General features: G+C 53.4%; 33 protein-coding genes and 1 pseudogene. 30 read left to right on the forward strand and 4 right to left on the reverse strand.

Translation table 11 applies throughout. The features are described from left to right. The first annotated feature begins 156 nt into the window (after positions 1-156). The 23 genes from serC to QMX98_RS10375 all read left to right on the forward strand — a co-directional run bounded on the left by serC (position 157) and on the right by QMX98_RS10375 (position 38,266). Complete coding sequence (gene serC, locus QMX98_RS10265) at positions 157-1,242, forward strand: 3-phosphoserine/phosphohydroxythreonine transaminase (RefSeq protein WP_010461687.1); 1,086 nt, start codon at positions 157-159, stop codon at positions 1,240-1,242. Beyond that, positions 1,242-2,336: a prephenate dehydratase gene (gene pheA, locus QMX98_RS10270; protein WP_010461684.1), complete on the forward strand. Its 1,095-nt coding sequence runs from the start codon at positions 1,242-1,244 to the stop codon at positions 2,334-2,336. Before serC ends, pheA begins: the two co-directional genes overlap by 1 nt. Positions 2,337-2,346: 10 nt before the next feature. Further along, positions 2,347-3,459, forward strand: coding sequence for a histidinol-phosphate transaminase (hisC, locus tag QMX98_RS10275; RefSeq protein WP_010461683.1), 1,113 nt, complete (start codon positions 2,347-2,349; stop codon positions 3,457-3,459). A 28-nt stretch (positions 3,460-3,487) separates the two neighbouring features. Beyond that, positions 3,488-5,695: a bifunctional prephenate dehydrogenase/3-phosphoshikimate 1-carboxyvinyltransferase gene (locus QMX98_RS10280; protein ID WP_282410732.1), complete on the forward strand. Its 2,208-nt coding sequence runs from the start codon at positions 3,488-3,490 to the stop codon at positions 5,693-5,695. Further along, positions 5,692-6,381: a (d)CMP kinase gene (gene cmk / locus QMX98_RS10285; RefSeq protein WP_010461679.1), complete on the forward strand. Its 690-nt coding sequence runs from the start codon at positions 5,692-5,694 to the stop codon at positions 6,379-6,381. The genes QMX98_RS10280 and cmk overlap by 4 nt, the downstream gene beginning before the upstream one ends. 120 nt (positions 6,382-6,501) lie before the next feature. Next, complete coding sequence (gene rpsA, locus QMX98_RS10290) at positions 6,502-8,193, forward strand: 30S ribosomal protein S1 (protein ID WP_008148721.1); 1,692 nt, start codon at positions 6,502-6,504, stop codon at positions 8,191-8,193. A gap of 213 nt (positions 8,194-8,406) precedes the next feature. After that, positions 8,407-8,685 carry a hypothetical protein gene (locus QMX98_RS10295; protein ID WP_077747954.1) on the forward strand — a complete coding sequence of 93 codons (279 nt, stop codon included), beginning with the start codon at positions 8,407-8,409 and terminating at the stop codon, positions 8,683-8,685. Between the two features lie 141 nt (positions 8,686-8,826). Next, entirely contained in the window at positions 8,827-9,123 is a 297-nt protein-coding gene (gene ihfB / locus QMX98_RS10300) for an integration host factor subunit beta (protein ID WP_002554561.1), read from the forward strand. 27 nt (positions 9,124-9,150) lie between these two features. Continuing rightward, positions 9,151-9,390, forward strand: coding sequence for a LapA family protein (locus QMX98_RS10305; protein ID WP_282410713.1), 240 nt, complete (start codon positions 9,151-9,153; stop codon positions 9,388-9,390). Between the two features lie 227 nt (positions 9,391-9,617). Beyond that, the gene (rfbB, locus tag QMX98_RS10310; RefSeq protein WP_282410714.1) at positions 9,618-10,694 is read left to right on the forward strand and encodes a dTDP-glucose 4,6-dehydratase; all 1,077 of its coding nucleotides are present in this window, start codon (positions 9,618-9,620) and stop codon (positions 10,692-10,694) included. Further along, positions 10,691-11,584 (forward strand): dTDP-4-dehydrorhamnose reductase, encoded by an 894-nt coding sequence (gene rfbD, locus QMX98_RS10315; protein ID WP_282410715.1) that lies wholly within the window; start codon positions 10,691-10,693, stop codon positions 11,582-11,584. The genes rfbB and rfbD overlap by 4 nt, the downstream gene beginning before the upstream one ends. After that, positions 11,581-12,471: a glucose-1-phosphate thymidylyltransferase RfbA gene (gene rfbA / locus QMX98_RS10320; RefSeq protein ID WP_282410716.1), complete on the forward strand. Its 891-nt coding sequence runs from the start codon at positions 11,581-11,583 to the stop codon at positions 12,469-12,471. Before rfbD ends, rfbA begins: the two co-directional genes overlap by 4 nt. A gap of 55 nt (positions 12,472-12,526) precedes the next feature. Continuing rightward, entirely contained in the window at positions 12,527-13,450 is a 924-nt protein-coding gene (locus QMX98_RS10325) for a glycosyltransferase (RefSeq protein WP_282410717.1), read from the forward strand. Beyond that, on the forward strand, positions 13,447-14,409 hold the full coding sequence (locus tag QMX98_RS10330; protein WP_282410733.1) for an SDR family oxidoreductase: 963 nt from the start codon (positions 13,447-13,449) through the stop codon (positions 14,407-14,409). The genes QMX98_RS10325 and QMX98_RS10330 overlap by 4 nt, the downstream gene beginning before the upstream one ends. Further along, the gene (locus tag QMX98_RS10335) at positions 14,406-15,425 is read left to right on the forward strand and encodes a glycosyltransferase family 4 protein (protein ID WP_123357739.1); all 1,020 of its coding nucleotides are present in this window, start codon (positions 14,406-14,408) and stop codon (positions 15,423-15,425) included. The genes QMX98_RS10330 and QMX98_RS10335 overlap by 4 nt, the downstream gene beginning before the upstream one ends. Before the next feature lie 371 nt (positions 15,426-15,796). After that, complete coding sequence (locus QMX98_RS10340; RefSeq protein WP_282410718.1) at positions 15,797-16,585, forward strand: ABC transporter permease; 789 nt, start codon at positions 15,797-15,799, stop codon at positions 16,583-16,585. After that, entirely contained in the window at positions 16,585-17,844 is a 1,260-nt protein-coding gene (locus tag QMX98_RS10345; RefSeq protein WP_282410719.1) for an ABC transporter ATP-binding protein, read from the forward strand. Before QMX98_RS10340 ends, QMX98_RS10345 begins: the two co-directional genes overlap by 1 nt. 4 nt (positions 17,845-17,848) lie before the next feature. Beyond that, positions 17,849-21,580 carry a glycosyltransferase gene (locus QMX98_RS10350; protein ID WP_282410720.1) on the forward strand — a complete coding sequence of 1,244 codons (3,732 nt, stop codon included), beginning with the start codon at positions 17,849-17,851 and terminating at the stop codon, positions 21,578-21,580. Between the two features lie 1,183 nt (positions 21,581-22,763). Continuing rightward, positions 22,764-28,091, forward strand: a complete 5,328-nt coding sequence (locus tag QMX98_RS10355; protein WP_282410721.1) for a glycoside hydrolase family 99-like domain-containing protein — start codon at positions 22,764-22,766, stop codon at positions 28,089-28,091. 1,255 nt (positions 28,092-29,346) lie between these two features. Continuing rightward, positions 29,347-30,165, forward strand: a complete 819-nt coding sequence (locus tag QMX98_RS10360; RefSeq protein WP_218397591.1) for an ABC transporter permease — start codon at positions 29,347-29,349, stop codon at positions 30,163-30,165. Then, positions 30,155-31,525 carry an ABC transporter ATP-binding protein gene (locus tag QMX98_RS10365; protein ID WP_282410722.1) on the forward strand — a complete coding sequence of 457 codons (1,371 nt, stop codon included), beginning with the start codon at positions 30,155-30,157 and terminating at the stop codon, positions 31,523-31,525. Before QMX98_RS10360 ends, QMX98_RS10365 begins: the two co-directional genes overlap by 11 nt. A gap of 159 nt (positions 31,526-31,684) precedes the next feature. Beyond that, entirely contained in the window at positions 31,685-36,997 is a 5,313-nt protein-coding gene (locus QMX98_RS10370) for a glycoside hydrolase family 99-like domain-containing protein (protein ID WP_282410723.1), read from the forward strand. A gap of 288 nt (positions 36,998-37,285) precedes the next feature. After that, a complete protein-coding gene (locus QMX98_RS10375) occupies positions 37,286-38,266 on the forward strand; it encodes an NAD-dependent epimerase/dehydratase family protein (protein WP_282410724.1) in 981 nt (326 codons plus the stop codon). A gap of 177 nt (positions 38,267-38,443) precedes the next feature. On the opposite strand, the gene QMX98_RS10380 is transcribed toward QMX98_RS10375, so the two are convergent. The 3 genes from QMX98_RS10380 to cysC are packed head-to-tail and all read right to left on the reverse strand — an operon-like array spanning position 38,444 to position 41,277. Continuing rightward, positions 38,444-39,295, reverse strand: a complete 852-nt coding sequence (locus tag QMX98_RS10380; RefSeq protein WP_282410725.1) for an SGNH/GDSL hydrolase family protein — start codon at positions 39,293-39,295, stop codon at positions 38,444-38,446. A 9-nt stretch (positions 39,296-39,304) separates the two neighbouring features. After that, on the reverse strand, positions 39,305-40,687 hold the full coding sequence (locus QMX98_RS10385) for an FAD/NAD(P)-binding protein (RefSeq protein ID WP_282410726.1): 1,383 nt from the start codon (positions 40,685-40,687) through the stop codon (positions 39,305-39,307). After that, a complete protein-coding gene (gene cysC / locus QMX98_RS10390; RefSeq protein WP_282410727.1) occupies positions 40,684-41,277 on the reverse strand; it encodes an adenylyl-sulfate kinase in 594 nt (197 codons plus the stop codon). Before cysC ends, QMX98_RS10385 begins: the two co-directional genes overlap by 4 nt. A gap of 338 nt (positions 41,278-41,615) precedes the next feature. Between cysC and QMX98_RS10395 the strand changes: the two genes are divergently transcribed. The 5 genes and pseudogenes from QMX98_RS10395 to fabF all read left to right on the forward strand — a co-directional run bounded on the left by QMX98_RS10395 (position 41,616) and on the right by fabF (position 48,274). After that, entirely contained in the window at positions 41,616-43,610 is a 1,995-nt protein-coding gene (locus QMX98_RS10395) for a nucleoside-diphosphate sugar epimerase/dehydratase (RefSeq protein ID WP_282410728.1), read from the forward strand. A 112-nt stretch (positions 43,611-43,722) separates the two neighbouring features. Further along, entirely contained in the window at positions 43,723-44,058 is a 336-nt protein-coding gene (locus tag QMX98_RS10400) for a helix-hairpin-helix domain-containing protein (RefSeq protein WP_282410729.1), read from the forward strand. Between the two features lie 474 nt (positions 44,059-44,532). Further along, positions 44,533-45,955: pseudogene (ltrA, locus tag QMX98_RS10405) on the forward strand (group II intron reverse transcriptase/maturase). Positions 45,956-46,172: 217 nt separating this feature from the next. Beyond that, a complete protein-coding gene (locus tag QMX98_RS10410) occupies positions 46,173-46,967 on the forward strand; it encodes an SDR family oxidoreductase (protein ID WP_083374717.1) in 795 nt (264 codons plus the stop codon). A gap of 32 nt (positions 46,968-46,999) precedes the next feature. Continuing rightward, on the forward strand, positions 47,000-48,274 hold the full coding sequence (gene fabF / locus QMX98_RS10415) for a beta-ketoacyl-ACP synthase II (protein WP_282410730.1): 1,275 nt from the start codon (positions 47,000-47,002) through the stop codon (positions 48,272-48,274). Here the strand turns inward: fabF and QMX98_RS10420 are convergent. Continuing rightward, on the reverse strand, positions 48,271-48,828 hold the full coding sequence (locus tag QMX98_RS10420) for a TetR/AcrR family transcriptional regulator (RefSeq protein ID WP_010461651.1): 558 nt from the start codon (positions 48,826-48,828) through the stop codon (positions 48,271-48,273). The two genes, fabF and QMX98_RS10420, sit on opposite strands and share 4 nt — an antisense overlap. A gap of 176 nt (positions 48,829-49,004) precedes the next feature. Between QMX98_RS10420 and QMX98_RS10425 the strand changes: the two genes are divergently transcribed. Both QMX98_RS10425 and QMX98_RS10430 read left to right on the forward strand, forming a co-directional pair. Further along, on the forward strand, positions 49,005-49,658 hold the full coding sequence (locus QMX98_RS10425) for a GntR family transcriptional regulator (protein ID WP_172792445.1): 654 nt from the start codon (positions 49,005-49,007) through the stop codon (positions 49,656-49,658). Between the two features lie 15 nt (positions 49,659-49,673). Beyond that, positions 49,674-50,525 carry a DUF1989 domain-containing protein gene (locus tag QMX98_RS10430; protein ID WP_282410731.1) on the forward strand — a complete coding sequence of 284 codons (852 nt, stop codon included), beginning with the start codon at positions 49,674-49,676 and terminating at the stop codon, positions 50,523-50,525. Positions 50,526-50,570 lie beyond the last annotated feature (45 nt).

The raw sequence follows: 50,570 nt of genomic DNA on the forward strand, positions 1-50,570 counted from the left end.
GCTCGCGATGCAGGCGCCGCGGTATGTCTGACACATCGCGGTGATGCAATCGCGAGCAGGCTCACTCCTACAAAAGCTGTGCTTCAGCAGGGACTCTGTGTCGATTGATGTTGTGATTTATTGCGTGATTACCACCAAATCAGAGCGAGATTGGATGTGAGCAAGAGAGCCTATAACTTCTGTGCCGGTCCTGCGGCACTTCCCGAAGCTGTCCTGCAGCGCGCCCAGGGTGAACTCCTTGATTGGCACGGCAAGGGCCTGTCGGTCATGGAGATGAGCCATCGCAGTGATGAGTTCGTGTCCATCGCCACCAAGGCCGAGCAGGATCTGCGTGATCTGCTGAATATCCCCTCGAACTATAAAGTGCTGTTTCTGCAAGGTGGCGCCAGCCAGCAATTTGCTCAGATTCCTCTGAACCTGTTGCCGGAAAGCGGCACCGCCGACTATATCGACACCGGTATCTGGTCGCAGAAAGCCATCGAAGAAGCCTCGCGCTACGGTCGCGTCAACGTTGCCGCTACTGCCAAGCCTTATGACTATTTCGCCATTCCCGGTCAGAACGAGTGGAGCCTGTCGAAAGACGCGGCCTACGTTCACTACGCACCGAACGAAACCATTGGCGGCCTGGAATTCAGTTGGGTCCCGGAAACTGGCGACGTTCCGCTGGTGGCCGACATGTCTTCGGACATTCTCTCGCGCCCAATCGATGTTTCGCGCTTCGGCATGATCTACGCCGGCGCGCAGAAAAACATCGGCCCGAGCGGCATTGTCGTGAACATCATTCGCGAAGACCTGTTGGGTCATGCCCGTTCCCTGTGCCCGACCATGCTCAACTACAAGGTCGCGGCCGATAACGGCTCGATGTACAACACCCCGCCTACCCTGGCCTGGTATCTGTCCGGTCTGGTGTTCGAGTGGCTGAAAGAGCAGGGTGGTGTTGAAGCTATCGGCAAGCTCAACGAAGTGAAGCAGCGCACGCTGTACGACTTCATTGACGCCAGCGGCTTGTACAGCAACCCGATCAACAAGTCGGATCGCTCGTGGATGAATGTTCCGTTCCGCCTGGCTGACGACCGTCTCGACAAGCCATTCCTGGCCGGTGCCGACGAACGTGGTCTGTTGAACCTCAAGGGTCACCGTTCTGTGGGCGGCATGCGTGCCTCCATCTATAACGCCGTCGACATCGTTGCGGTCAACGCACTGATTTCGTACATGGCAGAGTTCGAGAAGGAACACGGCTAATGTCTGAGCAAGAACTCAAGGCACTGCGCGTTCGCATTGATGCCCTGGACGCCAAAGTCCTGGAGCTGATCAGTGAGCGTGCACGCTGCGCCCAGGAAGTTGCGCGAGTAAAGATGGCCTCGCTGGCCGAAGGCGAAGTGCCGGTGTTCTATCGTCCTGAGCGTGAGGCTCAGGTGCTCAAGCGGGTGATGGAGCGCAATCAGGGGCCGCTGGGCAACGAAGAGATGGCGCGTTTGTTCCGCGAAATCATGTCGTCGTGCCTGGCCCTCGAACAGCCGCTGAAAGTGGCGTACCTAGGCCCTGAGGGCACCTTCACTCAAGCCGCCGCCATGAAGCATTTCGGCCACGCGGTGATCAGCAAGCCGATGGCGGCGATCGACGAAGTGTTCCGCGAAGTGGCGGCCGGTGCGGTGAATTTTGGCGTGGTCCCGGTGGAAAACTCCACCGAAGGCGCGGTCAACCACACCCTCGACAGCTTCCTCGAACACGACATGGTCATCTGTGGCGAAGTCGAGCTGCGGATTCACCATCACCTGTTGGTGGGTGAAAACACCAAGACCGACAGCATCAGCCGCATCTACTCCCACGCCCAGTCCCTGGCCCAGTGCCGCAAGTGGCTGGACGCGCACTACCCGAATGTCGAGCGCGTGGCGGTGTCGAGTAATGCCGAAGCAGCCAAGCGGGTCAAGGGTGAGTGGAACTCGGCGGCGATTGCCGGCGACATGGCCGCCAGCTTGTATGGGCTGACCCGCCTGGCCGAGAAAATCGAGGATCGCCCGGACAACTCCACGCGCTTCCTGATGATCGGCAGCCAGGAAGTACCGCCGACCGGCGACGACAAGACGTCGATCATCGTCTCCATGAGCAACAAGCCCGGCGCGCTTCATGAGTTGCTGGTGCCGTTCCACGATAACGGTATCGACCTGACGCGAATCGAGACCCGTCCGTCGCGCAGCGGTAAATGGACCTACGTGTTCTTCATCGACTTCGTCGGCCACCACCGTGATCCGTTGATCAAAGGTGTACTGGAAAAGATCAGTCAGGAAGCAGTAGCACTCAAAGTGCTGGGTTCTTACCCGAAAGCAGTTCTCTAAGGGGTAGCAAATGAGTGGCAACTTCCTCGCTCTGGCGCAGCCGGGCGTGCAACAACTTTCGCCTTACGTTCCGGGCAAACCCGTGGACGAACTGGCGCGTGAGCTGAACATCGATCCAGCCAGAATCATCAAGCTGGCCAGCAATGAAAACCCGTTGGGCGCCAGTCCAAAGGCGCTGGCAGCCATTCGCGACGAACTGGCCGAGCTGACCCGCTATCCGGACGGCAACGGTTTTGCGCTCAAGACCCTGCTGGCCGAGCAGTGCCGCGTCGAGCTGAATCAGGTGACGCTGGGCAACGGTTCCAACGACATTCTGGAGCTGGTGGCGCGTGCGTACCTGGCGCCCGGCCTGAACGCGGTGTTCAGTGAGCATGCGTTTGCTGTTTACCCGATCGCCACGCAAGCCGTCGGCGCGACGGCCAAAGTGGTCCCGGCCAAAGACTGGGGCCATGACCTGCCGGCCATGCTGGCTGCGATCGATGCCGATACTCGTGTGGTATTCATCGCCAACCCGAACAACCCGACCGGGACCTGGTTCGGTGCCGAGGCGCTGGACGAGTTCCTGCAGGACGTGCCGGAGCATGTGCTGGTGGTGCTGGACGAGGCGTACATCGAATACGCCGAGGGCAGCGACTTGCCGGATGGCCTGGACTTCCTGGCGGCGTACCCGAATCTGCTGGTTTCGCGCACGTTCTCCAAGGCTTATGGCCTGGCGGCACTGCGGGTCGGTTATGGCTTGTCCACTGCGGTGGTTGCCGATGTGCTGAATCGCGTGCGTCAGCCGTTCAACGTTAACAGCCTGGCCCTGGCCGCTGCGTGCGCTGCATTGCAAGATGCCGATTACCTGGCTGAAAGCCGTCGCCTGAACGAAGCCGGCATGCAGCAGCTGGAAACGGGGTTTCGTGAGCTGGGGCTGAGCTGGATTCCTTCCAAGGGCAACTTCATCTGCGTCGATATGGGGCAGGTGGCTGCGCCGATCTTCCAGGGGTTGCTGCGCGAAGGCGTGATCGTGCGTCCGGTGGCCAACTACGGCATGCCGAACCACCTGCGCATCACCATCGGTTTGCCCGCGGAAAACAGCCGCTTCCTTGAGGCGCTGACCAAGGTTCTGGCTCGTGGTTGATGTCACTGCACTGCAACCTGCTGGCCCTATGATCGGTCGCCTGGTGGTGGTCGGCCTGGGGTTGATCGGCGGTTCGTTTGCCAAGGGGTTGCGCGAAAGTGGCCTGTGTCGCGAAGTGGTCGGGGTCGATCTCGACCCGCAGTCGCGCAAGCTCGCGGTTGAGTTGGGCGTAGTGGATCGCTGCGAAGAAGACCTGGCGATTGCTTGTCAGGGCGCGGATGTGATCCAGCTCGCCGTGCCGATCCTTGCCATGGAAAAAATGCTTGGCCGCTTGGCCGGCATGGACCTGGGGCAGGCGATTCTGACCGACGTTGGCAGCGCCAAGGGTAATGTGGTGCGTGCCGCGACCGAAGCGTTTGGCGGTATGCCGTCGCGTTTTGTGCCGGGTCATCCGATTGCCGGTTCCGAGCAGAGCGGGGTGGAAGCCTCCAATGCCGAGCTGTTCCGTCGCCATAAAGTGATTTTGACACCGCTGGATCAGACCGATCCGGCCGCGTTGGCAGTGGTCGACCGTTTGTGGCGTGAATTGGGCGCCGATGTCGAGCACATGCAGGTCGAGCGTCACGACGAAGTGTTGGCGGCAACCAGCCATTTGCCACACTTGCTGGCGTTCGGTCTGGTCGATTCACTGGCCAAGCGCAATGAAAACCTTGAGATCTTCCGTTACGCTGCGGGCGGTTTTCGCGATTTCACAAGAATCGCGGGGAGCGACCCGGTCATGTGGCACGACATCTTCCTCGCCAACCGCGAAGCTGTCCTGCGCACACTTGATACATTTCGCAGCGACCTCGACGCCTTGCGCGACGCGGTCGATGCAGGGGATGGGCACCAATTGTTGGGCGTATTCACTCGCGCCCGGGTTGCCCGCGAACATTTCAGTAAAATCCTGGCCCGCCGGGCTTATGTGGACGCTATGAACTCCAACGACCTGATTTTCCTGGCTCAACCTGGTGGCCGCCTGACTGGGCGGATTCGTGTACCGGGCGATAAATCGATTTCCCACCGTTCGATCATGCTCGGCTCCCTGGCCGAAGGCGTCACCGAAGTCGAAGGCTTCCTCGAGGGCGAAGACGCCCTGGCGACCTTGCAAGCCTTCCGCGACATGGGCGTCGTGATCGAAGGTCCGCACCACGGTCGCGTGACCATTCACGGCGTCGGCCTGCATGGCTTGAAGCCTGCGCCGGGCCCGATCTATCTGGGCAACTCCGGCACCTCGATGCGTCTGCTGTCGGGCCTGCTGGCTGCGCAGGACTTCGATAGCACCCTGACCGGTGACGCCTCGCTGTCCAAGCGCCCGATGAATCGCGTGGCCTATCCGCTGCGTGAAATGGGTGCCGTGATCGAGACCGCCGCTGAAGGTCGTCCACCGATGACCATTCGTGGCGGCAACAAGCTCAAGGGTCTGACTTACACCATGCCGATGGCCAGCGCCCAGGTGAAATCCTGCCTGCTGCTGGCCGGCCTGTACGCCGAAGGCAAGACCACCGTCACCGAGCCGGCTCCGACCCGCGACCACACCGAGCGCATGCTGCGCGGCTTTGGCTATCCGGTCACTGTTAACGGTGCGACCGCTTCGGTTGAGTCCGGCCACAAGCTGACCGCGACCCACATTGAAGTGCCGGGCGACATCTCGTCTTCCGCGTTCTTCCTGGTGGCGGCATCGATCGCCGAAGGTTCGGAGCTGGTGCTCGAGCACGTCGGCATCAACCCGACCCGTACCGGCGTGATCGACATCCTGCGTCTGATGGGCGCTGATATCACTCTGGAAAACCAGCGTGAAGTCGGCGGTGAGCCGGTGGCGGATCTGCGCGTACGGGCAGCTAAACTCAAGGGTATCGAGATTCCCGAAGCACTGGTTCCACTGGCCATCGACGAATTTCCGGTGCTGTTCGTGGCCGCGGCCTGTGCCGAAGGGCGCACCGTGTTGCGTGGCGCCGAAGAGCTGCGAGTCAAGGAGTCGGACCGTATCCAGGTCATGGCGGATGGCTTGCTGGCGCTGGGCGTCAAATGCGAACCGACCCCGGACGGCATCATCATCGACGGCGGCCTGATAGGCGGCGGCGAAGTGCACGGTCACGGCGATCACCGGATTGCCATGGCGTTCAGCGTTGCTTCGCTGCGCGCCACCGCACCGATTCGCATCCATGACTGTGCCAACGTCGCAACCTCGTTCCCGAACTTCCTTGCGCTTTGTGCGCAGGTCGGCATTCGTGTTGCACAAGAGGCTCAGTCGTGAAAATCATCGCACCGGTCATCACCATCGATGGGCCAAGCGGCTCTGGCAAAGGCACGGTCGCCGGGATACTGGCCAAGCGTCTGGGCTGGAATTTGCTGGATTCCGGTGCGCTTTACCGTCTGTTGGCGTTCGCTGCGCATAACCACGGCGTTGACCTGACGAATGAAGAACTGCTGAAAAAGCTTGCCGCTCATCTGGATGTGCAGTTCATTGCGGCGACCGAAGGTCAACTGCAGCGCATCATTCTGGAGGGTGACGAAGTCAGCGATGTCATCCGTACGGAAAGCGTCGGCTCGGGTGCGTCCCAGGTGGCTGCATTGCCCGCGGTACGCGAGGCGCTGCTTCAGCGTCAGCGGGCGTTTCAGGAATCGCCGGGGTTGGTCGCCGATGGGCGCGACATGGGCACGGTGGTTTTTCCGGACGCGCCGCTGAAGATATTCCTCACTGCCAGTGCCGAGGAGCGTGCGCGCCGTCGATACTTGCAGTTGAAGGGCAAAGTCGATGGTGTTAGTCTGTCGAGTCTGCTAGATGAGATCCGTGCACGCGATGAGCGTGACACCCAGCGAGCGGTAGCCCCGCTCAAGCCGGCGGCTGACGCCATACAGCTGGATTCCACGGAGTTATCCATCGATCAGGTGCTGGAACGCATCATGAGCGAGATCGCCATTCGCGATATCGCCGGGTGACCAAGAAGCTCTGCAGGGGACCAGTCATAGTCTTGCAGTGCTTCTTTAAATGAACATAACCCACGTCGTCTGGGATGTGGAGATGGGCGTATCCTTCGCCCTTATTCAACAGGAATTAAAATGAGCGAAAGCTTTGCGGAACTCTTTGAAGAAAGCCTAAAAACCCTGAACCTTCAGGCAGGCTCCATCATCACCGGTGTTATCGTTGATATCGATTACCAAGCTCGCTGGGTAACCGTTCACGCTGGCCTGAAGTCTGAAGCACTCATCCCGCTTGAGCAGTTCTACAACGATGCTGGTGAACTGACTATCAACGTCGGTGACGAAGTTCACGTTGCTCTGGACTCGGTTGAAGACGGCTTTGGTGAAACCAAGCTGTCCCGTGAAAAAGCCAAGCGCGCTGAATGCTGGATTGTTCTGGAAGCAGCCTTCGCAGCCGAAGAAGTGGTCAAGGGCGTTATCAACGGTAAGGTTAAAGGCGGCTTCACTGTCGACGTTAACGGCATCCGTGCGTTCCTGCCAGGTTCTCTGGTTGACGTCCGTCCTGTGCGCGACACCACGCACCTGGAAGGCAAAGAGCTGGAATTCAAGGTCATCAAGCTTGACCAGAAACGCAACAACGTTGTCGTTTCCCGTCGTAGCGTCCTCGAAGCCGAGAACTCCGCTGAGCGTGAAGCTCTGCTGGAATCCCTGCAGGAAGGCCAACAAGTCAAAGGTATCGTCAAGAACCTCACCGATTACGGCGCATTCGTCGATCTGGGTGGCGTCGATGGCCTGCTGCACATTACCGACATGGCTTGGAAACGTATCAAGCATCCTTCCGAAATCGTCAACGTTGGCGACGAGATTGATGTCAAGGTTCTGAAGTACGATCGCGAACGCAATCGTGTTTCCCTGGGCCTCAAGCAACTGGGCGAAGATCCATGGGTTGCTATCAAAGCCCGTTACCCAGAAAGCACTCGCGTTACCGCTCGTGTAACCAACCTGACCGACTACGGCTGCTTCGCTGAGCTGGAAGAAGGCGTTGAAGGCCTGGTACACGTTTCCGAAATGGACTGGACCAACAAGAACATCCACCCTTCGAAAGTCGTACAAGTCGGCGACGAAGTGGAAGTTATGGTTCTGGACATCGACGAAGAGCGTCGTCGTATCTCCCTCGGCATCAAGCAGTGCAAATCTAACCCATGGGAAGATTTCTCTGGCCAGTTCAACAAGGGCGATAAAATCTCCGGCACCATCAAGTCGATCACCGATTTCGGTATCTTCATTGGTCTGGACGGCGGCATCGACGGTCTGGTTCACCTGTCCGACATCTCCTGGAACGAAGTGGGCGAAGAAGCCGTTCGCCGCTTCAAGAAGGGCGACGAGCTGGACACCGTTATCCTGTCGGTTGACCCAGAGCGCGAGCGCATCTCCCTGGGTATCAAGCAACTGGAAAGCGATCCGTTCTCCGAGTACGTTCAAGAGAACGACAAAGGCGCCATCGTTAAAGGCATCGTGAAAGAAGTTGACGCTAAAGGCGCCATCATCACTCTGGCCGACGATATCGAAGCGACTCTGAAAGCCTCCGAAATCAGCCGTGACCGCGTTGAAGACGCGCGCAACGTTCTGAAAGAAGGCCAGGAAGTAGAAGCCAAGATCATCAGCGTTGACCGCAAGAGCCGTGTAATCCAGCTCTCCATCAAGTCGAAAGACGATGCTGAAGAGAAAGAAGCCATCCAAAGCTTGAAAGACAAGCCTTCGGATAGCATCGCTGCTGGTCCTACCACTCTGGGCGACCTGTTGCGTGCACAAATGGAAAAACAGAACTGAGTTCTGTCAGACCATAGAAAAAGGGCGACTTCGGTCGCCCTTTTTTGTGTCTGGGATTTGGGTTTGTCGGGTGGTTCGTGCGCGGGGTGGCTGTTCTTGAAACCAATGATCCTTCTGTGTTGTCTCTTTCTTTAATCGGATCAATCGCTTATTTGCAGCTAGTCTTTAGCTAAAGAACGATAGCCGGGCAGGGCGTCTGCCATAAGGAAGTGAATGAACAAGCTCATTGTCGCAATGGCAGTCTTGATGCTGGCGGGTTGCGGTACGAATGCCAAGACTCATGCCGTGCGTGGAGTCAGTGGCGTAGAGATAGATTGTTCGGGATTGGGTTCTGGATGGGAGAAGTGCCGTAAGCGCGCGGACAAAGAGTGTAAGGCGGCGGGCTATAAGGTTGTAGCCAGGTCCGATGATGCCAAGGATGAGGATGAATACCCTTTCGGCTTCAATCCCGCGGGGTATCTGACGCGCACCATGCTGGTTATTTGTCGCTGAGCTAGATCGCGTCGTAGTTCCTCGTAATTGGGCGGTCATTGCTGGTGAAAATATGTGAAAACCCGGGCTGTTCAAATTCCTCCGGGCATGCTAAAACCTTTGAAGCGCTTTTCCTAGCTGCTTGAAAAAGAAGGGAAAAATATGACGAAGTCGGAGTTGATCGAACGAATTGTCACCCATCAAGGGCTGCTCTCATCCAAGGATGTGGAGCTGGCTATCAAGACTATGCTTGAACAAATGTCGCAGTGTCTGGCCACCGGTGATCGCATCGAGATCCGTGGCTTTGGCAGCTTCTCTCTGCACTACCGCGCTCCGCGTGTAGGTCGCAATCCGAAAACCGGTCAGTCCGTCAGCCTCGACGGCAAGTTCGTTCCGCATTTTAAGCCAGGCAAAGAACTGCGCGATCGCGTGAATGAGGACGAGGAGGAGGGGTTTTGACAGTTGCTGCACTTCAAGGAACCGCTGATGCGTAACCTCAAGCGCGTACTTCTCGCTGTATTTGTCCTGTTGCTCGTTCTTGCGATCCTAGCGTTCGTTCTTGAGAATCAGCAAGGTGTGTCACTGCTGTTCCTGGGTTGGGCGGGGCCACAGATGCCGGTGTCGCTGATCATGGTGATTGCGCTGTTGGTCGGCATGGTGATCGTGCCGATTCTCGGTTGGTTTCTGGGGCGTACGTCCAGAGCCTCACGCAAGCGCCTTGTCTGATCGGGGAAAACCCGTCATGCGCGTCGAATTTGTGTCACAGCTTGTCCATATCCATTAGTAAAACCTTTATTAAGCTGTAAAATGCTACGCTTGGCCGATTGGGGCATTCCCGCATCGGTTCAGACTGATTCTGTCAGAAGCCATAGCTGACTTGATGGCTTTTGCATTCATGGATTTGACAGTGCGCGGTTGGCGGCCCTGTCAGCAACTTAAGGGTATGGTTTCGCGTGAAAATTCTAGTAACCGGCGGCGCCGGATTTATCGGCTCGGCAGTCATTCGTCATATCATTTCCAACACTACTGACTCTGTCGTTAACGTCGATAAACTGACTTATGCTGGTAACCTTGAGTCGCTGGCTGAAGTCAGCCAGAACTCGCGTTACGTGTTCGAACGTGTCGACATCTGCGACCGTGATCAAGTGGACCGAGTTCTGCGTGAACACCAGCCGGATGCCATTATGCACCTGGCCGCAGAGTCCCACGTTGACCGCTCGATCTCCGGTCCGTCTGAATTTATCCAGACCAACATCATCGGCACTTACACTTTGCTGGAAGCTGCACGCCATTATTGGGCGGCGCTGGATGATGCGCGTAAAGCCAACTTCCGCTTCCACCATATTTCCACCGACGAAGTCTACGGAGACCTCGAAGGTCCGGAAGACCTCTTTACCGAAACCACGCCTTATCAGCCAAGCTCGCCGTACTCGGCCAGCAAGGCCAGTTCCGATCACTTGGTTCGCGCCTGGAGCCGTACCTACGGCTTGCCGACCCTGGTCACCAACTGCTCGAACAACTATGGTCCTTGCCACTTCCCTGAGAAGTTGATCCCGCTGATCATTCTCAACGCACTGGAAGGCAAGCCGCTGCCGGTTTACGGCAAAGGCGACCAGGTCCGTGATTGGCTCTACGTCGAAGACCACGCCCGCGCACTTTACAAAGTCGTGACTGAAGGTGTGATTGGCGAGACTTACAACATCGGCGGCCATAACGAGAAGGAGAACATCGAAGTGGTGCATACCCTGTGCGCACTGCTCGACGAACTGCGTCCGGACTCCGCTCATCGCCCACATGCCAGCCTGATCACCTACGTTCAGGACCGCCCGGGCCACGATCAGCGCTACGCGATCGACGCCAGCAAAATCCAGCGCGAACTGGGTTGGACGCCGGAAGAAACTTTTGAAACCGGCATCCGCAAGACCGTCGAGTGGTACCTCAACAACACTGAGTGGGTGGCTCACGTGAAGAGCGGCAGCTACCAGCAATGGATCGACCAGAACTACACGGATCGTTCGGACAAAGCATGAAAATTCTCCTGTTGGGAAAAAATGGCCAGGTGGGTTGGGAGCTACAACGCTCCCTTGCACCACTTGGTGAATTGATCGCACTGGATCGTCACCCGGTTGATGGTTTGAGTGGCGACCTGTCCGATCTCGATGCATTGCGCGCGATGATCCGTCAGGTCAAGCCCGATGTCATCGTCAACGCTGCGGCTTACACCGCGGTCGATAAAGCTGAATCCGAGACTGAACTGGCTGACCGTGTGAACGGTCAGGCGAGTCGGGTCATGGCTGAAGAGGCTGCATCCCTGGATGCCTGGCTGATTCACTATTCGACCGACTACGTGTTCAGCGGTGAAGGCCTGACACCATGGCAAGAGACAGACGCTGTCGCCCCGGTGAATCACTACGGCGCAAGCAAACTGGCCGGCGAGCAAGCGATTGCTGCCTCGGGCTGCAAGCACCTGATCTTTCGCACGAGTTGGGTCTATGGCGCTCGCGGCAATAATTTTGCCAAGACCATGCTGCGTCTGGCCAAGGATCGCGAAACCCTGAGCGTCATCGCCGACCAGATCGGCGCCCCGACCGGCGCAGATTTGATTGCCGACGTGACGGCGCTGGCCATTCAGCAAGTCTTGCAGCGTCCTGAGCTGGCGGGCCTGTATCACCTGGCGGCCAGCGGCGAAGTGTCCTGGCACGGCTATGCCAGCCATGTGATCGGTTTTGCCAAGGCCAACGGTGAAGAGCTCGCCGTTACGGTGATCAATCCGATAGACACAACCGCTTACCCAACACCGGCGCGCCGCCCTCTGAATTCCCGGTTGAACACTCAGAAGCTGCGCGACAACTTTTCTCTACACTTGCCGGATTGGCAAAGTGGTGTCACCCGAATGCTGATGGAAGTCCTGAATAAATGACCACGACAAATCGTAAAGGCATCATCCTCGCTGGTGGCTCGGGCACTCGCCTGCACCCGTTGACCCTCGGCGTGTCCAAGCAGATGCTTCCGATCTACGACAAGCCGATGATCTTCTATCCGCTGTCGGTGCTGATGCTCGCCGGTATGCGCGAAATTCTGATTATCTCGACTCCCGAAGACCTTCCATGTTTTCAAAAACTGCTGGGTGACGGCAGTCTGTACGGCATCAAACTGACCTACGCCGAGCAACCTAGCCCGGACGGCCTGGCACAAGCCTTCATCATCGGTGAAGAATTCATCGGCAAAGATCCTTGCTGCCTGATCCTGGGCGACAACATCTTCTACGGTCAGCACTTCTCGGAGAACCTGCGTTCCGCCAGCACTCAAGAGCACGGCGCGACTGTATTCGGCTATCACGTGTCGGACCCTGAGCGTTTTGGTGTGGTCGAGTTCGACGCTGCCGGCCGTGCCTTGAGCATCGAAGAGAAGCCGCTGAAGCCAAAATCCAGCTACGCGGTGACTGGCCTGTATTTCTACGACAACCAGGTCGTCGAGATCGCCAAGAACATCAAACCATCCGAACGCGGCGAGCTGGAAATTACCGACGTTAACCGCGCCTATCTCGAGCAGAAGACCCTCAGCGTCGAAATGCTCGGCCGTGGCTTCGCCTGGCTGGATACCGGTACCCATGATTCGCTGTTGGAAGCCAGTCACTTCGTGCACACCATTGAGCAGCGCCAAGGCCTGAAGGTGGCGTGCCTCGAAGAGATCGCTTATCACAATGGCTGGATCACTGCCGAACAGCTGGGTACTCAGGCCGATGCCCTGAAGAAGACAGGCTACGGTCAGTACCTGCAGAAGCTGCTGGACTCGCCCTCCCACTGATTCGAAGGCTCAATCCTTCGAACAGTAGCGTTCAACCGGTCCAGGCAGGAATGGCATGCCAGTAAAACATCCCAAGGTTGCGGTTTTGCTGGCTGCCTACAATGGCATGCAGTGGATCGAGGAGCAGTTGGCCTCGATCCTCGACCAGTCAGCTGTCGACGTAACCGTTTATATCAGTATCGATCCTTCTACGGATGGAACTGAAGTCTGGTGTGCTGAGTTCGCTAATTGCCATCAAGGCATTGTTCTGTTGCCGGCAGCCGGTAGTTTTGGTGGCGCCTCGCGCAACTTCTTCAGGCTTATCCGCGATGTCGACTTTGACGGGTACGACCTCATCGCGTTCTCCGATCAGGATGACGTTTGGCATACTGACAAGCTCAAGCGGGCGAGTGAGGTGATTTGCGCGCGAGAGGTGGATGGCTATTCGAGCAATGTCACAGCGTTCTGGCAGAATGGCAAGACCCACTTGTTGGACAAGGCGCAGCCACAGGTAAACTGGGATTATCTTTTCGAAGCAGCGGGGCCCGGCTGCACCTATGTTCTGAACAAAAAACTGGCAATGCAACTCAAGACCTCGGTGCTTGCCCATTGGCAAGCACTTCAGGGTGTCAGTCTACATGACTGGTACTTCTATGCATTCGCTCGCAGCCATGGTTTCAAGTGGTTTACCGATCCGGTACCGGTTATGCAATATCGTCAGCATGAAAGTAACCAGGTAGGCGCGAATATCGGGATTGGTTCGCTATTCATGCGCTACAAAACCATTCATGACGGTTGGTGGTTTTCGCAGGTACAACTCATCACGGCGCTTGTAGGCAAGGAAACCGATCCTTTTGTTCGGCGCTGGTTTCGGCTTGGGCGTATGCAATTGATGCTGCTTTCGTTCAGTGCCTGGAAGTGTCGGCGGCGGTTGCGGGACAAGCTGTTTTTCTTTCTGATTTGCTGGGCGACCGCAATGATCGGAAAAAAAACCAAATGAAAGGACCGAAAGTTCTAGTGACTGGTGCGTCCGGCTTTGTCGGCGAAGCCGTGGTTTTGAGGCTGTTGCTGGACAGGAAGCTCACGCCAGTGGCTGCGGTTCGCGGCTCTTCACGCCTTGGCGGACTTTGCCAAGTCGTGCCATTCAGTCTGGGAAATAACACAAGGCTGCCAGTACTGGACGATGTTCAGGTAGTCATTCACTGTGCCGCGCGGGTGCATGTGATGAATGAGTCTGCGACTGACGCCTTGATGGAGTTTCGTAAGATCAACGTGGATGGCACAGTTAGTCTCGCTCGCAAGGCTGCTGAATCAGGTGTGAAGCGCTTCATTTACATCAGCTCGATCAAGGTGAACGGCGAGAGTACCGTTCCGGGCAACCCCTTCAAATTCGATGATCCTCCGGCACCGATCGATCCTTATGGTATCTCCAAGCTGGAAGCAGAGGACGCACTGCGTCAAATCAGCCTTGTTACCGGCATGGAAGTGGTGATTATTCGTCCGCCACTGGTTTATGGTCCGGGAGTAAAGGCTAACTTTTTAAGTATGATGAGTTGGCTGAATAAAAGAGTTCCGCTGCCATTAGGTGCCATAAATAATCGAAGAAGTTTTGTTGCGGTAGATAACCTTGTGGATCTGGTTATCAAGTGTGTCGATCACCCTGAAGCGGCGAATAATACGTTCCTGGTAAGTGATGGTGAAGACCTGTCAACAACGCAGCTATTGCAATGCATTGGCAGGGCATTCGGAAAGCCGGCGCTGTTGATTCCAGTCCCCGTCTGGATGTTGAAGGGTGTTTTGTCGGTGCTCGGAAAAAAGGTGATAGCCCAACGCTTATTCGATTCTCTTGAGGTCGATATCGTCAGAACTCAAACCCTCTTGAGTTGGTCTCCTCCCGTCGTGATGACCAGAGCATTACGTCAGACGGCTGATCACTATCTGGATACTCTAAAAAAATGAATTTCTGTTGGCTGCTCAGTGCAGTATTCATCGTGTCGCTATTTTTGACTTATGTCTTACGGCGTTATGCGTTGGCAAATAGCCTGATCGATATTCCAAATCTACGTAGCTCCCACACTCTGCCTACTCCGCGAGGCGGCGGAGTGGCGATAGTCGTTTCATTTCTGCTCGCATTACCTGTGTTGTATTACCTCGACTTAATAGACCTGTCGGTGTTTGCAGGGCTATTGGGGGCGGGAGCGTTGGTTGCCGCTTTAGGTTTTGCTGATGATCATGGTCACATCGCTGCGCGATGGCGTCTGTTAGGGCATTTCGTTGCCGCGGGTTGGGCATTGTTCTGGTTGGGTGGTGGGCCGCAGATCTCTTTTTTTGGTGTGCTGCTCAACTTAAACTGGTTCGCAACCATTCTGTTCGCAGTCTTTCTGGTCTGGATGCTCAATCTCTACAACTTTATGGATGGTATCGACGGACTGGCCAGTGTTGAGGCCATTTCTGTTTGCTTGTCAGGGTGTCTGGTCTATTGGCTGAGTGGACATCAGGAACTGAGCTGGGTGGTTTGGGTGCTGGCAAGCTCTGTTGCGGGTTTTCTCTGCTGGAACTTTCCCCCTGCGCGAATTTTCATGGGAGATGCCGGCAGCGGTTTTCTCGGGCTGACGGTGGGCTTGCTGGCCATTATTGCCGCCACTAAAGTACCCGAGTTGCTTTGGTGCTGGCTGATACTCTTGGGGGTGTTCATTGTCGATGCCACCTGGACGCTGATGCGACGCCTACTGCGTGGCGAAAAAATTTATGAAGCCCATCGCAGCCACGCTTATCAATATGCATCTCGACAATACGGAAATCATAAAACGGTTGTTTATGCTGTCCTGGCAATAAATCTGTTATGGCTCGCGCCGCTGGCGGTTGCTGTCGGAACCGGTTTGATTCCAGGTGTTGCCGCGCTGATCATTGCATACACTCCGCTGCTCCTGATCGCATACAAATACCAAGCCGGAATGTTGGAGCCGGCAAAGTAATGTCTGCTTTTTTGCAGGTCGATTTTTCTAGGACTTTTCTTACGACCTTTTCAGAATTCTCACATATTTCGCCCATTGAAAGTCCGTATCCTAACGGAACAGATCTCCCTGGTGAGGAGGGCTTATGAGTTGGAGTCATGAGCGGGGGGCGCTTGTCCAATGTAGGCTTACCCTGTGGATAAGGTTCTGGTATTTCGGGCTACAGTGATAGGGTGTCCCGCTCAGTTGTGCAGGGAAGAGGGATAACGGTCGAGTGTCAAGCCTGGTCGTTTCTCTGGATCACGGATCAATAGAAGGCTGCTGACTGTCTGTAGGCCTTTCGATTGTTGGCTGATGACCTTGTTGGGTGTCTATCTCGAAGGAATAGTTTGATGCGCATATTCAGAGGGTTTGCACGGGATCGAAGGGTATTGTTGAGTTTGATAGCCAATGACCTTCGTGCAAGATATCTGACAAATTATCTTGGTATTTTGTGGGTTTTTATTCAGCCTGTAGCAACTACTGTTATTTTGTGGTTCGTATTTCAGTTTGGATTCAAGGCGGCCGCTCAAAACGATTTTCCGTTTGTCTTGTGGTTGGTTTGTGGCCTGGTGCCATGGTTCTTTATCGTCGAGGCATTGAACTCAGGATGCTCGTCGGTGAAAGAAAACAGTTTTCTGGTAAAGAAGATAGTGTTTAGGGTTTCATTGCTGCCGTTGGTGAAGCTGGGTTCGGCGTTGATGGTTCACATTTTTTTTGTTTGCATACTGATTCTTTTGTTTTTGGTTTATGGCTATACGCCAACGATCTACTGGCTTCAAGTCATCTATTATATTGTCTGTTTGTTTGCTTTGTTGTTGGCGATAGCCTGGATCACCAGTTCGGTTGTTATCTTCTTTCCTGACCTGAGTCAGTTGGTTTCCATGGCGGTACAGTTTGGTTTCTGGTTGACTCCCGTTTTCTGGGATATTAACGCCATGCAGAGCAAGGCTGTAAAATATCTTCAATTTAATCCGTTTTCTTATATTGTTGAGGGATTCAGGGATTCACTCATTCGGGGTGTCTGGTTTTGGGATCGTCTGGAGCAAACGATTGTATTCTGGATTGTTCTGACTGTTCTCATGCTGGTGGGTTTGCGAACGTTCAAAAAATTAAGACCTCACTTTGCGGATGTTTTGTGATGACTGAAGTATTCGAGGACGCCATTGTTGCCAGCAATATCTGTAAGCTTTATCGACTGTACAACAAGCCTGTTGATAGATTGATTGAGGCATTGTCTTTATTCGGGAAGCGTCGGCATCATGATTTTCATGCTCTCTCGGATGTCTCCTTCACGGTCAAGAAAGGGCAGACCGTTGGTATATTAGGAAAGAATGGAGCTGGCAAGAGTACGTTACTCAAGATTTTGACCGGCGTTCTCACGCCGACAAGCGGTGACGTTAAAGTATCTGGCCGGGTAGCCTCGTTATTGGAGTTGGGGGCCGGCTTCAATCCCGATTATACCGGGATGGAGAACATCTACTTTCAAGGCACCTTGATGGGCTACAGTCACGCGGAAATGCAACTGCGTGTTTCGGCAATCACGGAATTTGCAGATATTGGCGAATTTATCAATCAGCCTGTTCGAATGTACAGTAGTGGCATGTTTGCACGGCTGGCCTTTTCTGTCGCAATTAATGTTGATCCCGATGTGCTTATTGTTGACGAAGCGCTGAGTGTAGGGGATGCAGGGTTCCAGCTTAAGTGTATGCTTAGAATGAGGTATATGCAGGAGCGCGGTACGACTATACTTTTTGTTTCTCATGATACTCAGTCAGTTATTCGGTTTTGCCAAGCAGTTATTGTAATGCAGGCCGGGCGTATCATTGATTACAGTGCCGACGTTTTGGCGGCAACCAAGAATTATGAAAAAAATATCCGTAATGCGGGTCCATCGCCAATGGGGCTCGCTGAGGAATTGCATGTTGATGTTTCTTACGAGAAAGAGTTGGGTGATATTTCAGAAGTGAGATTTGGCTCCGGAGAAGCAAAAATCAACGCGGTTGATTTTCTTGATGCCGCGGGAGTTCCAACGAATCATTTCGAACCTATGGATGAAGTTATAATGAATTGCTATATCCAGTCTCGGGCTGAGTTTAGCAATGTTGTGATTGGTTATTCGTTACGAAACGCTAAAGGTGTCGACGTGGCGGGTGATAATACTCTTTTGGCTGGCGGTGAAATAAGCTTCGAGGAAGGGGCGTATAAGGTTAGCTTTTCCTATTCGCTGAATGTCGCGCCCGGTGAGTACTTTCTGTATATCGGTATGGCCAGTCTCGATGGTGAGCGTGTTGAGCTGGATCAGCGTTGGCCCTTGAGAAAAATGAGTGTGTCTGGTGGTCGTCAGGCTGTAGGCGTGGCTTATTGTCCGTCAACCGTAAACGTTGTGAAGGTTACTTAAAACTATGCTGAAGATTGGTAACGCGCACATTGCCGAAACGGTAAAGTTTTATGTTGATGATACAGCAACTTGTATTATCGCCGACGATGTGCAGATTCGCGACAATGTCGTTATTGAGTGCGGGGCAGGCGGTTTTTTGAGTATCTCATCCGGAACCGTGGTTAACTACGGGGCGTGGATCAACGGAAGTGGAAAGGTAACTATCGGCGCGAATGTGTTGATCGCTCCTAACGTTTCCATAACTTCTTCTACTCATCGTTATGATCGCAAAATATCTATCAAGGATCAGGGCCTGAAGTTGGCCGAGGTGATTATTGAAGATGATGCCTGGATTGGTGCAAATGCCTCAGTCCTGGCGGGAGCGGTAGTGGGTAAGGGAGTAGTAGTCGCAGCGAACTCGGTTGTAAAATTTAATATTGAACCGCAAAGCATTGCCGCGGGCAGTCCTGCCGTGCGGGTGGCGCAGCGAAAATTCAAGAAGGTTGTGTTCTACACGCTGCCCCTGGTTTTAAGAGGGCGGCCGACGTTGTTCAGCAGTATTGTCGATGTGTATTTGCCGTTGGCGAACAAATTTGCCAGTGAAGGATGGGAGTGCATATTTGTCGGTTCTGACGAACTGAAAAACGAGTACGGGGTATTTGCTCATCAATGGGTAAGTCCAGCGACATTTTCGTGTGTTTACCCCAATGGGCCTGACGTTGATTGGCTGAGCGACTGGACAGCAATACTCAAGAAGGAGGCGGTCCCTTATCACGACGATTTTGTTCGCCGCATGGTGAGTGAGCTAGATCCAGATCTCGTTTTTTGTTGGAATTACGACGGTTCGCTGGACAGGATTTGTTCATCTCATACGATCCCTCTGATTTTTAATGAGCTGGGCATGTTGCGAAAACCTAATGCCATGGGTTACTACTCGGATCCGCAGGGCGTGAATGCTCGAAGTACCTTCAGGACGGAATTTGCTGCCTATCTGGAGAGGGTGCAGACCTACGACAATAGTGGATGTGTTGACCGGTTAAAGGCACTGGAGGACCGTTATAAGTACCAGGGTGGCGTCAGGGAGCCCAATGCTCTGGTTCTGCTGCAGGTTCAGGATGACTCCAATGTAATCATGGGGTCTCCCTATTCGAGCATGGCTGAGTATGTTCAGCATGTATCGGATGTTATCTCGGGATCAGGCTTAAAAATCATCGTCAAACCACATCCGTTGGACTCTATCCCACCGCTGCCGGAACATGTCTTCGTCGCCGGCAAAGAGGATAATATTTCTGATTTGATCGCCGCTGCGGATGTTGTCTTTACCCTCAACTCCTCTGCTGGTTTTGAGGCAGCTCTGGCCGGCAAGCCTGTTTACGTCCTGGGACTGGCTCCCTATTCAGGGTTGGGGTTGACTATCGATGTTCGGGAGCCCGCAGATTTGATGTCTGATTGGCAGGCTCACCAAACGGATAGTGTGTGTTCTTCAGCGCTCAGAGCTTCCATTCTGGACTTTGCCGAGACGCAATACTTTCTTTCTGCTGCTCAGTTCTGCGAGCCGTCAGCTCATCTTACTCGACTGGGGCATGCCAGTGAGCCGGGTTTTGAAAGAAGCCGCTTCGATCCTGATTTGGAAAGTTATCGCCAACAATCTTATATTTCATGGCTTGAATCAAAGAATAAAGAAATTAATGCCGATCTGGCATTGTTGAATGAAGAGCTCTTTCAGGTGAAGGGCCAGCTTTTTGAAGTCGAGGCGCAACTTAATGCCTTGCAGGCGACTGGTTCCAAGTTTGGGAATTCAGAAGAAAAAAATTCGTTTTTAAAGGGTGAAGTATTCAGTATGGGGCATTCCATAATGTCATTTGTAAAGCGCTGCCTCGCGGGGCTGCGTCGACTTGTGTCGAGTCCGAAGGCGGTTCTTCGGCCGCTTTATCAGAAGTTTCCTTTTTTGGCGAGTATTCGTGTTCGGATAGGTCTTTACTCGAAATCATTACGTGCGAAGCTTCTTTCCGTTATATATTCAAAAGATAATATCAAGGCGATACAGGTCATTACGGATCGTCGTTTTTCTCACGTCTTGGCAGCGCCGACAGTCTCTGCTCAACCTGTCGTTGATGTTTCAATCGTTACCTATAATAGCGTCAAGTGGGTCGATGGCTTTTTTGAGTCCCTGAAATCTCAAAGCTATCCCCTTGGAAAATTGAACCTCTATTTTATCGATAATGGCTCTAGCGATAGTACAGTCGAAGCACTGGAGTGCTGGAAAGTAACGCTGGGTGCGGAGTTGGCCGGCTTTGAGGTTTTACGGGGAGATAACGTAGGCTTTGGTGCGGGCCATGATAGGGCGATCGGGCAAGGCGATGCAGAGTATTTTCTGGTCAGTAATATTGATATTACTTTCGCGGATAACTCCATTGAGAGGATAATTTCCAGCGCTTTGTCAGAAGGTCAGGAAAATGTCGCATCCTGGGAGTTGAGGCAGGCCCCATATGAGCATCCGAAGTATTATGATCCGGTGACGCTGGAAACCAATTGGTCTTCACATGCGTGTATTTTAATCAGGCGGTCTGCCTACGTTAAGGTCGGCGGGTATGAAAGCCAGATATTCATGTATGGAGAAGATGTCGAGCTTTCTTATCGGTTTAGATCCTATGGCTATCGTCTGAAATATTGTCCTTCAGCAGTCGTTTACCATTACACCTATGAGCATGAGAATCATGTGAAGCCGATTCAGTATGCCGGCAGTACTTTGGCCAATGCTTATATTAGATTGCGTTATGGTAGGCTGACCGACAAGTGGGGCGGTATCGTTCTACAGTTGTTACTGTTTATGCGGCCACAAGCATACCCTGGTTCTCGCCGGGATCTGATGCGTAATATTGCTCAGCTCACAAAGAAAGCGTCTTATTTTCTCGGTGGCAAAGGTCCGGATAAGGATGCTTATTTTCCTTTCAGGGGCTTTGATTATGAAATGATCAGGGACGGCGCTTTCTGGCGCGTGGGTGAACCCTTCGTTGAGCAGCCTTTGGTCACCATCGTGACTCGTACCTATCAGAAGAGGGATGAGTTTCTGAGGCAATCCATCATGTCGGTGTTCAACCAAACGTACCGTAATATTGAGTTAATTGTGGTCGAGGACGGTGGCTCGACGATGAAAGCCCTTGTTTCTGAGATGCAGTGCACGGAAGGGCGAAGTGTCAGCTTCTACGGTCTGGAAAAAGTAGGGCGTTCGGTGACAGGCAACTATGGTCTTGAGGTCGCCAAAGGCAAATACTGTATGTTTCTCGACGACGATGATTTGCTTTTTTCGGATCACGTCGAGGTTCTTGTTGCTGCGTTGTTGAAGAATGACACGGCCGTTGCGGCTTATTCGCTGGCAATGGAGGTCGGTACAGTCACTGGCGGTACGAATGGGCGTTATACGGAAGTCAGTCATGAGACACACGACTCCTTCAAGCATGAATACGATTACGATGTGCTGCTTGATCATAACTTCATCCCCATTCAGTCCCTTCTTTTCAAGAGAGACCTATATCTGAAGCGGGGTGGTTTCGAGACCGATATGAGTAGTCTTGAGGATTGGAATCTTTGGTTGCGTTATGGGTATGAAAATGAGTTCTGTTATGTGCCCAAAACCACATCGTTGTTCAGAACCCCTGCGGATCCAAAAGTAAGGCTGAGCAGGCATAAACAACTGCATGAAGCCTACTTTGTTGCCAAGAACCGAGCGGTGAAGTCTTGTGAGGGTTATATCTAACCTGTATCGACTTAATGCACCGCACGTAAAAATGAGCTGCCTTTTCAGGCAGCTTTTTTTTTGAGGGTAAATCAAAGCAGATGGCCGATCCCTCGACCCCGCAAATGTCCAATTCAACGGAGCTGAAGTGTAAAAATTCTTTCTACGGAACGGTGGTAGAGGGGCGCATCGCTCTGACCAAGCTACGAGGCAAACGCAATGTCTTCCCGTGGATCTTCCACGTATCGAGGTCCTTCACGAACCGCTCGGTCACGAGCTGACCTGCGGTTGCTGTAAACACAGTATTGACGAGGAGCTCAGCGGGCAACCTCAAGATCGTCCGCATCACCTCATCCATCCGTGTCTATAGGAGAGCCTCCGATTAATTTGTAGAACTATGGTAAGATCCTGTATCGAAAATTAAATGATGGCTTTATGATGGCGTTTTGCGTTCCGTCTTGTGATGCATTACGTTAATCCCTCTCTGAGTCAAGGCATCTGACCAGCGTACAAGGAGTTTCGTTTGACTAGTTTTAACTCCCTTTTTCCCTTTTTCCCGTTGGCGACCGCGTACAACACCTTCACCTTCTCCGGCAAATGGAAGCTCTGCATGCTGCTGTATTGATGTGTGCTTGCGATGATGGGCGTTCAGATGAAATCCGTCAGATTGAAGTGGATGGAGGGTTTTTGATGGCTTTTCGGGTATTCGTCGGGGAAGCGCATATTCGAAACGTGTCGGGAGCCATAGTAGCGATGCAGCGATATCTGAATGATGGAAAGTATGTAGAGCACAGAGCACAGGGTAATAATTCAAATATAGAGTTTTCCGGATGGGTACGCTGCGGGGCGTTTGCGTCGCCAGTCGGGGCCTGACTAGCCAGGAGCCCGATTGCACTGTTTTATTCTGGGTGCGTGTATTTTTCGTCTTTCAACGGATGAAGAGCTGAGAGTATTTGGGCGTGTGAGCTGTATGGCCGGTAAGCGTTTGTTAGATTTGAGATAGTGGGCTCAGTGAAAGTCGACTGGTTCGTAATGAGGTCGAGTCGACCATGGTGCCACACGAAAGTAATGGGTGTAGGGGGGCGTGTGAAAGTAGTCGGGATAAAGTCAAGTAAGGCAGGAACCTGTTCGCTCGCTGAGTGCCTGGTTCAGAAAAAGATAGCGTCTGTGAGGGTGTATGACTGATTTTAAGGATTGGCCGCAGATGGATAAAGAAAAACTACTTCAGTATCTTCGCGGTAGTAGCTATCGCTCGGAGCGCTATCGTATTTTGTACGTGGCGACCCCAAAAGTCGCCTGCACATCGCTTAAGTGGTGGTTTGCGGCCTTGGAAGGAAAAGCCCTGGCTTTGCGAGAAGTTACGGACAGTAGTGAATCCGATCCAGATTTGACTATTCATGATAACTTCCACAAATTGGCGCCTGAAGTTCTTGGTCTTCCCCCTGAAACGATTGAGGACATGCTTCGCTCGGATTCGTATTTTAGGTTTGCGGTTGTTCGAAATCCATACAAGCGAATTTTTTCTGCGTGGCAGTCAAAATTACTCCTGCAAGAGCCTCTACAGGTAGGCCCTTACACAAAATTTGAATTCTTCCATCACCCGTTGACCTCGTCAGCCGATATCGCGGCAGCCTTCGAAGGCTTCCTTGAGCATCTCGCGAGTAACGAGGCTCCGACGTATTGGAATCTGCACTGGACACCTCAAGCACAATTGCTTCGTCCTGACCTAATTAACTATTCAAGCGTTTTCAAAATAGAGAATCGGAATGAGCTTGGTGTCGCACTGACGGAGTGGGCAGGTGAGTATATCCCTAGCCCCTTCGCAGGCCGCCGTACAAACGAAAGTCTGATTCCGTATCTGACGGAGTTTATGACCGCGCGAAGCGCGGAGTTAATCCGTACGTTGTATGCCGAAGACTTCGATGTTTTTGGATATGATAGAGAACCCCCAGCGACCAAAGAGGTCTTCTCCGAAGGTCAGTTCGACCTTGCGTTCAAGGCAATTAAGTTTATTCGGGGACGACACCAGCGGCTTGGCGCGCGGAATGTTCAATGCACCGACCTGAGCCAGGCTATTGTTGCACGTGACGGTCATATTTCTTCGCTCAATCAGGCCGTTGACCAGCGTGATGGGCAGATATCAACGATCAGCAAGGTTGTGGTTGAGCAGCAGGGGCAGATTGCCGGGTTGAACCAGTTGGTAATCGAACGCAGTGACAGCATTGATGGCTACGAGCAAAAGTGCGCCGAGTACGAGCGTGGGATTGCCAATCTTGATCAATTAATTGTCCAGTATAAGGCCCATATTGGGCAACTGGATCAGATCGTTGCCGAACGTGATGGCTTGATTGCCCATTTGGCGCAGTCTATACAAGAGCGAGATTTCAGCCTTGCCCAGCGGGATGTAGAACTCGCGACCTTGACTGGGCATATCACTCGTCTTGAGTTGGACATGAAGCAGCAAGTGGACACTATTCAATACGAATTGAGTCGCATGCTGCGATCACGCTCCTGGCGCGTGACTGGGCCTTTACGCAAAATCGCCAACTATTTCAGGCCCAAGGGGCTACAGTCAGACGCCTCATTCGTCGGGAAAGTTGCGAATTTATTGATGGTACATCGACGTCTCGCGCTCAGATCCTCCATTCGTCGGATTCGTGCCAGCTCCCTTTTCGATATTGATTACTACAGTGCCAACTACCCAGATGTACAAGCAGCAGGTATGGCGCCGGAAGCCCATTATTTTCTTTACGGGTGGAAAGAACACCGCAACCCTTCCGTCGAGTTCAATACGGCACAGTACCTTATCGATAATCCGGATGTGCAGCGGGTCGGGGTTAACCCGCTTTACCACTACTTGAAGTGGGGTAAAAAGGAAGGGCGTCAAGTGCCTGCATTGCCGGACTTCGAAGCGAACGTTATTGATTCCGAATCAGAGTGCTCACTATCGAATGAGTGTTTGCTAGAAAGCAGCGCGTGTGTAGGCGCCAGTGACAGTGTGGTGCTGTTGGAAGGCATTTCGATTGAGTCCGATAACGCTGTCGTGGTTGTTGAATCCGTAGATATTATGGAGTTCGCGACGTCTTCCTACGAGGCTAACGTTGGCGACTCCTGTGTGGAAATCAATAGTTACTCAACTGATATCGAAGAGTTACCTGTCGAGTTTGCAGTGCCAGTCGTTGAGGTTGATACAACTGAGCGGGATGCGGCCGCGAAGGCGGTTATTGATGCAGAGGTTGAAGCGATTTCCAAGTCTGGACGTTTTGACGAATCTTTTTACCTTTCCATGTATGCTGAGTTGGATATCGAGCATAGTGAGGCGATCAGACACTACTGCGAGCGTGGCTGGAAAGAGGGGCTCAATCCATCCGATGATTTTGATACAAAGTCTTATCTCTCTACCTATAGTGACATTCGTAATGCGAACCTTAATCCGTTCTGGCATTACGTTGTTGCAGGTGCGTCTGAACTAAGGCACGCAGTTCCCGACTCAGCTATCCGTTACGAAAATCCTATTCGATTTGGGGGCACGGGTGCCGATCTCAAATTACTCGCCTTTTTCTCTTCGCCTGACTGGGTATCGCTCCGTAATGGGCGACCTGCCTTTAAGGGGAACTCTCAGCCTTTGCTCCCTCATGAGGAACTGGGGTTTTATGACGGCTTGGATGGTAAGGTTCTTGACCAGCAGGCTACACTTGCTAGGCAACATGGTCTTTACGGCTTCTGCTTTGAGTTGAGCGGGGCTCATAATGATGCGTCCTTGCCGGTTGATCTCTTTCTCAAGTGTCCAGAGATTGGCTTCAATTTTTGTGTGCAGTTTGAGTTGAAATCGACTGACATCGCCAAGACGATATTAGTTTCTCTACGGCGTGCACTTCTTGATGAGCGATATATCAAAGTCGATGACCGACCGGTGATTATTACGACTCTTTCCTGTGAGAAACAGTACGCTGGTCGTATTCTTCGAAAGTTAAGATCTGAACTGTCAGCGCAAGGCTTTTCCAATATTTTCCTGATCGTCAGGGGGACGTTGGTTGGTCGGGATACTTCAATGGCATCCCTTGCTGATCTGTGCGATGCGATTCTTGATCTTCCAGTTAATCCTGTTCCAGAGGAGACCGGTAGTTTCGTACCGTTGAAAAAAAATGGGGTAGAGGTTGTTCCCTATGCTGTCATCGCGTCGCAGGGGGTGGCTCGCTGTCAAAGGAAGTCAAGTGTTTCGTGTCCTCTGTACCAGGCTGTCACACTGGGCCGTGATAACACAGCGCAAGAAACTGATCGTCCGTTGATGTATTCGCGTTTCCATATCAGGGACTACCGTCGCTGGCTTGATGCGGCGATTTCGAGCGCCAAACGTATCCTTCCTGAGGACCGACGCTTTGTGTTTGTGAATGCCTGGAATGATTGGAACGCGGGCCTTTTCCTAGAGCCTGACAGACAGGGTGGTTTTGGACGTTTGAATGAGACGACGCGTGCACTTCTCGGAGTAGTCTCGGGTGCAACGATGCCAAAGGTTTCTGTGATTGTGCCGAACTACAATCACGAACGTTTTTTAAATCAACGGTTAGACAGTATCTACGGGCAGACATACCAAAATATTGAAGTTATCTTGCTCGATGATTGTTCTACGGATCAGAGTCGCAAGTTGCTGAATAAGTACGCAAGTGCAAACCCCGAGACGACACGAACGCTATTCAATGAAGTCAATTCTGGCGGTCCTTTCCGCCAATGGGCAAAAGGCATAAAAGCAGCGACCGGAGATCTGGTCTGGATTGCCGAAAGTGATGACTATTGCGACGAGCGCTTCCTGGAGGAGTTGGTTAGCACCTTTGAAGATGAGGCCGTACTGCTTGCGTACGCAAAATCTGTTTTTGTCAATGCAGACGGTGTCCCGATGCAAGATGAACACAAGATGTACGTGAGTGATCTGGAGTGCGCCGAAAAGTGGAACGAGTCCTATGTCGAGACCGCTCATAACGAAGTGCGAGTTGCGCTGGGGGTAAAAAATACTATCCCGAATGCAAGTGGGGTTGTGTTCAAGCGTCCTGTGGACATGGCTCTTCTGGACAATGAGGCGTGGCTGTCCATGTCGGCAGCAGGGGATTGGGTTTTCTATCTTCATCAGATTAGAGGGGGGAAGATCGCTTACTCCTGTGAAGCGACTAATTTTTTTCGGCGGTATGAGGGCAGTGCGGCTGAAAGTACGTATAAGAAAGAGGCTTTTTATCGCGAGCTAGGAATGTCTGGGCGTACAGTCCAGGAACTATATAACGTACCTCTGGCGTTGCTTGAACAGTCCAAGAGCAGTTGTAAGGCCATGTACGACTACCATGCTGTTGGAAGCGATGAGCAGTTTCTGGAATGGTACGGAGTTGACTCTATACTGCAGGCGAGAGCAAACCGAAAACCAAATATTCTGATTTCGACAATGGGCTTCTACCCGGGCGGAGCTGAAATTCTACCCATCAGGATGGCCAACGAATTCAAGCGCCAAGGTCTGTCTGTCCTTCTTTTGAGTGCGGGGTTAAACCCTCGCGAAGACGGTGTTCGACGCATGTTGCGAAATGACGTTCCGCTCATCGAAACATCAGATGTCGAGGCGACGAAAAATATCATTCGCGAGTTTGGTGTGGATGCACTGAATACGCATCAGTGGCATATTCAGAAATATCCGTTGTATATTCCAGATGTGTTTGACCAGCTCGGCTCGCATGTCGCGTCGCTGCATGGGATGATTGAGCATGGCAATGCTTTTGGTGTTACCGAGGATCAGCTTAGAACAGCGGATAAGGGGGTGACCACTTGGGTGTATACCGCCCAGAAGAATCTTGGTCCGTTCTCTAATTTTTCACTTTACGATGAGTCTTCACCGCGTTTCGTTAAATTACCGAATGGGATGATGCCGTCCGTTATTGTTCCGATTCCTCGCCCGCACATGGGCATACCTGAAAGTGCCTTTGTTTTGTGCTGTGTTAGTCGTGCTATTCTCGATAAAGGTTGGGCTGAAGCGATTCTGGCCGTTGAACACGCACGCAAGTTGTCAGGGTGCGATATTCGTCTTGTCTTGGTCGGCAACGGGCCGGTTTATGACGAATATTGCCGAGAGGGGACGCCTGATTTCGTTTACCTGGCAGGATTCAGTGAGAACTCGGTTGGGCACTATGCCTCGGCAGATATGGGCATCATGTTGACTACGTTCAAGTCTGAGAGTTTTCCTCTGACGATTGTCGATTGCCTCTTTGCCGGAAAACCTTACATTGCGTCTGATGTGGGGGATATCAAGAATATGCTCTCGACACAGGACGATATGGCGGGCGAAGTGGTTCGTCTGGATGACTGGGAAGTTCCAATCGAGAAGGCGGGTGAAGTCATTGCATCGTTTGCGACGGACAAGGCGCGTTATGCAAAAGTCTTAGAGCTTGTTCCAGACGTCGCCAGTAGGTACAAGATCGATGTTGTCGCCAAACAATACGTAGACCTTTTCCAGCGGGATATGGCGCTCTCTGTGGCTGAGGCATCCAGCGATTCATAGGCTTGCGACGTGTGGCCTAGGCCTTTTGCACGCGTCGCCTGCACAACAGTAAAAAGCGAGACGGGCGCCGCAGGTTCGGGGTGCCCGTTTTTCATCCGGGTCAACACGTTTGGCTATGCGCTGTCTCTTGGGTGTGTTTCTGCGCGAAGGTATGTCGATGACCAAAGGGCAGTAAAAAACCTAGAACGTTCCATTTCCCAGATTGAGCGATGTTAGCGCAATGCTAAAAAGCTGATTTCCGGGAGGTAGCAGCGGCGCGGGAGTTGCTCCGGTACACCCGGTTCCTGGCCAGTAGAGTTGCTGAAAGCTTCCGCACCCACTGCGGTCGTTGGTAGACGCTTTATCCCCTATGTTTTAAAACGTCGCTCAAGGTAGTCCGGCACTTCGGTGTCTGTTCAATCTCATACTTATTATCCGGCCGGCATCGGATAAGTGAACTGCCCGAAATGCAGCAGATTCAAACCAAGTGGGTGGCGATGGCCGCGCTCTATGAGGGAGGGCAGCTAGTGGTCCAAGCATTAGGCCCGGGAGGTTAGGGGGCTAGTCGTCTATGCGCTCGCCAGTGCTAAGATGTTTTTAGAGGCTCAAACCAATCATTTATCGTCCGGCAAGGAACGTTTCTCGATCGTGCTGAAGGTCTGTTTCAGGTGACTGATGAGAAGCCGCTTGTGGGATTTTTCGTGTTTCTGTGTGGGTTAGAATGTTATCATCTGACAGATTAATAACACGCCGTGTTACTGGCTTTGAAGCCTCGGGTTTACCACAGCGTTTTCGGCTTGGCAGCCTTGAGGCTGAGAAATTGACGATCTGCGCTGCCGCTGGCTAACGCTAGGGGCTCCATTTATTATCGTCTATTGGTTGAGGTTTCAGCCCTTGGCTTTTTTTGCCGACAAGATCTTTATCGTCCGTCGCACAAGCCTCTGACGGACTCGCATCGGGTAGTCGTTCATGCTTGATTTGGCTCTCTTTTTACTACGGTTGTCGGTACGCGCTGCAGGCGAACCGGCCAGTCTGGCTGAGCGCTGGCGGCCCACTGTTACTGGCAATACTCGCTGTGCGCTTAAGGAATCACTGCACCAATGAATGGAACTCCCCTTGCTATGTTCGACGTCATGCCGATCAGCCTCAAGTCCTGCACTGAGGAACGAGGCATTTCCCTTGAAAGCTTCCACGCCACTCCATGGGGTATAGCCCCATCGCTTGCGGCCAATGATGCACGCAGCCATGCACCATTTTCTGCTGAGGTTTTTGTTTGATGCGCCAGTTTTCTGCCAACCCTTTGGAAATGTTCGCCAGCCTTTGGCGCAATACAGCATTAATCAAAGCTTCGACTATACGGGAAGTACTAGGTCGGTACCGTGGTTCGGCCATGGGCCTGCTTTGGTCGTTTTTCAATCCGCTGCTGATGCTTGCGGTGTACACCTTTGTGTTCAGTGCGGTACTCCGGGCGCGCTGGAGTGTAGACAGTGATTCGAAAACCGAATTCGCACTGATCCTGTTTGCCGGATTGATCATTTTCAACCTGTTTTCCGAATGTATTAATCGGGCTCCCGGTCTCATTCTTGGCAAAGTCAATTTTGTCAAGAAGGTGGTGTATCCCCTCGAGATTCTTCCCGTCGTGGTATTGGGGTCAGCGCTGTTCCATGCAGCCATTAGCTTGGGCGTATGGTTTGTCGCTTACGGAATATTTTTCGGAGTACCGCACGCTACAGCCTTCTACCTGCCGCTGATCGTCATCCCTTTCATCATGTTCATCATGGGGGTTAGCTGGGCATTGGCCTCGTTGGGTGTGTACCTGCGCGACGTTTCGCAATTCATCGGCATTCTGACCACTGTTCTGATGTTCTTGAGCCCTATTTTCTACCCCGCGACGGCACTGCCCGAAGCGTATCGTCATTTGCTTTACCTCAACCCGCTGACACCGGCGATTGAGATGGCGCGCGATGTTCTTTTCTGGGGAAAACTCCCGGACTTTGAAATATTGGGAATCTATTGGGTAGCCACCACCTGCATCGCCTGGTTGGGTTTTGCCTGGTTCCAGAAAACACGTAAGGGATTTGCTGATGTCCTCTGAAGTCGCTATCAAGGTCGAGAACCTTAGCAAGTGCTACGAAATCTATGATCAGCCCCGTGACCGGCTGAAGCAGTTTATCGTGCCTCGCATGCAGGGCGCTTTGCGCATGCAGTCCAGTCAGTTCTATCGCGAGTTCTGGGCTTTGAAGGATGTTTCTTTCGAAGTGAAGAAGGGCGAAACAGTCGGAATTATTGGATGTAACGGCAGTGGTAAATCCACTTTGCTGCAGATGATTTGCGGCACGTTGAACCCGACCACTGGTAGCGTCCAGACTAACGGTCGCATTGCTGCATTGCTGGAGCTGGGCTCGGGCTTTGATCCAGAGTTCACCGGGCGTGATAACGTTTACATGAACGCCGCAGTACTTGGCTTGGCAAAAGAAGAAATCGATCAGCGTTTCGATGAAATTGCCGCCTTTGCCGACATTGGCGACTTTATTGAACAACCGGTAAAAAGCTATTCCAGCGGGATGGTCGTTCGATTGGCATTTGCCGTTCAAGCGATGATTGATCCGGATATTTTTATTGTCGATGAAGCATTAGCAGTCGGCGATGAAAAATTTCAGCGTAAGTGCTTTGCACGTATGGAAGAGTTGAAAAGCAAGGGTACTTCGATTCTGTTCGTATCGCACTCGGCGTCCAGCATCATTGAGCTGTGCGACAGGACGCTGCTGCTCGATCATGGTGTCCGGCTCATGTACGGTGCTGCCCCACACGCTGTGCGTGCCTATCAGAAGCTGATCTATGCACCAGAGGCAGAGTATAAAAGGCTCGTTGAGTTGTACTCGGCTGCGGACCAGTCGGGAGAGTCAGTCGTCACCGATAATGTTGTTTTGGCACCGGTCGAGACCAAGCAACTCCCTAATGACGCATTTGATTCGGGTCTGGTTCCAGAAACCACAGCGATCTACCCAACCCAAGGCGCCGAGATCAAGTCGATCTCCATTCTGGATCCGGACGGGCGTGTAGTGAACGTGCTGCAGGCTGGTAAGGCGTATCAGATTGAAGTAGCCGGTCACTTCATGGAGGACTTCGCCGGTACTTATTGGGGTATACACATTCGTAACGTTTCCGGGGCTGTTATTACAGGCCAACGGTTTCCTGAAGACGGTAAGTACTTCGAGCGCGTCAGTGCCGGTAACACCTTCAACGTAAAATTTTCTTTCCAGATGCATTTGCTGCCTGGCGTCTATTTTGTTGGCGGTGGCGTTTGGTCGACTCAAGAACCGAGCTGTGCTCACCGCATCATGGACGCAATCATGTTTCGGATTGTTCCGGGTGAGAAGTTGAATTCGTTTGGGTATGTGGACTTGATGTCGAGCGCACCTCAGTCAGAAATTGGTCGAAAGGCCACGATTTAGGAAGTGAGCTGTCAGAGGACAAGTTTACTCTGACAGCTTTCGGCTTGATGGCTATAGCGAGGCTGAGGGCCGGCACAAGTTTAATGGCTTGTGCAATTAACTTGTTAGCTTGGAAGTTTGATGCTGTGCAACAGCACATTCATAGGATTTTTGACGTATATGCTAAACATCAGTGATTGGCCACCGGGCGACGAAAAAAATATATTTAACTATCTCAAGTGGGGTAGCTATCGTTCGGAGCGGTACAAGCTCTTTTATGTCAGTACACCAAAAGTCGCATGCACATCTCTCAAATGGTGGTTTGCTTCTTTAGAAGGCTGCGCGAAAGCACTGAGCACTATCACTGATAGTGCAGAAAGCAACCCAGATCAGGTTGTTCATGAACTGCATAAAGTGGCACCACACCTTACCGGTCTATCTTCGGAAGAGCTTTCTGAGGCGCTGACTTCCGATTCGTACTTCCGGTTTGCTGTCGTCAGAAACCCTTACAAGCGAATTTTTTCGGCTTGGCAATCAAAGTTGTTGTTGCAAGAGCCGCAGCAGATCGGGCCTTATCTGCACCGGGACTTCTTTCATCAGCCGCTAAGAAATGCGGATGACATCGCGCTGGCCTTCGAAGGTTTCCTGGAGCATCTCGCCAGTCAGGAGGCTCCTTCCTATTGGGATCAGCACTGGACGCCACAAGCCGTCCTGCTTCGGCCGGACTTGATCAACTACTCCAAGCTGGTCAAGATCGAAGAATCGGCACAGCTTAGTAAAGCACTGTCGGAGCTCCTGGGTGCGTATGTTCCCGATCCTTTTGCCGAGCGTCGAGCGAACGAGAGTCTGATCCCTTATTTGCCAGAGTTCGTGACAGAGCGCAGCGCAAGTTTGATCCGGACTTTGTATGCCGAAGACTTTAATGTTTTTGGGTATGACACGCAGTTGCCGCCGTCAAAAGAGATCTTCTCTGAGCAGGAACTGGAGTTGGCACTGCGGGCAATCAAGCTGATTCGAGGGCGCCATCAGCGCTTGGGAGAGCGCACGCTTCAAATTTCCGCTCTGACGCAGACGGTCGCGGGGCTCGAGTCGCAAATCACGAGTCTCAACGTTGCCATGAGCGAGCGGGACGCGCAGATCACCCATCTCAATCATCTGGTTGTAGAGCGTGAGACAGAGATCGCTCAACTCAACCATAGCGTGGTCAATCTGGAGGGGCAGATCGATCATCTGAACCTCAATGCCAGTGTTGTCGAGTATGACGAGAGAGCCGCAAACCTGACCCACATGCTTGTTGAGCGTGATGGGCAGATCGCTGGCCTGACACAAAGTATCGTGGAGCGAGAAGGTCAGATCGCCAGTCTCCGGCATTCTGTCGTGGAGCTTGAAGCTCAACTGGGGGCTTTCAACCATGCCATTATCGAACACGAAGGCGCGATCAACAGTCATACCCAAAACGTCGACGCTCTCAAGCGTACTGTGGTTGAGCGTGAGGGGCAGATTTCCCATCTTAATCATGTCGTCGGCGAGCGTGATGAGCAGATCACCAGCCTCAAGCACGCTATCATTGAGCGTGAAGGCGAGATTGGTAGCCTGAAAAACGAAATCGTGCGCATCGTGCTGGAAAAAGACGCCGATGTTCATTCGTTGAAGCAGGAGCTTAATCGGCTTCTGGGGTCGCGCTCCTGGCGCGTCACTTCTCCTTTGCGCGGAGTCGGCTGCATTACCCGTCAGGTAAAGCGCTCGTTAAGCTTTCTTTCGCTAGGCAAGGTTATTGAAGTCTTGAGGGTTAGACGCGACTTCTATAACAAGGAAATTGTCAGCCTAGTGCGCGATAGTGCTCTCTTCGATGCAGATTACTATCTGGCCAATAATCCTGACGTGCGCGATCAAGGAATTGATCCGCTCAAGCACTACATGCTTCACGGATGGAGAGAGAACCGTAATCCGTCCGCTCTATTCAGTACCTCGAAGTATCTGTTTGATAACTCGGATGTTGCTGCGGCACGCGTGAATCCGTTGTTGCACTATCTCAAAAGTGGGCAGGTGGAGGGGCGTTCGATTGCCTCGCACTCACGTCCAAATATTCAGAAATCTAATAAGGCTGCTGGCCTCGATCGGAAATCAAAAAAATCTGTTGGTGATGTCGTTCCTGTTCCTCAGCTACGCAACGCGGTTCCCAAGGCCGTCATTGATGCTCAGGTTGAGGTCATTGCTAAGTCGGGCATGTTCGATGAGGCGTATTATTTTTCCATGTACCCCGAATTGCAGGAAATGGGTCTGGATCCTATCCGTCACTACTGCGAGTTGGGTTGGTATGAAGGGAAAAATCCGTCTGATGATTTTGATACCTTTTCCTATCTTACAACTTACAAAGATATCCAGGCGGCGCAGATCAATCCGTTCTGGCACTACGTTGTCGCGGGCGCTTCGGAACATCGGATCGCGGTACCAGGATCGGTCCTACGCTATGAAAATGATATTCGATTTGGCGAGATCAATAGTGACATCAAACTGCTTGCGCTTTATGTGTCTCCTCAGTGGGGTCAGTTGCGTAACGCAAGACTAGCTTCTAAAGGCAATGCGCCGTCGCTGCTGCCAGATGAACAACTTGGATTTTATGATCCGCTTGATCCACGTGTTCTGGATAAACAGGCGCAACTTGCCAAGGCTCATGGTGTTTACGGTTTCTGCTTTGAGCTGCAGGGTGTTACGGATCCTGTTGCTGCGTCCCAGCCGCTGGATGTATTCCTCGACCATAAAGATATCGATATTCACTTCTGCATAAAAATTTCACTGCATACCAAAGGGGGTGTGGGATACCTTGCAACTGCTGTTACCGATACACGCTACGTGCGCATAGATCGACGTCCTGTCGTTGTGGTCCGGTTCTCGGGGCATGTCGACAATGATGCTGATGTACTTCGTGATTTGCGCGTGGAGCTTGCCAAACTTGGCGTGAATGCTTATCTGATCGTTCAGTTGATGCAAATCGATGAAGGGGGACAGTACAAAAAACTGACCGATTTGTGTGACGCGGTCCTTGACCTGCCTATGGCGCCTATTCCGGGCGAGACAGGTATATTTGTTCCTCAGAAAAAGAACGATATCGCTGTCGTTCCCTATTCAATCATTTCCGCAAACGGCATTTCGCGGACGAAAAATGCACAGTTGCAACCTTTTCCTGTCTATAACGGCATTACTCTGGCGCGGGACGAAACGGCGGTTAAAGTAAATTCGCCGCTGGTCTACACGCGTTTTAGCGGTCGAGAATATCGTCGCTGGCTGGATGCCGCGATTGCCAGCACTAAGTCCATGCATTCTGAAGATCGTCGCTTTGTATTTGTGAATGCCTGGAACGATTGGAGCCAAGGGCTTTTCCTTGAGCCGGATAGAGTGGCTGGTTACGGCCGTGTTAACGAAACAAGCTGCGCACTCCTGGGAATAGAATCCAATACGCCTATGCCGAAGGTTTCAGTGATTGTGCCGAACTACAATCACGAGCGTTTCCTGCGTCGTAGATTGGATAGTATCTACGGACAAACATACAAGAATATTGAAGTCATTTTGATGGATGACTGCTCGTCGGATCAAAGTCGCGCTGTATTGAACGAATATGCAGCAAAGTTTCCCGACGTAACGGTTACGTTATTCAACGAGACTAACTCCGGCGGCGTCTTCCGTCAGTGGGCCAAAGGTATCAAGGCTGCAACCGGCGAGCTGATGTGGGTCGCCGAAAGTGATGACTACTGCGATGAGCACTTTCTGGAAGCTCTCGTGCGTTGTTTTGATGATGAAGCTGTAATGCTGGCTTATGCCAAGTGTGAGTTCGTCACCAGTGACGAAGTTGTTCTCGAAGATGAGTTTCATGGGTATGTGAGTGACTTGGAGTGCGCTGACAAATGGCGAGATTCCTACGTAGAAACTGCTCATAACGAAGTCCGCACTGCGCTGGGGATAAAAAACACGATCCCGAATGCCAGTGGTGTGGTCTTCAAACGCCCACTCGATATGCCGTTACTGGACGATGAGGCATGGCTGTCTATGAGGGTTGCGGGTGACTGGGTTTTCTACCTTCATATCATCCGCGGTGGCAAGGTCGCTTACTCTGTTGATGGCACGAACTTTTTCCGTCGTTATGTCGGTAGCACCGCGCAAGCCACCTACAAGAAAGAGATCTTTTACCGTGAGCTCGGGATTGCAAGTCGGACTGTTCAGGCGCTCTATAACGTACCTCTATCGGTCCTGCAGCTTTGTGAGGAGAGTAGTAAAAGTCTTTACGATCATAATGTCGGAAACTCCGAAAAAGAGTTCCTGAGTTGGTATGGCTTTGACACCATCCTTGAGGCGCGCGCAAACCGTCTGCCGAATATTATGGTTTCAACGATTGGCTTCTATCCTGGTGGCGCGGAGATCCTGCCGATTCGTCTGGCTAACGAGTTCAAGCGTCAAGGTCTTTCCGTTTTTCTGCTTAGTGCCGGGCTGACAACGCGTGAAGACGGGGTTCGCCGCATGCTTCGCAGTGATGTTCCGCTTGTCGAAACAGCAGATGTAGAGGAAGTGAAGTCGATCATTCACGAGTTTGGCGTCGAAGCGCTGAATACCCACCAATGGCACATTCAGAAGTATCCGTTACAACTTCCAGATGTTTTTTCGGAGTTGGGGGCTCATGTAGCCTCCTTGCACGGCATGATTGAGCACGGCGACGCTTTTGCAGTGACCGAAGAGCAACTTCGTACCGCGGATAAGGGAGTGACTACCTGGATTTACACTGCTGAAAAGAACATCGTGCCTTTCGCGAACTTTTCACTCTATGACAAAACGTCCGAGCGCTTCGTTAAAGTACCCAATGGTTTGCAGCCGCCAAATGTGGTGCCAATTCCGCGTGCACAGTTGGGTATCCCGGAAGACGCGTTTGTGCTGTGCTGTGTCAGTCGTGCGATTCCTGACAAGGGTTGGGAGGAAGCGATTCAAGCTGTTGAGTTGGCGCGTGAACTTTCAGGTCGGGATATTCGGCTTCTGCTGGTCGGCAACGGACCGGTATACGATGAGTATTGCCGAACAGGAGCTCCTGATTTTGTCTACCTGGCGGGATTTAGTGATAACTCAGTCGGCCACTATGCCGCCGCCGATATGGGCATTATGTTGACCAAGTTCAAGTCCGAGAGCTTTCCTCTGACGATTGTCGATTGCCTCTTTGCCGGGAAACCGTATATCGCCTCCGATGTGGGGGATATCAGAAATATGTTGACGATTGACGACAACATTGCGGGGGAGGTGATAGCGCTTGAGGATTGGGAGGTTCCGGTCAGGAAGGCAGCCAAAGTCATTGCCGCTTTCGCAACCGACAAGAAGCAGTACCATGATGCGCTAACATTGGTGAAGGATGTTTCCAGTCGATACCGAATTGATGCCGTAGCAGGCCAGTACGTTCGTCTATTCCAGCGGGACATCAAAGCGAATCGGACAGCGTCGAGCCAATCAGGTAATTGAATGACACCTTCCTCACGCAGGTAACGTATCCGTTGTGATTTATCCGACGAGTGGCTGCGGGAGGAAGGGTAGGATTGGAGGCACGGAAATGGGGGCAGCGTCATTTGAAGGTCAGTAGCTAATTCTTAACTGGTCTTTATGCTATGACGTTGGTTCTCGTTATGGTGTCTCTTATACGGCTGTTAAATTTACTATTTGCAACGGTTTACGAGGAAGGTAGCCATGGGGCGCCTTGTCCACTGCATCTCGATGTAGCAAATAAAACCGTTGAGGCATTGGAGGCAAACGTTGAAAAATTCCGAGAACAGCTCGACTGGCGCAGTAGTACGGTCGCTGGTATTGGGCGGGCGAGGCTTCATCGGTACCCATCTGATCGACGCATTGCTCGATCAAGGGCATGCCGTACGTTGTTTCGATCGGCCGAATGTTGTCGAGCTTGGAGACTCTCACGCAAAGCATCCTCATTTCGAACTGTATGAAGGCGATTTCACTAGCGAAGCTGATATAAGCGAAGCGTTGCAAGATTGCGATATTTGTTACCATTTGGTATCGACCACATTACCGAAGTCTTCAAATGCGGACCCCGTTTTTGATGTGGAAAGCAATCTCGTCGCGACGATTCGGTTACTGACGCTGGCGCTCAAGTCGGGCGTCAAGAAGGTGATTTTCGTTTCATCGGGTGGCACCGTTTACGGTGACCCTATCCAGGTACCAATCCCCGAAACGCACGCAACAGAACCTGTGTGCTCTTATGGGATTGCGAAACTGGCGATCGAAAAATACCTAGCGCTTTTCCATCGTCTGCATGGCCTGGACTACACCGTTTTGCGTTTGGCCAATCCCTTCGGTGAAGGTCAGCGCACGCACGCCAGCCAAGGTGCGGTAGCCGTGTTCCTGGGTAAAGTGTTGCGGGATGAACCGATCGAGATTTGGGGTGATGGTTCCGTCGTTCGTGACTACATTCATGTTGCCGATGTCGTGCAAGCCCTGCTCGCGGCTCTTGAGCCATCAAGGCAAGAGCACGTATTCAACATCGGTTCAGGTCATGGGCACAGCTTGAATGAAGTGCTCGATACGATCGAAAAGATCACCGGGCGAGTCGCCAACCGCCAATACTTGTCGGGTCGAGGCTTTGATGTGCCGGTCAGCGTATTAAATATAGACCGTGCAAAAAACGCGCTGGGATGGGCTCCGACCGTGAGCTTCGAACAGGGCGTGGAGCAGTTTTCGATGTGGTTGCTGGAAAAACCGGCTTCGAGAATTGCCTGAAAAACAGTTGATCGGGTGCGTGATGTAGAGACCAATACATCGCCACTTTGGCTAAAATGTTGAAAACCAGCAGTTGGAATGGACTCCCAAGGGCCATTGCATCTGCTGGCAATCACGGTCAGCGACTTCACTGAAGCACAATGAGATGTCCCCCGGAAATCGCCACTGAGCGATTTTTTATTGTCTGCAGAAAAGTGAATCCCATAGCCTACGAAGGAAGGAGCGCTTTTCAGGTGTTTGCTCATCCACCATATCAGGGTTGTCGAAGCTCGTTCGCTTGAGGCTTGTGTACTGTTTGAGCACAGGGCTCAGGAGGGGCTCAATCATCAGTGCATGGGCAGATGGTTCATAATGGTGATCATTGGGGTCTGGGTTGCGAAGTGATGCTTTCAGCGTGCCGCTTTCATCCATAGAGCAGCTATCGTAGTTCAGGTGGCTTATGCCTTCGCGGACGCAAAAGGCTTCCATGAGTGTGTTGAACTTTATGGTGAGTAATGTTCTGTCCGAAAGTGACGCTTTCACTTCTTTTCGCAAATTGGCTACTTCTCCCCAGTCCATGTTGTCTCGGATGGTTGGAAGAGGAGTGCTGACGCAGATGACGTGAAATCTGCTCGCCACATCCAGCAAGAGCTTTTGGTAGTTTTCGAGAGCCTGTTGAAGCATCTGTTCTACGGAACTGCCATGCTTTTGAGCCCTGTACCAAATCACAAAGCCCGTATCGACCTCACCAAGCATCACGATCACAGTGTTCGCCGTGGTTGTTTCCAGTGCCGACATATATTGCGGCATTGCCTGGGTTACGGCGTTTGGATTTTTTAATCCGGAGACCGTGGCGCCGCCAACGGACGTCACTTCAAATGAGTACTCAGGAAACAAGGTTTTCATTTGTTCAGAGCTGAAAACCAAGGCATGGGAGTCGCCGAGTACAAGTACAGCTTTCATTATCTGATGGGTTCCTGTTTCTTCGAGGTGATGTTGCAGCCCACCGCCCAAGATGTCTGCTGCATCAGGAACTGTAAAGCTATTCACAAATGGACCTTACAGGTTGTTGAATTTATTCGATATTTTTCTGGCAAGCGCTGAGGCGTAGAGACGTAGTTCCGGTACTGCCGTTGCTTCCCAGAAGTTGGCTTTCAGCATCGGGCCGACATAACTCAGCCACTCGGAAGGGGTCCCGTCTTTGCTTGTGACCGCCAATTGGTTATCCACCAATAGCCCCAAGCCCAGGCTATCGACAGAAATCAGATCGTCGCTGATAAGCTGTTGGATCAGCGGCTCTTCTATCAAGTTTGGGTTCGAATTAGGGCCCGTGCAGTTTATGATGCGATCAACAGGTATTTTCTTGACGTCTTGTGTGCCGCGTGACTGGATGGAGACGAGCGGTTTGCCATTGTGGAGTTCAATGGACTTGATTCGACCGGCTATCGGCACGATTTTTTTATGTTTCAGCGCTTCATCGAAATGCGTGTAAGTCTCTGGCGCTACTCGGTGGCGATGGACGTCCCAGTAAGGTTGTACGTGGCGTAAAAACCTGCTTCGCTCATGCTCGGGAAGCCTGATCCACAGACTGGATGTAATAGGGCGTACGGCCGCGATAATGTCTCGCCAGTTGATGCCGGATGCTGCGCTGGACTTAATCTGTGCCCTGATTGAGCGTAAATAGCTCCGGGCCGTGGGTGCTGCATTCAGTAGTTCATCGTGAAATGAAACTGGCGCTTGCGATGCGCTTTTAGTCGTTCGGTGCGCCAATGGCAGAAGGCCGCGACGAGACAGCATATAAATCTGACCGGTACTGGATACTTGCCTCAGGCTGGAAATCACATCGAGAGCAGTGAGGCCACCCCCAATCAATAAAATTGACGCGTGTGGATTCTCGGGGAGAGAGACCGAACCGTTCCAAGGGTTTGCCATGTAGCTGGAAGACTCCAGTACGTCCTGAAGTACGGCAGGATTACGCGGTGGAAAATGACCAAATGCTAAAATGACTTGATCGGCAAATATTTTTTCGCCTGAGCACAAATCAATATATGCCCCATGCTCATGAGGGGTCAGGCTTTTGACTTCAGCCGTTATCCGCTCGATAGCGACATTCGCTTTTGTGTTGAGTTCGGTATTGTCCAGAAGTGATGCCAAATAGTTTCCGTATAGTTTTCTGGATACGAAAGAACTTGATGTTGTATCTGGCAGCAAAGACTGGCAGTACTGTAAAAAAGAGTCAGGTTTGTCCGCCAATGCACTCATATTGCCAGCGGGTACGTTCAGCAGATGTTTTGAACTGTTGGTGCCGTAAGCCAGGCCGCGTGCAATGGTTCCAGATCTGTTGATGATTATGAGTCTGGCGCCGGGTGGGGCAGAACGTAAGAATTCTATCGCGGCGACTGTTCCACTGAATCCCGCGCCAATGATGACTAACGTCTTCATTTCGACGGCTGCTTATTAATGAAGTCGATAATGCGCTGAGCCGCTGCATCAAGATCGTCCTCTAACGTATTAATCCTTATGTGTGGATTCAACGGCGGCTCATAACTAGAGTCGATACCTGTGAAGTTCTTTATCAGTCCTTCTCGGGCTTTTTTATAAAGGCCTTTAGGGTCTCTCCGCTCGCATTCGCTCAGCGGCGTATCGATGAAAACTTCAATGAAGCTTTCTTCGCCAATCACGTCGCGGGCCAAGGCGCGATCGCGTATGAATGGGGATATAAACGCCGTGATGACGATCAGCCCCGCATCAGTGAATAGTTTAGCTACTTCTGAAATACGTCGTATGTTTTCAACACGATCAGCGTCGCTAAACCCTAGGTCCTGGCAGAGTCCAAGCCGAACATTATCACCATCAAGCAAATAGGTATGGCGGCCTGCATCGCATAGTGCCAGCTCCAAGGCATTCGCAATGGATGATTTGCCAGCCCCACTCAGGCCCGTTAGCCAAATCACAATAGGGCGCTGATTTTTTATAGCGCTGCGGCGCTCGATATTCACAGTTTGCGAGTGAGCTATAAGATTTTCGGACATGTTGTCTCGTTCTAAATTGACCAATATCGGATTAGGAACACAGGTATTTGGAAGTGATCTGGTTCACCGCCTCGTTATACCAATGAATGTGTGTCCAGTCATGGCTTATCGGCATCATGCTGAAGGTCTTCAATTCGCAAATTCAAGAACGTCTTAATTTCGGCCAATCGATGAATTGTAGCTATGCTTTCCACAAAATGCTCGTGCTGAAACGTTGAAAAACGGACCAGCGCGACTGGGCGGTATCGGACAAGTATTCGGCTGATCATTCGTGTATTGAGGTTACAATGCCGGTCGACGACTGTGTGAAGGAGGGAGCTACGTGCTCGAATGCGTGAATGGATAAAGTGCGGACAGTTTTGCTGGGTTTGCCTCGTCGGCAGAAAAGGCTGATACAGGTCGCTACCGATGTGGTTTTGGTGTGGGTCGCTTTATGGCTGGCCTTCATCGTGCGCCTCGGCATAGATGATATGTACAACCCACTCAGGGTCCATTTCTGGCTCTTCGCCTGTGCGCCGGTTGTTGCCATACCGCTCTTCATCCGCTTCGGCATGTATCGCGCTGTCATGCGTTATTTCGGCAATGATGCGCTGATCGCAATCGTCAAGGCGGTCAGCCTGTCATCGCTGATCCTGGCGGTCGTCGTCTATTGGTACAGCAACCACCAAACCGTCGTCCCACGCTCCATCATCTTCAACTATTGGTGGCTGAGCATGGTGATCATCGGCGGCCTACGCCTGTGCATGCGCCAATACTTCATGGGCGACTGGTTCACCGCCGCCCAGCACGTACCATTCACCAGCCGCGACGACGGCCTCACCAAGGTCGCCATCTATGGTGCAGGCGTGGCAGGCAATCAATTGGTTGCTGCGCTGCGCATGGGCCGGGTGATGCGCCCTGTGGCATTCATCGACGACGACCCAAGCATCTCCGATCGCTCCATTTCAGGCCTTCAGGTCTACAAACCCAAACACATTCAACAGATGATCGACGTCACCAGTGCCCAGGAAATTCTCCTGGCCCTACCGTCCTCCACCCGCGCACGACGCCGGGAAATTCTCAATTTGCTGGAAGGTTATCCGCTTCACGTACGAAGCGTCCCGAACTTCACCGATCTGGCCAGTGGTCGGGTCAAGGTTGAAGACATTCAGGAAGTGGATATCGCTGACTTGCTGGGCCGCGACTCGGTCCCCGCGCAACCGGATTTGCTTGAACGCTGTATCAAAGGCAAGACAGTGATGGTCACTGGCGCGGGCGGTTCGATCGGTTCGGAGTTGTGCCGGCAGATTTTCTCCCTTGGCCCGACCACGCTTCTGTTGTTCGAGCACAGTGAATTCAATCTCTACAGCATTCTGTCTGAATTGGAGCAGCGCGGCTGCCGTGAGTCGGTGTCGGTCAAGTTGTTGCCCATGCTCGGTTCCATCCGTCACCCGCACAAACTGCTCGATGTGATGAAGACCTGGCGCGTGGATACCGTCTATCACGCCGCCGCTTATAAGCATGTGCCGATGGTCGAGCACAATATCGCTGAAGGCGTGCTCAATAATGTCATCGGCACGTTGAACACCGCTCAGGCTGCCTTGCAGTCGGGTGTGGCCAACTTTGTGTTGATCTCCACCGATAAAGCCGTTCGTCCGACCAATATCATGGGCAGCACCAAGCGGTTGGCGGAGTTGACCCTTCAGGCCCTTAGTCGTGAAATCGCCCCGGTACTGTTTGGTGACAAGGCTAATGTATCCCGGGTCAACAAAACCCGGTTCACCATGGTGCGCTTTGGCAATGTGCTGGGTTCCTCCGGCTCAGTGATCCCTTTGTTCCACAGCCAGATCAAATCCGGTGGTCCGTTGACGGTCACGCATCCGAAAATCACTCGCTATTTCATGACCATCCCCGAAGCCGCGCAACTGGTGATCCAGGCAGGTTCCATGGGGCAGGGCGGTGATGTGTTTGTTCTGGACATGGGCGAACCGGTGAAGATTGTCGAGCTGGCGGAGAAGATGATTCATCTGTCCGGTTTGAGCGTTCGTTCGGACAAGAACTTGCAAGGCGACATCTCCATCGAGTTCACCGGGCTGCGTCCCGGTGAGAAGCTTTACGAGGAGTTGCTGATCGGCGACAACGTGGCAGCCACGCAACATCCGATGATCATGAGCGCCAACGAAGACCATCTTCCGTGGGATGTTCTCAAGGGACGCTTGACTGAGTTGCTGATCGCCGTCGAGGAGGACGACTACTCCCGCGTCCGCCAACTCCTGCGCGAAACCGTCAGCGGCTACTCCCCCGACGGCGAAATCGTCGACTGGATCTATCAACAACGCCGCCTCGAACCCTGATTGTTTCACATCCTGCAACAGACACACTTTTGACAGCTCCACCACATCGCCTAAGTTTGGGAGGCAGCTTCGGAAAAGCTGCTTTCTCAATCGATGTCATGGAGCTTCATTTATGCGTACTGGCTATTTCTACTCTCTGGTTTTCGCCCTGCTGACCAGCGCCTCTATTGCTGCCATCGCCGCGCCTGCGGCAAAACCGGAGGCTGGCAATGCACCACTGGTGGTGGAAGTTGCGCCCAAGACCCAGTCAGCCAAAGTCGATCTCAATGGAGCGGATGCACCCACGCTGCAGCGTGAGCTATCCGGTATCGGGGAAGCCAAGGCTAAAGCGATTGTTGCTTATCGTGACAGTAATGGGCCTTTTTCGTCCGTAGACGAGCTGCTGGAAGTGAAGGGGATAGGCAAGGCGATTCTGGATAAGAACCGCGAGAAGCTGGAAGTGAACTAAGCTTTAGATAAACGCCCAAGAGGCCGGTCATTGACCGGCCTTTTTGCATGTGCGCCAGGCATGGCGCGTTGCGCGCAAGCGCAACCAGCTTGGCTGTGGTGGCCATGCTGGTGACTTGGAGGTGAAAGTCCTCTACACACCCGGCAAGGGGAAGTGTTAGCCAGAGGCAAGGGTGTCGTGGGTGACTGCGAATCTGAAGGAAGCCCGAGGCAAAGTGCTGGCCTGACGAACAGGAAGCGGATTAGGCGGCGTAGCGGGGTGAGATGGCATGCATCATCAAAGCCCAATACTTGCACGGAACGCTACGACGTAAATCCGACAGGCATAAGCAGGAAGGTCACGCGAATTACCCTGGGAGATCTGTACGTTTGCCCCTGTGCTACCGACGCCGAGAGGCGACGGGATGAGCGTGCAGAAGTCAGCCGAGGCCGTAGTAAGTGGCGACTAACCGCGTCACCAAGGGCCGAACAGGTTATGCCGCCAGTAGGCGTCAGAGTCTCGTTGGATACCGAAATGCAGAAATTTCTCCCAGAGAAGACTGTTACTCCTAGTCCCGGACAGAATCCGAGGATGACGGCTGACAGCGCACAGGTATCGGCGGCGTCTGTGACGTGGACGAACGCGGAGTCGGACACGCTGATGGAACGGGTGCTTGCACCCGCCAACCTTAAGCGTGCGTATCAACGCGTAGTTAGCAACAAGGGCGCACCGGGTGCCGATGGCATGGCGGTCGACCACTTGGCGGGCTACGTGAAACAGTATTGGCCGACCCTCAAGGCTCGGTTGCTGGCCGGTGAGTATCACCCGCAAGGTGTGCGCGCCGTCGAGATCCCCAAACCCAAAGGTGGAACAAGACAGCTGGGCATTCCCAGCGTCGTGGATCGCCTGATCCAGCAGGCGCTGTTGCAACAGCTCACGCCGATCTTCGACCCACTGTTCTCGGACTACAGCTACGGCTTTCGTCCGGGCAGAAGCGCTCACCAAGCCATTGAAATGGCCCGTGTCCATGTGGCGGCGGGCTATCGCTGGTGTGTGGAACTTGATCTGGAGAAGTTCTTTGATCGGGTCAACCACGACGTGCTGATGGCCTACGTGGAGCGTCAAATCGAAGACAAGCGAGTGCTCACGCTAATCCGGCGTTACCTCGAAGCGGGAACTATGTCAGACGGACTCGCCAGTCGACGGCAGGAAGGGACGCCGCAAGGCGGCCCCCTCTCGCCGCTGCTGTCGAACATCCTGCTCAACGAACTTGACCGTGAGCTGGAGCGACGGGGCCACCGTTTCGTGCGCTATGCGGATGACGCGAACATTTATGTGCGTAGCCGTCATGCTGGCGAGCGAGTGATGGCAGGCGTCGAGCGCTTTCTGCGGCAGCGTTTGAAACTGACGCTGAATAGGGAAAAGAGCCGCGTGGCACGGCCTTGGGTCTGCGACTATCTGGGTTATGGGATGAGCTGGCATCGACAGCCGAGGCTGAGAGTGGCGACGATGAGTCTGGGTCGCCTGCGTGGCCGACTCAGAACCTTGCTGCGTGGAGCGAGGGGCCGAAAGTTGTCGGACGTAGTCAAGCAACTGAACCCTGTCCTGCTTGGCTGGAGTGGTTACTTCAAGCTCAGCCAGAGCAAAGGTCCCCTTGGAGAGCTTGACGGATGGGTGCGTCGAAAACTTCGTTGTGCCGTGTGGCGTCAGTGGAAGCTGTCCTCGACGAGGGCCCGCAACCTGATGCGTCTCGGGCTCAGCGAGGTGACCGCCTGCAAGTCAGCCTTCAATGGTCGAGGTCCATGGTGGAACGCGGGTGCATCCCATATGAATCTGGCTCTGCCAAAAAAAGCGATGGGATGCACTGGGGCTTGTCTCGATACTGGATACGATAAACAGACTTAGTCGCATAGCCTGAACCGCCGTATACGGAACCGTACGTACGGTGGTGTGAGAGGACGGCGGATGTAAATCCGCCTCCTACTCGATTTTGGCGTTATGGACGGCGGCTTGCCTTCTATCGGTATGTAAAAAATTACGACTATCATATTGTCTTTGGATTATGCCTATAATAATTCCTGAGTCCGCCAAAGCAGACGCTCTTCTTCCAATCGCATCCTCCCAGGAGCACGCTAATGAATTCTGTCCAGACCCAAGGAACCGCCCTCGTCACCGGAGCCTCCTCCGGAATCGGCGCCATCTACGCTGAGCGGTTGGCGGCGCGTGGTTTTGATCTGTTGCTGGTCGCTCGCGACGAGGAACGCTTGCAGGCAGCGGCGAGCAAGTTGCGCGCCGAGCATGGTGTCCAGGTCGAAGTGCTCAAGGCAGACCTCACACAAAAAGATGACGTTCTGAAGCTCGAACAGCGTCTACGCAGCGATTCGAGTATCAGCCTGCTGCTCAACAACGCCGGTGTCGCAACGGATGGTCTGTTGGCCAATTCCGACATGGACCAGATGGAAAAGCTGATCCAGCTCAACGTCACCACCGTCACGCGCCTGGCATCGGCAGCGGCCGCCGCTTTCGCAAAGGCTGGCCGTGGCACGATCATCAATATCGCCTCGGTAGTGGCGTTGTTTCCTGAGCGATTCAACGCGACTTACAGCGCGAGCAAGGCTTATGTGTTAAGTCTGACGCAGTCGTTGAACGCGGAACTGGACGGTACCGGGGTCAAGGTCCAGGCCGTGTTGCCAGGCGTAACACGCACTGAAATCTGGGAGCGCTCCGGTATCGACGCTACTCAGATTCCCGCAGACATGGTGATGGAAGCCGGGGAGATGGTCGATGCGGCATTGTCCGGTCTGGACCAGGGTGAGCTGATCACCATTCCATCGTTGCCGAACGCCTCCGAGTGGGATGACTTTGTAAAAGCTCGTCTGGTGATGGCCCCGAATCTTTCCAAAAGTACGGCCGCCACGCGTTACAAGTGAGGCGTCTTCAATCGGCTTGAGGTAATTGCGGTATGAGTAATCGTCGAGTGGTTGTAACGGGCATGGGCCTGGTGTCCCCGCTGGGTAGCGATGTCGAGGTGGTCTGGGGGCGCCTGTTGGCTGGACGCTCCGGGTTGCGTCAGTTGCCTGACGAAGTGGTCGCTGATCTGCCGGCCAAGGTCGGCGGCGCGGTGCTCTCCATGACGGAAGATCCCGAGGCGGGTTTCGACCCGGACCGGGCGACGCCGCCCAAAGAGCAGAAAAAAATGGACCGCTTCATTATGTTTGCCATGGAGGCCGCGCGCCAGGCGGTGGAGCAGTCCGGTTGGCAAGCGCAAGACGCTAATGCTCAGGAGCGCACCGCGACGATTATCGGCTCGGGCGTGGGTGGTTTCGGCGCAATTGCCGATGCGGTCCGTACAACCGACAGCCGCGGTCCGCGACGTTTGTCGCCATTTACCATTCCTTCCTTTCTGGTCAACCTCGCGGCCGGTCATGTGTCGATCCAGCATGGTTTCAAAGGCCCGCTGGGTGCTCCGGTGACAGCGTGCGCGGCCGGGGTCCAGGCGATTGGTGACGCCGCGCGGCTGATTCGTTGTGGTGAGGCGGATATCGCCGTGTGCGGGGGCGCGGAAGCCGCGATCGATCGGGTCAGCCTCGCCGGCTTCGCGGCTGCGCGTGCCTTGTCCAGTGGTTATAACGACACCCCAGAGCGTGCCTCTCGGCCATTCGACAGTGGTCGTGATGGTTTCGTGATGGGGGAAGGTGCTGGCCTTCTGGTGATCGAATCGCTTGAACATGCCCTTGCCCGTGGCGCTCAGCCCTTGGCCGAACTGGTCGGATACGGCACCAGTGCCGATGCCTATCACCTGACTGCCGGCCCCGAAGATGGCAGCGGCGCGCGTCGGGCGATGTCGCTGGCCCTGGCCCAGGCGGGCATTTCTGCCGCACAGGTGCAGCATCTCAACGCTCACGCCACCTCGACCCCGGTTGGGGACCTTGGAGAATTGGCGGCCATCAAGTCATTGTTCGGTTCGGACAACAAGATCGCGGTGACATCGACCAAGTCCGCCACCGGGCATTTGCTGGGGGCGGCGGGCGGGATTGAGGCGATCTTTACGCTGTTGGCGATCCGCGATCAAGTCGTGCCGCCCACCCTCAATTTCGAAAACCCGGACCCGGCGGCGCAAGGCGTGGACATCGTCCACGGTCAGGCGCGGCCGATGACGATGGAGTATGCACTGTCCAATGGCTTCGGGTTTGGCGGGGTCAATGCCAGCGTGCTCTTCAAACGCTGGCAGGATTAATCCCAGGGCTGTTTGAGAAATTCGCGTGTCACGTCGAGAATCCGCTGGGCCATCTCCGGATTCTCGACACTGCGCGACAGCAACAACGCCCCGACCAGGGCCGACATAATGAAGATGCTGCGGTCGGCGGCATCTTCGCCTTCAAGCGTGCCTTGCACTTGTTCCAGCCTCGAATTGAGCACCACGTCAGAGGTCGGACTGGGTTGTCCGCGCAAGCCAAGCTCCGAGGACATGGTCGGCAGTGGGCAACCCTGATCGGGTGACGTCTGGTGCCATTCAGACAGATAGGTGTCGATGAATGCTTCCAGCGGGTGCTCCTGCGCGAACAGCTCGGCGCAGATGGCGTCGCACTGTTCGCCGGCGGCCTGCAGGGCCTTTTCCACCAGTTCGTCCTTGGACTTGAAATGCGAGTAGAACCCGCCGTGGGTCAGCCCCAACGCTTTCATCAGGGGTTGCAGGCCGGTCGCGCCAATACCGTCGCGGCGAAATCGCGCCGATGCTTCCTTGATGATGCGTTGATGGGTCTGGGCTTTATGGTCCTGCGAGTAACGCATCTGAAATCTCCGCAACAATGCGCCATCTTAACCAATGAAAATGGGATGGTGACTGTACTTCTACTTCTAAAAAGCATGCAGATGCGACCAACTTCGTCCTGCCGCATCGATTCAGCTGGCACGAATAGTGATTACTTGTCAGCAGACGATTGTTGAACAATCACGAGGCGATGAGCATGAACAGTGGACTGTCCCTGGCCGATCACATCACATTGGAGTTGCGCGCCGACATCATAGGCGGTCGCCTGCTGCCTGGTATGGCGCTGGTGGAAAACGAATTGGTGTCTGCCTACAACGCCTCCCGTAACACCATTCGTGAAGCGTTGCACCGCCTGGGGCAGGATGGACTGACCCGTTACGTGCGCAACAAGGGCGTGATGGTGCGCAAGCTGGGTCAGGATGATGTTCGGGATTTGTTCAAGGTCCGGCGTACCCTGGAACTGCAAGCCATCAGCGTGAGCCCGCCATTGCGCGATGATCAATCGGGCCGGATGCTCGAGGCGCTGGAGGCCACCGAGCTGGCCCGGGAACGCGAGGACTGGCGCGCCGTCGGCACCCACAGCCTGGCGTTTCATCAACACATCGTCGGGTTGCTGCGCAGCCCATTGTTCGATGAGTTTTTCACCAACGTTGTTGCGCAACTGCGCCTGGCGTTCTGCGCCGCGCCCGATGAATCACGTTTTCAGGCGCCCTGGCTGGCTCGCGACCGGCAGATCCATGACTTTCTCGCTGAGGGCGACAAGCGCGCCGCCGCAGACGCCATGAGCGCTTACCTCGATGACTCTGAACACCTTCTGTTGCGAATGCTTGCCCCAACCCCCCATCACTGATCGAGGATGTGTGCCATGTACAAAGACTATCCGGCGGCCTATCAAGTCAGCAAAGGCTCGGCCTTGCAGGTGGACAAAGCGTTTTACGAGCGGATCCGCGACAGGAAGGAGGGCCGTTCGCTGATCGAGCAGTTTGAGGTGCCGATCCGTACCGGGCGGGCCTGGAACGTGCCGGCCGGGCACGTGTTTCGCGTGACCACCCCGGTCGGCCCGCAAGTCGGCGATTTCAATGTGTGGAATGCCAACGACCCGCGCGAGCGTCTGTGGGCGGCGCGCACACGGCAGTTGCAGGGCGCCCATGTCAGCACCCATGACCGGCTCTGGTCGAACCTGCCTTTCTTGCGGCCGCTGGTGACCATTACCGACGACAGCCTGGCCGATTACGGCATCGATGAGCATGGCGGTCGTTTGCACGATTTACTCGGCACTCGTTGTGATCCCTATGTGAACAAAATGCTCACCGGCGAGGATTTCCATCATCACTGCCATTCCAACCTGACGCGAGCCGTGTTGCCCCATGGCCTGACCGAGTTCGATGTGCATGACGTGCTGAACATTTTCCAGTGCACGGGCCTTAACCACGACGACATGTACTTCATGAAAGCCTGTCCGGCGCAGAAGGGCGATTACCTGGAGTTCTTTGCCGAGATCGATTTGCTGTGTGCGCTGTCGACCTGTCCGGGAGGGGACCTGTCACTGGCCATGTGGGGGCCGGATGCGCAGGATCCGCTCAGCGTCTGTCGCCCGCTGGGCGTGGAGATTTATCGGTTGGAGGATTCATTGCTCGAGGGCTGGAGCCAGCCTGAACGTGCTGCGTATAAAGGGCTGCATGGCTTGCACATCGCCAAGGCCGACTGGGAAAAATAATCGGACGTAGGAGCGAGGCTTGCCCGCGAAGGCGTCCCTGAGATC

The organism is Pseudomonas sp. PS02303, assembly GCF_029959925.1.
GTDB lineage: Bacteria > Pseudomonadota > Gammaproteobacteria > Pseudomonadales > Pseudomonadaceae > Aquipseudomonas > Aquipseudomonas mandelii.

Excerpts from the sequence above, each read along its gene's own strand:
- pheA (WP_010461684.1), top strand. The coding sequence starts at position 1,242 with ATGTCTGAGCAAGAACTCAAGGCACTGCGCGTTCGCATTGATGCCCTG.
- hisC (WP_010461683.1), top strand. The coding sequence starts at position 2,347 with ATGAGTGGCAACTTCCTCGCTCTGGCGCAGCCGGGCGTGCAACAACTT.
- QMX98_RS10280 (WP_282410732.1), top strand. The coding sequence starts at position 3,488 with ATGATCGGTCGCCTGGTGGTGGTCGGCCTGGGGTTGATCGGCGGTTCG.
- rpsA (WP_008148721.1), top strand. The coding sequence starts at position 6,502 with ATGAGCGAAAGCTTTGCGGAACTCTTTGAAGAAAGCCTAAAAACCCTG.
- QMX98_RS10295 (WP_077747954.1), top strand. The coding sequence starts at position 8,407 with ATGAACAAGCTCATTGTCGCAATGGCAGTCTTGATGCTGGCGGGTTGC.
- ihfB (WP_002554561.1), top strand. The coding sequence starts at position 8,827 with ATGACGAAGTCGGAGTTGATCGAACGAATTGTCACCCATCAAGGGCTG.
- QMX98_RS10305 (WP_282410713.1), top strand. The coding sequence starts at position 9,151 with ATGCGTAACCTCAAGCGCGTACTTCTCGCTGTATTTGTCCTGTTGCTC.
- rfbD (WP_282410715.1), top strand. The coding sequence starts at position 10,691 with ATGAAAATTCTCCTGTTGGGAAAAAATGGCCAGGTGGGTTGGGAGCTA.
- rfbA (WP_282410716.1), top strand. The coding sequence starts at position 11,581 with ATGACCACGACAAATCGTAAAGGCATCATCCTCGCTGGTGGCTCGGGC.
- QMX98_RS10325 (WP_282410717.1), top strand. The coding sequence starts at position 12,527 with ATGCCAGTAAAACATCCCAAGGTTGCGGTTTTGCTGGCTGCCTACAAT.
- QMX98_RS10330 (WP_282410733.1), top strand. The coding sequence starts at position 13,447 with ATGAAAGGACCGAAAGTTCTAGTGACTGGTGCGTCCGGCTTTGTCGGC.
- QMX98_RS10335 (WP_123357739.1), top strand. The coding sequence starts at position 14,406 with ATGAATTTCTGTTGGCTGCTCAGTGCAGTATTCATCGTGTCGCTATTT.
- QMX98_RS10340 (WP_282410718.1), top strand. The coding sequence starts at position 15,797 with ATGCGCATATTCAGAGGGTTTGCACGGGATCGAAGGGTATTGTTGAGT.
- QMX98_RS10345 (WP_282410719.1), top strand. The coding sequence starts at position 16,585 with ATGACTGAAGTATTCGAGGACGCCATTGTTGCCAGCAATATCTGTAAG.
- QMX98_RS10350 (WP_282410720.1), top strand. The coding sequence starts at position 17,849 with ATGCTGAAGATTGGTAACGCGCACATTGCCGAAACGGTAAAGTTTTAT.
- QMX98_RS10355 (WP_282410721.1), top strand. The coding sequence starts at position 22,764 with ATGGATAAAGAAAAACTACTTCAGTATCTTCGCGGTAGTAGCTATCGC.
- QMX98_RS10360 (WP_218397591.1), top strand. The coding sequence starts at position 29,347 with ATGCGCCAGTTTTCTGCCAACCCTTTGGAAATGTTCGCCAGCCTTTGG.
- QMX98_RS10365 (WP_282410722.1), top strand. The coding sequence starts at position 30,155 with ATGTCCTCTGAAGTCGCTATCAAGGTCGAGAACCTTAGCAAGTGCTAC.
- QMX98_RS10370 (WP_282410723.1), top strand. The coding sequence starts at position 31,685 with ATGCTAAACATCAGTGATTGGCCACCGGGCGACGAAAAAAATATATTT.
- QMX98_RS10385 (WP_282410726.1), bottom strand. The coding sequence starts at position 40,687 with ATGAAGACGTTAGTCATCATTGGCGCGGGATTCAGTGGAACAGTCGCC.
- cysC (WP_282410727.1), bottom strand. The coding sequence starts at position 41,277 with ATGTCCGAAAATCTTATAGCTCACTCGCAAACTGTGAATATCGAGCGC.
- QMX98_RS10395 (WP_282410728.1), top strand. The coding sequence starts at position 41,616 with ATGGATAAAGTGCGGACAGTTTTGCTGGGTTTGCCTCGTCGGCAGAAA.
- QMX98_RS10400 (WP_282410729.1), top strand. The coding sequence starts at position 43,723 with ATGCGTACTGGCTATTTCTACTCTCTGGTTTTCGCCCTGCTGACCAGC.
- QMX98_RS10410 (WP_083374717.1), top strand. The coding sequence starts at position 46,173 with ATGAATTCTGTCCAGACCCAAGGAACCGCCCTCGTCACCGGAGCCTCC.
- fabF (WP_282410730.1), top strand. The coding sequence starts at position 47,000 with ATGAGTAATCGTCGAGTGGTTGTAACGGGCATGGGCCTGGTGTCCCCG.
- QMX98_RS10420 (WP_010461651.1), bottom strand. The coding sequence starts at position 48,828 with ATGCGTTACTCGCAGGACCATAAAGCCCAGACCCATCAACGCATCATC.
- QMX98_RS10425 (WP_172792445.1), top strand. The coding sequence starts at position 49,005 with ATGAACAGTGGACTGTCCCTGGCCGATCACATCACATTGGAGTTGCGC.
- QMX98_RS10430 (WP_282410731.1), top strand. The coding sequence starts at position 49,674 with ATGTACAAAGACTATCCGGCGGCCTATCAAGTCAGCAAAGGCTCGGCC.